Source organism: Mesorhizobium sp. WSM4904, from assembly GCF_029674545.1.
Classification (GTDB): Bacteria; Pseudomonadota; Alphaproteobacteria; order Rhizobiales; family Rhizobiaceae; genus Mesorhizobium.
Map to the genome: position 1 here is coordinate 6,371,116 of NZ_CP121354.1, position 55,585 is coordinate 6,426,700.

Annotated in this window: 60 protein-coding genes and 2 tRNA genes (2 of these 62 running past the window's edge); 39 read left to right on the forward strand and 23 right to left on the reverse strand. The window is 62.1% G+C overall.

Translation table 11 applies throughout. The features are described from left to right. Positions 1–153, reverse strand: the start of a protein-coding gene (locus QAZ47_RS30775; protein WP_278231894.1) for a transglutaminase-like cysteine peptidase. It extends 822 nt beyond the left edge of the window; 153 of the gene's 975 nt are visible here — the first part of the coding sequence; it begins with the start codon at positions 151–153; its stop codon lies off the left edge, out of view. A gap of 324 nt (positions 154–477) precedes the next feature. Between QAZ47_RS30775 and QAZ47_RS30780 the strand changes: the two genes are divergently transcribed. The 4 genes from QAZ47_RS30780 (at position 478) to QAZ47_RS30795 (ending at position 8,997) form a co-directional block, all read left to right on the forward strand. Continuing rightward, positions 478–7,029, forward strand: coding sequence for a tandem-95 repeat protein (locus QAZ47_RS30780; RefSeq protein ID WP_278231895.1), 6,552 nt, complete (start codon positions 478–480; stop codon positions 7,027–7,029). 72 nt (positions 7,030–7,101) lie between these two features. Continuing rightward, complete coding sequence (locus tag QAZ47_RS30785) at positions 7,102–7,470, forward strand: hypothetical protein (RefSeq protein WP_278204690.1); 369 nt, start codon at positions 7,102–7,104, stop codon at positions 7,468–7,470. Positions 7,471–7,610: 140 nt separating this feature from the next. Next, positions 7,611–8,801: an ABC transporter substrate-binding protein gene (locus tag QAZ47_RS30790; RefSeq protein ID WP_347567170.1), complete on the forward strand. Its 1,191-nt coding sequence runs from the start codon at positions 7,611–7,613 to the stop codon at positions 8,799–8,801. A 22-nt stretch (positions 8,802–8,823) separates the two neighbouring features. Beyond that, positions 8,824–8,997, forward strand: a complete 174-nt coding sequence (locus tag QAZ47_RS30795; protein ID WP_278231897.1) for a hypothetical protein — start codon at positions 8,824–8,826, stop codon at positions 8,995–8,997. A 112-nt stretch (positions 8,998–9,109) separates the two neighbouring features. Here the strand turns inward: QAZ47_RS30795 and QAZ47_RS30800 are convergent, their stop codons facing one another. From QAZ47_RS30800 to QAZ47_RS30825, 6 genes are read right to left on the reverse strand one after another with little or no spacing between them, the layout of a single operon-like run. Next, entirely contained in the window at positions 9,110–10,147 is a 1,038-nt protein-coding gene (locus tag QAZ47_RS30800; RefSeq protein ID WP_278231898.1) for a phosphatase PAP2 family protein, read from the reverse strand. A gap of 47 nt (positions 10,148–10,194) precedes the next feature. Next, positions 10,195–10,713, reverse strand: coding sequence for a prepilin peptidase (locus QAZ47_RS30805; protein ID WP_278231899.1), 519 nt, complete (start codon positions 10,711–10,713; stop codon positions 10,195–10,197). Next, complete coding sequence (locus tag QAZ47_RS30810; RefSeq protein ID WP_278231900.1) at positions 10,710–11,261, reverse strand: tetratricopeptide repeat protein; 552 nt, start codon at positions 11,259–11,261, stop codon at positions 10,710–10,712. The genes QAZ47_RS30805 and QAZ47_RS30810 overlap by 4 nt, the downstream gene beginning before the upstream one ends. A 51-nt stretch (positions 11,262–11,312) precedes the next feature. Then, a complete protein-coding gene (locus QAZ47_RS30815) occupies positions 11,313–12,236 on the reverse strand; it encodes a type II secretion system F family protein (RefSeq protein ID WP_278233913.1) in 924 nt (307 codons plus the stop codon). Positions 12,237–12,278: 42 nt separating this feature from the next. After that, positions 12,279–13,250: a type II secretion system F family protein gene (locus QAZ47_RS30820; protein WP_278231901.1), complete on the reverse strand. Its 972-nt coding sequence runs from the start codon at positions 13,248–13,250 to the stop codon at positions 12,279–12,281. Further along, complete coding sequence (locus tag QAZ47_RS30825; RefSeq protein ID WP_278231902.1) at positions 13,250–14,629, reverse strand: CpaF family protein; 1,380 nt, start codon at positions 14,627–14,629, stop codon at positions 13,250–13,252. Before QAZ47_RS30825 ends, QAZ47_RS30820 begins: the two co-directional genes overlap by 1 nt. Before the next feature lie 495 nt (positions 14,630–15,124). Here QAZ47_RS30825 and QAZ47_RS30830 point away from each other — a divergent pair, with 495 nt between their 5' ends. The 10 genes from QAZ47_RS30830 to QAZ47_RS30875 all read left to right on the forward strand — a co-directional run bounded on the left by QAZ47_RS30830 (position 15,125) and on the right by QAZ47_RS30875 (position 23,286). Further along, a complete protein-coding gene (locus QAZ47_RS30830) occupies positions 15,125–15,304 on the forward strand; it encodes a Flp family type IVb pilin (RefSeq protein ID WP_278231903.1) in 180 nt (59 codons plus the stop codon). A gap of 80 nt (positions 15,305–15,384) precedes the next feature. Further along, positions 15,385–16,413, forward strand: coding sequence for a Flp pilus assembly protein CpaB (gene cpaB / locus QAZ47_RS30835; RefSeq protein WP_347567171.1), 1,029 nt, complete (start codon positions 15,385–15,387; stop codon positions 16,411–16,413). 49 nt (positions 16,414–16,462) lie between these two features. Then, entirely contained in the window at positions 16,463–17,908 is a 1,446-nt protein-coding gene (locus QAZ47_RS30840; RefSeq protein WP_278231905.1) for a type II and III secretion system protein family protein, read from the forward strand. Continuing rightward, complete coding sequence (locus QAZ47_RS30845) at positions 17,895–18,197, forward strand: hypothetical protein (protein WP_278231906.1); 303 nt, start codon at positions 17,895–17,897, stop codon at positions 18,195–18,197. The genes QAZ47_RS30840 and QAZ47_RS30845 overlap by 14 nt, the downstream gene beginning before the upstream one ends. Before the next feature lie 66 nt (positions 18,198–18,263). After that, positions 18,264–19,793, forward strand: a complete 1,530-nt coding sequence (locus QAZ47_RS30850) for a pilus assembly protein TadG-related protein (RefSeq protein WP_278231907.1) — start codon at positions 18,264–18,266, stop codon at positions 19,791–19,793. Beyond that, on the forward strand, positions 19,774–20,307 hold the full coding sequence (locus QAZ47_RS30855) for a TadE/TadG family type IV pilus assembly protein (protein WP_278231908.1): 534 nt from the start codon (positions 19,774–19,776) through the stop codon (positions 20,305–20,307). Before QAZ47_RS30850 ends, QAZ47_RS30855 begins: the two co-directional genes overlap by 20 nt. Before the next feature lie 38 nt (positions 20,308–20,345). Further along, on the forward strand, positions 20,346–20,939 hold the full coding sequence (locus tag QAZ47_RS30860; protein ID WP_278233914.1) for a TadE/TadG family type IV pilus assembly protein: 594 nt from the start codon (positions 20,346–20,348) through the stop codon (positions 20,937–20,939). A 4-nt stretch (positions 20,940–20,943) separates the two neighbouring features. Continuing rightward, a complete protein-coding gene (locus QAZ47_RS30865; RefSeq protein WP_278231909.1) occupies positions 20,944–22,110 on the forward strand; it encodes an AAA family ATPase in 1,167 nt (388 codons plus the stop codon). A gap of 64 nt (positions 22,111–22,174) precedes the next feature. After that, a complete protein-coding gene (locus tag QAZ47_RS30870; RefSeq protein ID WP_278231910.1) occupies positions 22,175–22,729 on the forward strand; it encodes a L,D-transpeptidase in 555 nt (184 codons plus the stop codon). Next, entirely contained in the window at positions 22,726–23,286 is a 561-nt protein-coding gene (locus QAZ47_RS30875; RefSeq protein WP_278231911.1) for a hypothetical protein, read from the forward strand. Before QAZ47_RS30870 ends, QAZ47_RS30875 begins: the two co-directional genes overlap by 4 nt. Before the next feature lie 50 nt (positions 23,287–23,336). Here the strand turns inward: QAZ47_RS30875 and QAZ47_RS30880 are convergent, their stop codons facing one another. Beyond that, positions 23,337–23,873: a hypothetical protein gene (locus tag QAZ47_RS30880; protein WP_278075402.1), complete on the reverse strand. Its 537-nt coding sequence runs from the start codon at positions 23,871–23,873 to the stop codon at positions 23,337–23,339. 206 nt (positions 23,874–24,079) lie between these two features. Here QAZ47_RS30880 and QAZ47_RS30885 point away from each other — a divergent pair, with 206 nt between their 5' ends. After that, positions 24,080–24,781, forward strand: coding sequence for a thermonuclease family protein (locus tag QAZ47_RS30885; protein ID WP_278231912.1), 702 nt, complete (start codon positions 24,080–24,082; stop codon positions 24,779–24,781). Between the two features lie 240 nt (positions 24,782–25,021). After that, entirely contained in the window at positions 25,022–25,768 is a 747-nt protein-coding gene (locus QAZ47_RS30890; protein ID WP_278231913.1) for a GGDEF domain-containing protein, read from the forward strand. A 76-nt stretch (positions 25,769–25,844) separates the two neighbouring features. Here the strand turns inward: QAZ47_RS30890 and QAZ47_RS30895 are convergent, their stop codons facing one another. Further along, the gene (locus tag QAZ47_RS30895) at positions 25,845–27,320 is read right to left on the reverse strand and encodes an NAD-dependent succinate-semialdehyde dehydrogenase (RefSeq protein WP_278231914.1); all 1,476 of its coding nucleotides are present in this window, start codon (positions 27,318–27,320) and stop codon (positions 25,845–25,847) included. A 189-nt stretch (positions 27,321–27,509) separates the two neighbouring features. Here QAZ47_RS30895 and QAZ47_RS30900 point away from each other — a divergent pair, with 189 nt between their 5' ends. Next, a complete protein-coding gene (locus tag QAZ47_RS30900; protein ID WP_278231915.1) occupies positions 27,510–27,698 on the forward strand; it encodes a hypothetical protein in 189 nt (62 codons plus the stop codon). A 217-nt stretch (positions 27,699–27,915) separates the two neighbouring features. Here QAZ47_RS30900 and QAZ47_RS30905 read toward each other — a convergent pair whose 3' ends face one another. Together QAZ47_RS30905 and QAZ47_RS30910 are read right to left on the reverse strand one after the other, a co-directional pair. After that, positions 27,916–29,148 (reverse strand): MFS transporter, encoded by a 1,233-nt coding sequence (locus QAZ47_RS30905; RefSeq protein ID WP_278231916.1) that lies wholly within the window; start codon positions 29,146–29,148, stop codon positions 27,916–27,918. Between the two features lie 19 nt (positions 29,149–29,167). Beyond that, entirely contained in the window at positions 29,168–29,830 is a 663-nt protein-coding gene (locus QAZ47_RS30910) for a peroxiredoxin-like family protein (protein ID WP_278231917.1), read from the reverse strand. 108 nt (positions 29,831–29,938) lie between these two features. Between QAZ47_RS30910 and QAZ47_RS30915 the strand changes: the two genes are divergently transcribed. Both QAZ47_RS30915 and QAZ47_RS30920 read left to right on the forward strand, forming a co-directional pair. Continuing rightward, complete coding sequence (locus tag QAZ47_RS30915; protein WP_278204713.1) at positions 29,939–30,826, forward strand: LysR family transcriptional regulator; 888 nt, start codon at positions 29,939–29,941, stop codon at positions 30,824–30,826. A gap of 154 nt (positions 30,827–30,980) precedes the next feature. Next, complete coding sequence (locus QAZ47_RS30920; protein ID WP_278231918.1) at positions 30,981–31,886, forward strand: LysR family transcriptional regulator; 906 nt, start codon at positions 30,981–30,983, stop codon at positions 31,884–31,886. Here QAZ47_RS30920 and QAZ47_RS30925 read toward each other — a convergent pair. From QAZ47_RS30925 to QAZ47_RS30945, 5 genes are all read right to left on the reverse strand, one after another. Beyond that, on the reverse strand, positions 31,870–32,568 hold the full coding sequence (locus tag QAZ47_RS30925) for a peroxiredoxin-like family protein (protein ID WP_278231919.1): 699 nt from the start codon (positions 32,566–32,568) through the stop codon (positions 31,870–31,872). The genes QAZ47_RS30920 and QAZ47_RS30925 overlap by 17 nt on opposite strands. 140 nt (positions 32,569–32,708) lie before the next feature. Further along, positions 32,709–34,055, reverse strand: a complete 1,347-nt coding sequence (locus QAZ47_RS30930) for an NAD(P)/FAD-dependent oxidoreductase (protein ID WP_278231920.1) — start codon at positions 34,053–34,055, stop codon at positions 32,709–32,711. 16 nt (positions 34,056–34,071) lie between these two features. After that, positions 34,072–35,466 (reverse strand): NAD(P)/FAD-dependent oxidoreductase, encoded by a 1,395-nt coding sequence (locus QAZ47_RS30935; RefSeq protein WP_278231921.1) that lies wholly within the window; start codon positions 35,464–35,466, stop codon positions 34,072–34,074. 30 nt (positions 35,467–35,496) lie between these two features. Then, positions 35,497–36,648: a patatin-like phospholipase family protein gene (locus tag QAZ47_RS30940; protein WP_278231922.1), complete on the reverse strand. Its 1,152-nt coding sequence runs from the start codon at positions 36,646–36,648 to the stop codon at positions 35,497–35,499. Between the two features lie 22 nt (positions 36,649–36,670). Beyond that, positions 36,671–37,453, reverse strand: coding sequence for a 3-hydroxybutyrate dehydrogenase (locus QAZ47_RS30945; RefSeq protein ID WP_278231923.1), 783 nt, complete (start codon positions 37,451–37,453; stop codon positions 36,671–36,673). Between the two features lie 273 nt (positions 37,454–37,726). On the opposite strand from QAZ47_RS30945, the gene QAZ47_RS30950 reads away from it, so the two are divergent. After that, positions 37,727–38,638 (forward strand): LysR family transcriptional regulator, encoded by a 912-nt coding sequence (locus QAZ47_RS30950; RefSeq protein WP_278075414.1) that lies wholly within the window; start codon positions 37,727–37,729, stop codon positions 38,636–38,638. 62 nt (positions 38,639–38,700) lie between these two features. Here QAZ47_RS30950 and QAZ47_RS30955 read toward each other — a convergent pair whose 3' ends face one another. The 6 genes from QAZ47_RS30955 to QAZ47_RS30980 form a co-directional block, all read right to left on the reverse strand. After that, entirely contained in the window at positions 38,701–39,165 is a 465-nt protein-coding gene (locus QAZ47_RS30955; RefSeq protein ID WP_278231924.1) for a DUF302 domain-containing protein, read from the reverse strand. Between the two features lie 97 nt (positions 39,166–39,262). Next, positions 39,263–40,465 (reverse strand): MFS transporter, encoded by a 1,203-nt coding sequence (locus tag QAZ47_RS30960; protein WP_278231925.1) that lies wholly within the window; start codon positions 40,463–40,465, stop codon positions 39,263–39,265. An 88-nt stretch (positions 40,466–40,553) separates the two neighbouring features. Next, a complete protein-coding gene (locus QAZ47_RS30965) occupies positions 40,554–41,054 on the reverse strand; it encodes a cupin (RefSeq protein WP_278231926.1) in 501 nt (166 codons plus the stop codon). A gap of 295 nt (positions 41,055–41,349) precedes the next feature. Next, positions 41,350–42,264 (reverse strand): LysR family transcriptional regulator, encoded by a 915-nt coding sequence (locus QAZ47_RS30970; RefSeq protein WP_041002773.1) that lies wholly within the window; start codon positions 42,262–42,264, stop codon positions 41,350–41,352. Between the two features lie 171 nt (positions 42,265–42,435). Beyond that, positions 42,436–42,711 carry a hypothetical protein gene (locus QAZ47_RS30975; protein ID WP_278204723.1) on the reverse strand — a complete coding sequence of 92 codons (276 nt, stop codon included), beginning with the start codon at positions 42,709–42,711 and terminating at the stop codon, positions 42,436–42,438. 190 nt (positions 42,712–42,901) lie between these two features. Then, positions 42,902–43,156 (reverse strand): hypothetical protein, encoded by a 255-nt coding sequence (locus QAZ47_RS30980; protein ID WP_278231927.1) that lies wholly within the window; start codon positions 43,154–43,156, stop codon positions 42,902–42,904. Positions 43,157–43,393: 237 nt separating this feature from the next. On the opposite strand from QAZ47_RS30980, the gene QAZ47_RS30985 reads away from it, so the two are divergent. From QAZ47_RS30985 to QAZ47_RS31010, 6 genes are all read left to right on the forward strand, one after another. Beyond that, on the forward strand, positions 43,394–44,251 hold the full coding sequence (locus tag QAZ47_RS30985; protein WP_278231928.1) for a hypothetical protein: 858 nt from the start codon (positions 43,394–43,396) through the stop codon (positions 44,249–44,251). A 234-nt stretch (positions 44,252–44,485) separates the two neighbouring features. Next, the gene (locus tag QAZ47_RS30990) at positions 44,486–44,755 is read left to right on the forward strand and encodes a DUF2282 domain-containing protein (protein WP_278204726.1); all 270 of its coding nucleotides are present in this window, start codon (positions 44,486–44,488) and stop codon (positions 44,753–44,755) included. A gap of 43 nt (positions 44,756–44,798) precedes the next feature. Continuing rightward, complete coding sequence (locus tag QAZ47_RS30995) at positions 44,799–45,824, forward strand: DUF692 domain-containing protein (RefSeq protein ID WP_278231929.1); 1,026 nt, start codon at positions 44,799–44,801, stop codon at positions 45,822–45,824. Further along, positions 45,811–46,596 (forward strand): DNA-binding domain-containing protein, encoded by a 786-nt coding sequence (locus tag QAZ47_RS31000; RefSeq protein ID WP_278231930.1) that lies wholly within the window; start codon positions 45,811–45,813, stop codon positions 46,594–46,596. Before QAZ47_RS30995 ends, QAZ47_RS31000 begins: the two co-directional genes overlap by 14 nt. An 11-nt stretch (positions 46,597–46,607) precedes the next feature. Next, positions 46,608–47,084, forward strand: a complete 477-nt coding sequence (locus QAZ47_RS31005) for a DoxX family protein (protein ID WP_278231931.1) — start codon at positions 46,608–46,610, stop codon at positions 47,082–47,084. Positions 47,085–47,111: 27 nt separating this feature from the next. Continuing rightward, the gene (locus QAZ47_RS31010) at positions 47,112–47,819 is read left to right on the forward strand and encodes an NAD(P)H-dependent oxidoreductase (protein WP_278231932.1); all 708 of its coding nucleotides are present in this window, start codon (positions 47,112–47,114) and stop codon (positions 47,817–47,819) included. 70 nt (positions 47,820–47,889) lie between these two features. Here the strand turns inward: QAZ47_RS31010 and QAZ47_RS31015 are convergent. Beyond that, positions 47,890–47,964, reverse strand: a tRNA-Thr gene (locus QAZ47_RS31015). A 225-nt stretch (positions 47,965–48,189) separates the two neighbouring features. Here QAZ47_RS31015 and QAZ47_RS31020 point away from each other — a divergent pair. The 13 genes from QAZ47_RS31020 to QAZ47_RS31080 all read left to right on the forward strand — a co-directional run. After that, entirely contained in the window at positions 48,190–48,414 is a 225-nt protein-coding gene (locus QAZ47_RS31020) for a hypothetical protein (RefSeq protein ID WP_278231933.1), read from the forward strand. 142 nt (positions 48,415–48,556) lie between these two features. Further along, positions 48,557–49,849 carry a UDP-N-acetylglucosamine 1-carboxyvinyltransferase gene (murA, locus tag QAZ47_RS31025; protein WP_278075426.1) on the forward strand — a complete coding sequence of 431 codons (1,293 nt, stop codon included), beginning with the start codon at positions 48,557–48,559 and terminating at the stop codon, positions 49,847–49,849. A 217-nt stretch (positions 49,850–50,066) separates the two neighbouring features. Continuing rightward, positions 50,067–50,501 (forward strand): DUF2948 family protein, encoded by a 435-nt coding sequence (locus tag QAZ47_RS31030; protein WP_278204732.1) that lies wholly within the window; start codon positions 50,067–50,069, stop codon positions 50,499–50,501. A gap of 9 nt (positions 50,502–50,510) precedes the next feature. Beyond that, positions 50,511–51,803 (forward strand): histidinol dehydrogenase, encoded by a 1,293-nt coding sequence (gene hisD, locus QAZ47_RS31035; RefSeq protein WP_278231934.1) that lies wholly within the window; start codon positions 50,511–50,513, stop codon positions 51,801–51,803. Positions 51,804–51,805: 2 nt separating this feature from the next. Then, positions 51,806–52,291: a UPF0262 family protein gene (locus QAZ47_RS31040; RefSeq protein ID WP_278075429.1), complete on the forward strand. Its 486-nt coding sequence runs from the start codon at positions 51,806–51,808 to the stop codon at positions 52,289–52,291. Between the two features lie 220 nt (positions 52,292–52,511). Further along, positions 52,512–52,904, forward strand: a complete 393-nt coding sequence (locus tag QAZ47_RS31045) for a low molecular weight phosphatase family protein (protein WP_278207999.1) — start codon at positions 52,512–52,514, stop codon at positions 52,902–52,904. 217 nt (positions 52,905–53,121) lie between these two features. Then, positions 53,122–53,340 carry a translation initiation factor IF-1 gene (infA, locus tag QAZ47_RS31050; RefSeq protein ID WP_006200926.1) on the forward strand — a complete coding sequence of 73 codons (219 nt, stop codon included), beginning with the start codon at positions 53,122–53,124 and terminating at the stop codon, positions 53,338–53,340. A gap of 128 nt (positions 53,341–53,468) precedes the next feature. Beyond that, complete coding sequence (locus QAZ47_RS31055) at positions 53,469–54,095, forward strand: Maf-like protein (protein ID WP_278204737.1); 627 nt, start codon at positions 53,469–53,471, stop codon at positions 54,093–54,095. Beyond that, a complete protein-coding gene (gene yacG / locus QAZ47_RS31060; protein ID WP_278231935.1) occupies positions 54,092–54,313 on the forward strand; it encodes a DNA gyrase inhibitor YacG in 222 nt (73 codons plus the stop codon). The genes QAZ47_RS31055 and yacG overlap by 4 nt, the downstream gene beginning before the upstream one ends. A 154-nt stretch (positions 54,314–54,467) precedes the next feature. After that, positions 54,468–54,543 (forward strand) — tRNA-Phe (locus QAZ47_RS31065). Next, a complete protein-coding gene (locus QAZ47_RS31070; protein ID WP_347567172.1) occupies positions 54,511–55,074 on the forward strand; it encodes a hypothetical protein in 564 nt (187 codons plus the stop codon). The genes QAZ47_RS31065 and QAZ47_RS31070 overlap by 33 nt, the downstream gene beginning before the upstream one ends. A 92-nt stretch (positions 55,075–55,166) precedes the next feature. Further along, positions 55,167–55,400 carry an acylphosphatase gene (locus QAZ47_RS31075; RefSeq protein ID WP_278231936.1) on the forward strand — a complete coding sequence of 78 codons (234 nt, stop codon included), beginning with the start codon at positions 55,167–55,169 and terminating at the stop codon, positions 55,398–55,400. A 163-nt stretch (positions 55,401–55,563) separates the two neighbouring features. Further along, positions 55,564–55,585, forward strand: the start of a protein-coding gene (locus QAZ47_RS31080) for a Rieske (2Fe-2S) protein (RefSeq protein WP_278231937.1). Its footprint extends 629 nt past the window's final position; the window shows 22 of its 651 coding nt (coding positions 1–22); its start codon is at positions 55,564–55,566; the stop codon falls past the right edge of the window.

Below are 55,585 nucleotides of genomic sequence, written 5' to 3' on the forward strand. Positions count from 1 at the left end.
GCCGAGAATGGCTGGCGCAAACACCGTCTGAGGGGTCGGATTTGCCAGGGAGATCGTGCTGGCGGATGACTGATTCGCCACCCCCGCGAAGCCAATGGCCAGCAGCAGAACCTTGATCCCCGACACCCCCGGGGCAGTCTTTTGTATTTTCATAACGCCCACCTTTGACTGTGGACGCTACCAATCTTGTCTCAAATTATCGGAAAGGAAGGTGGGAAAATTTCCGCGAATCAATCTATTCTGTTTTCTATCAAATTTTATTCAAATTTATACTTCTATTTACCAAACCTGATTCGCGCTCCGAAATTGATCCGGCGCGGTTTCGGAGAATACATAACTGCATATATCATGCGGATTTACCAAGTGTAAAAAATGCAAATCTCTACATATTCGAGTATATGAAATAAGTTGAAGCTCTGTTGCAAAGTTCGGGCCTCGCATGTCTCTTTCCGGGAAATGCCGAAGGGGGCTTGAGCTATGACGACCAGTATCGAATTCGACGCCGTTTCCAATTCCTGGGACGACCACTCGACCGTTGGCGAACATCCGATCCCGGCGGGCGTGCAAGTCGCCCAGGCCGCCAGCGGCCAGCCCGCGGGCGAGCCGGTGCCGGTCGATGTCGGCAAAGGCGCGCCGGCACAGGGCGCCGACAATGCACAGGGTGCGAACAAGCCGGCGGCGGACGCCAATGCTCCTGCCGCAAACGCGCCGGCGGCGAATGCCGCGGCCTCGAACGTTCCGCATGAATATCACGCCGACGCCGGCAATGTCGTGAAGCTTCCGGCCAATGTGTCGATCGACAACATCAAGGTCGAAGGGCACAACCTCGTGCTGCAGCAGCCCGACGGATCCGAGATCGTCATCAAGGACGGCGCGCTGAACGTGCCGACCTTCATCATCGGCGATGTCGAGGTGCCGCGCGTCGCCCTAATCGCCGCTCTTGAAGCGAGCCATGTCGATGTCGCCTTTGGCGCCGACGGCTCGATCTCGGCCGGCGGAAACGGCTCGCCGAGCAGCGCCGGCGGCAATTTCGAGCATCCCGCAGGCGGGATCGGCGACGGCTTCGGCCTGACCTCGCTGCTGCCGCCGACGGACCTGGCGTTCGGCCAGCCGGACCATCGCGAGCTGTTCCCGGGCCTTCTGCCCGACTCGACGCCGTCGATCATCGACCTGACGCCAGAGGCCGGCGGCGGCGACACCATCGTCAATGAAAAAGGCCTGCCGGAAGGTTCCGGCGAGGTGGCGGCGCCGGGCGTCGACGGCGACCCCTCCGAACACAACACGGGCACCTTCACTATCTCCTCCCCCGACGGGGTCGGCTCGCTGACCATCGCCGGCCAGGTGATTTCGGGCGCCGCCCTTGCCAACAGCGCGTCGACGCCGATCGAAATCACCACGCCGCTCGGCAACACGCTGACCATCAACGGCTACGACGCCGCGACCGGCCAGGTGAGCTACAGCTACACGCTGGAGCATGGCAAGACCCACCCCGGCGCAGGCACCGATTCCATTTTCGACAACATGACGGTGACGGTCACCGACACCGATGGCGACGTCTCCGCTCCCGGCACGCTGTCGGTGCGGATCGTCGATGATGTTCCGACGGCGCATAACGACAGCGCCACGCAGGCGAGCGAGAACGCAGCCGTGACGGTGGACGTGTTCGCCAACGACGTGCCCGGCGCGGACGGCGTCAACATCGCCGATCCGACCAAGGTGAGCCTGGTGGCGAACTCGCTGACCGGCTCCGGAGCGGTCACCTACAACAATGACGGCACCTTCACCTACACGCCGGCCGCCGGCGAACAGGGCACGGTGACGTTCCAGTACCAGATCGTCGACGGCGACGGCGACCCGTCGGTGGCGACGGTGACGATCAACCTGCTGAACGACTCGACGCCGACGATCGAGATCGGCGCGGGCTCCGACACCAGCGTCAACGAAGCGGGCCTTCCGGCGCGCGGCATCGAGCCTGCGGGCTCGGACGAAATCGCCGACAACAACGGCACCAACAACAGCGACCCGAGCGAGACCGCGACAGGTTCGCTCAACATCACCACGGGCGGCGACACGATCGGCCACCTCTATGTGACCGACAAGAACAACGTCCAGATCGAGGTGACCAATGCGGCCGGCGGCATCCTGGTGCACGGCCAGTACGGCGACCTGACCATCACCGGCACGCCGGCGACCGGCTACACCTATTCCTACACGCTGCTCGACAACACCTCGGGCAACGGCACCCATGACGACTTCGCGGTGCAGGTCGTGGACTCCGACGGCGATCCCGCCTCCACCACGCTCACCATCGACATCGTCAACGACGTGCCGCATGCAGCGAACGACAGCGCCACGCAGGCGAGCGAGAACGCAGCCGTGACGGTGAACGTGTCCGCCAACGACGTGCCCGGCGCGGACGGCGTCAACGTCGCCGATGCGACCAAGGTCAGCCTGGTGGCGAACTCGCTGACCGGCTCCGGAGCGGTGACCTACAACAATGACGGCACCTTCACCTACACGCCGGCCGCCGGCGAACAGGGCACGGTGACGTTCCAGTACCAGATCGTCGACGGCGACGGCGACCCGTCGGTGGCGACGGTGACGATCAACCTGCTGAAAGATTCGACGCCCACCATCGATGTGACGCCCGACAATCCCGACGTGTCCGGCCACAGCGCGGCGAACGAAGCCGGCCTTCCGCCGCATGACGGCCTGCCGGCGGGCTCGGGCGAGACCGCCGACGGCGACGGCGCCAACAACAGCGACACCAGCGAGACGACGACGGGCGCGCTGACGATCACCACTGGCAGCGACACGATCAGCCACCTCTATCTGACCGACAAGGACAACAACCAGGTCGATGTGACCAATGGCGGCCTGGTGCATGGCCAGTACGGCGACCTGACCATCACCGGCACGCCGGCGACCGGCTACACCTATTCCTACACGCTGCTCGACAGCACCTCTGGTAACGGCACCCATGACGACTTCGCCGTCCAGGTCGTGGACTCCGACGGCGATCCCGCCTCCGCCACGCTCACCATCGACATCGTCAACGACGTGCCGACGGCGTATGCCGATAACGGCAACGTCAACGAAGGTGCTTTGCTCACAGTGACGGCGGCGGCCGGCGTGCTGTCGAACGACGTGGCCGGCGCCGACGGCTTTGCCATCGGCGGCGGCGTGGTCGGCGTGCGCCTGGCGAACGGCGACACCACGACCGCGGTCACCACCGGCGCCGGCACCGACATCGCCGGCCTGCACGGCACGCTGCATCTCAACGCCGACGGCTCCTACACCTACCAGTCGACGGCCAACGCCATCTCCTCGGCGACCACCGACGTGTTCGTCTACACCATCAAGGACGGCGACGGCGACCTGTCGACCACCACGCTGACCATCAACCTGGCGGATGCCGGGCTGGTCGCGCCGGCCGACAACGACGCCACCGTCAACGAGGCCGCGCTCGACACCACAACCACCGGCGCCGACCTGACGCACGGAACCGTGACCGGCTCGCTGCCGAACCTGGCGACCGAGACCGATGCCTCAAACCAGCTCAACGCATCGGGCGGCGTCGGCGCGCTCACCTACACGGCGCAGACCATCGTCGGCACCTACGGCACCATCCAGATCAACGCCGACGGCAGCTACGTCTACACGCTGACCAGCAATCACCTCAACGCGCAGGCCAATGACGGCGTCCAGACCATCTCGGGCCTGGAGAACTTCACCTACACGGTCACCGACAGCGTCGGCAACACAACCACCGGCACCATCACCGTCAACATCGTCGACGACGTGCCGACGGCGTATGCCGACATCAACGCCGTCACGGAAGGTGCTTTGCTCACGGTGACGGCGGCGGCCGGCGTGCTGTCGAACGACGTGGCCGGCGCCGACGGCTTTGCCATCGGCGGCGGCGTGGTCGGCGTGCGCGCGGCGAACGGCGACACCACGACCGCGGTGACCACCGGCGCCGGCACCGACATCGCCGGCCTGCACGGCACGCTGCATCTCAACGCCGACGGCTCCTACACCTACCAGTCGACGGCCAACGCCATCTCCTCGGCGACCACCGACACGTTCGTCTACACCATCAAGGACGGCGACGGCGACCTGTCGACCACCACGCTGACCATCAACCTGGCGGATGCCGGGCTGGTCGCGCCGGCCGACAACGACGCCACCGTCAACGAGGCCGCGCTCGACACCACAACCACCGGCGCCGACCTGACGCACGGAACCGTGACCGGCTCGCTGCCGAACCTGGCGACCGAGACCGACGCGAGCAACCAGCTCAACGCCTCGGGCGGCGTCGGCGCGCTCACCTACACGGCGCAGACCATCGTCGGCACCTACGGCACCATCCAGATCAACGCCGACGGCAGCTACGTCTACACGCTGACCAGCAATCACCTCAACGCGCAGGCCAATGACGGCGCCCAGACCATCTCGGGCCTGGAGAACTTCACCTATACGGTCACCGACAGCGTCGGCAACACAACCACCGGCACCATCACCGTCAACATCGTCGACGACGTGCCGACGGCGTATGCCGATACCGGCAACGTCAACGAAGGTGCGCTACTCACCGTGCTCGCGGCGGCCGGCGTTCTGGTCAATGATGTCCGCGGCGCGGACGGCGCCACCATCGACGGCGTGCGGGCCGCAGGAGGCGACACAACGACAGCGGTAAGCGGCGGCGTCAACACCGATATTATCGGTCTGCACGGCACGCTGCACCTCAACGCCGACGGCTCCTACACCTACCAGTCGACAGCCAACGCCATCTCCTCGGCGACCACCGACGTGTTCGTCTACACCATCAAGGACGGCGACGGCGACCTGTCGACCACCACGCTGACCATCAACCTGGCGGATGCCGGGCTGGTCGCGCCGGCCGACAACGACGCCACCGTCAACGAGGCCGCGCTCGACACCACAACCACCGGCGCCGACCTGACGCACGGAACCGTGACCGGCTCGCTGCCGAACCTGGCGACCGAGACCGATGCCTCAAACCAGCTCAACGCCTCGGGCGGCGTCGGCGCGCTCACCTACACGGCGCAGACCATCGTCGGCACCTACGGCACCATCCAGATCAACGCCGACGGCAGCTACGTCTACACGCTGACCAGCAATCACCTCAACGCGCAGGCCAATGACGGCGCCCAGACCATCTCGGGCCTGGAGAACTTCACCTATACGGTCACCGACAGCGTCGGCAACACAACCACCGGCACCATCACCGTCAACATCGTCGACGACGTGCCGACGGCGTATGCCGATACCGGCAACGTCAACGAAGGTGCGCTACTCACCGTGCTCGCGGCGGCCGGCGTTCTGGTCAATGATGTCCGCGGCGCGGACGGTGCCACCATCGACGGCGTGCGGGCCGCAGGAGGCGACACAACGACAGCGGTAAGCGGCGGCGTCAACACCGATATTATCGGTCTGCACGGCACGCTGCACCTCAACGCCGACGGCTCGTATACCTATCAATCGACGGCGCACAGCATCAACGCAAACACGACCGACGTCTTCGTCTACACGATCAAGGACGGTGACGGCGACCTGTCGACGACGACCCTGACCATCAACCTGACGGACGTCAACGATCCGCCGGTCGTCGCGAACACCGAGAACTGGATGTCGAGTGACCCGTCACAGCAGACGGGCACGCCCAGTTATCCTGACGGCTACCCGCTGCTGGTCAATGTCCCGACCGACGCCGACGGCGACAACCTCGTCGTCACCGCGACCGGCGCGATCCCTGCCGGCGTGTTCTACTTCAACGGCACGAGCTATGTCGCGCTGACCACCGGCACGGTGCTCTACGATCCGTCGAGTGGCATCAACCTGCTGGACGACCTAGTCTACCGGCCCACGGCGACGCAGAACGACACGGTCAATACCAATCTTTCGCTCGACGTCTATGACGGCACGGTCCATGTCAATCAGACGGTCGGTATCCATGAAGTACCGCCGACCAGCCTGCCCAGCGACACCTCGCAGATCGGCAATGGCAATAGCCCGCTGACCTCGGGCAACGATCAGGTTGCAACGCTCCACCTGTCGCAGGCGACTGTAAATGCGATCACGGCCGATCCGCACGGCTCGACCATTGTTGTCTATACTGATTTCCAGGAATCGCCGTTCAATACGCCAATTCCAGTGAGCGAGCGGAATCCGGGCGTTTATGGCGATAGCAGCGCAGGCTCGCACCGCGAACAGGAAGTGCAGGTAGAGGTGAGAATCGGCACGGACCGTTTTGCGATCGTCGAGGACGACACAAGTCCAGGCACGTTCGAGCAGAGCTGGTTCTACGATCCGACGACCGGTTTGATGAAGGCCACCGTCGACTACGACCACATCTACTTGCTCGACGCCAGCGGCAATGCGACGAGCACGACGCTTGCTGCCTACCTGATCACGCATCCGCCGTCGGTCAACGATACCTGGACGCTGTCCTATTTCGACAACAATGGCGGCAACTACCAGGCGCGTACCGTCAACTTCTCGTTCTTCTCGCATGATCCGGGCGATCCCGGAATCACGGTGAATGGCGGCGCTACGGCCGACCAGATCTACGGCACATCCGGCGTGGATCACCTCTATGGCAATGGCGGCAACGACGTCATCATCGGCCGAGGCGGCAACGACATCATCGACGGCGGAGCCGGCAACGACCTTCTCATCGGCGGCGCAGGGGCGGACACGCTCACCGGCGGCACCGGCGCCGACACGTTCAAGCTCGACCACCTCGAACTGAACATCAAGGATCTCATCACCGACTACCATAGTGGCGAAGGAGACAAGATCGACCTGACCGCGCTGTTCGAGACGGCGCCTGCCGGCAACATCAGCGACTACGTGCACTATACCAACGGCACTGTGAGCGTCGACGCCAACGGCACGACCGGCGGTGCCAATTTCGTGGACGTGGCGCAACTCACGAACCCGCCTGCCACCATCACGATACTTTACGATGACAGCACGCATACACAGCACACAACCACGATTTAATGCTTATACGCAGCCACACTCCCATGCTATGCATAAGCAACGCATGAATTCGCAATTCGAAGAGGGGCTTACATGAGACATTCCGCAAGACTTTTGGCATCAGTCACGGCGCTGCTCTTGGCTGGATCGACCGGCTTTGCCGCCGACATCATCGGCGAGCCGGCGGTGAACTATTGCCGCACCGTCGGCACCTCCGACCTGGTGCTGACCGACAACATGGTCGAGCTCAAGGACAGGGTGGTGAAGCTGATGGACGACTCGATAGCCGTCGCCAACAGTCCGGAATGGATCAACTCGTCGCGTCCGGCCTTCGTCTGGGCGTCGGAAGCCAAGGTCGCCTGCGGCAAGGCCTATGGCTACCTCAAGACGAACTACAAGGACGAGGACTACCTCAACAAATGCGAGTGCTTCCACGACCGCATGGTCGAGTACATGCACTGAGCTGACGGGCGCGCCGACCGGCTGCGATGATGGACATGGGAGCCTGGGCGGGGGCGAGTGTTTTCGCGCGCCCGGCGTTCGGCTTCGTGCATGCCGACGCGGCGCCGCAAACTGGTTTCCGGCGCAGGTGCCCGTTGGCCTTGGCACTCGCTTTTGTCGTTGCCGCGGCCGGCTGCCAGTCGAAGAGCGGCGCGTCGGACGTGCTCGACCCTTCCGCGATCGCCGCGCCGGCAAGCCAGGCCGGCAGCACCACCACCACGGCGCCCGCGCAGCTGACCGCCACCTCCGCCGCCGCGCCGAAGGGCAATCTGACGCTCGGCAGCGGCCCGACCAAAATCACCATGCTTTTGCCGCTGTCGGCCCCGGGAAGCGCCGGCGAGGACGGCCGGAAGATGTATGACGCCGCAAGGCTCGCGATGACCGATCTCGGCGACAAGCTGTTGACGCTGACGATCGAGGACACGCGCGGCGACAGCGGTTATGCCAAGGATCTGGCGGTGAAGGCGATCACCTCGGGTGGCGCGAAGGCGATCATCGGGCCGGACGAGCTCGCGGCGGCGCAGCACCTCGCCAAGCTCTCCGGCACGCAGCGGCCGCCGGTGCTGGCGCTGGCCGACAATTTCGCCGGCGGCCCCGGCGTCTATTCGGTGCGGCTGAGCGAGGCCGACAGCGCGGCCGCGGGCGCGGCAGCGGTGGCCGGCAAAGGCGCCAGGAAATTCGTGCTCCTGGTGCCGGCGGGTTCGAATGCCGGCGCGATCGAGGCCCGTGTCGGCAACGCGCTCAGCATCTATGGCGCGGCGCTTGCCGTCACGCTGCCCTATTCGGCGTCGGACGGCGCCAAGGTGGTGTCCGACATGGGCTCGCTGGTCGAGGCGCCCGACGCCGTGATCGTGGCCGGCGGCGACGGCAGCCCGATGCCCGTGCTTGCGGCGTTGAAGGCGAAAGGCATTCCCGGCAAGGCCGTGACGCTGATCGGCACCGACCGCTGGCTGGAGCGGCCGATCGATCCGCTCTACGAGGGCGCCTATATCGCGACGCTCGACCAGGGCGAGACCGGGCCGATCGCCGACCGCTTCAAGGCGACCTACAATTACCAGCCCGACGTCAACGTCGCCTACGCCTACGACATGGTGGCGCTGTCGGCCGGCATTGCGAGCTCGGTCGGCCCGAACGGTTTTTCCAAGCAGGTGTTGGAGAACGCAAGCGGCTTCCGCGGCTCGACCGGCCTGTTCCGCTTCCGCGCCGACGGCTCGAGCCAAAGATCGATGCCGTTCTTCAGGATCGAAAAGGGCAAGCTGAAGCTGGTGGAGAAGCAGACCTCGGGGTTTTGAATTTCACTGGAGGCGGGGTTCGGTGGATTTTCTTAAGAAGCTTCTCATTCTGGCCGTCGTCGGGGCGGTGGGAGCCGGTGCCGTCGCGCTCATGGAACGGCTGATGTTCGAGGCACCAACACCTGCCGTATCCGGCGAGCCGCCATCTATCATCCCGAAGAAGCCGGCGCGGCAATGGAAATGGCGCCTGACATAGTTGCCGATTTTGCTCGGACTTGTGCCTTTGCGCGCAACCTCAGTGGGCATCCATGTTTGGTACGAGCGAACGTCGTGCCTTGAAGGAAAACGTCGCCAAGAATCAAATGGCCTCAGCCACGTTTCGTGCTTGTTGAGAGCCATCCCGCGAGCATCCAAATGATGGGCGTTGCTAGCATGGATGCGTAGCCGTCAATAGCGTAGTGCCAAGCTAGGTGCACAGCACCCAGTTGGGTCATGATTAGGAAGGCAACGCCAATCCATCGCAATATACCGCCAAAACGCCAGAGGAAGACTGCGTTCAACATGGCTATGGCAACATGCATTGAAGGGAAGGCCGAAATCCCGCTACCCATACGGGGACCGTCTGATGCTGCATTAGTGAGAAGCATGTTCTGTGCGTATAGAGCCCATACAGGGTAGACGTTATTCGTAGCCTTGAGGTAATCCATAAGCGGAGCAAAGGTGCCGTCACCGAAGAACGGCATGACGAAGGCTGGGCCGACCGAGGCAAATATTGTCGCTGCGACATTTCCGAGGATGGCCCACGTCAGAACAAAAGCCACCAGATAGCGAGAGCGGAGGCGATCATTGCCCACGGAGAATATTACACAAAATAAAACCACAAACATAAATACAAACCAAAGGTTATAAAAGAAATTAATTGTAAATGTCGCGGCTCCTATTCCCAATACCGGGTGAAATACCCTCCAAGCATCGGTACCGAAATTTATGAACCTGTCAATTTCAACTAGCTTTTGATCGAAGTAAAATGGGACTATTCTGTTTATTCCTTCCTTCATACTTGTAAAAATCGAGAAAAATATCGGGAACACAATTAAAACCGGAACACCCCTTATTATTCGTTCGCCAAGTTGATATTTTGCAAGCTTCGCCTTAATTTCTGGAAATATCCGTTCCGGCCTGCTCAGCATTACGCGGATAGAAATAATCGAAAACAAGACGACTGCTACAGCGCATCCAAAAACCCAGAAACCCTGATTGTAAAGCTTCACGTCTATGGGGATTCCCCAATGTTCGGCTGCGATAACCGCAAGGAGTATGTAAGTCGCGATCGCGATGTAGAAGGAGTTGTTCGCGCGCCAGGCGGCTACGCTACCGCCATGAAGTATAGCCTCTGTCGTCGGCATTTTGATCAGGTCCGGCTTAACTTGGCAGGACGCGCTGTCGCGGTCCGTCACACATGAGCATATACGCTATTCGTGAGCAGCAGCACTATCGTGCAGATCGCAGCGAGCGAGATTGGCACCCCGAACGGTACGACACCCTTACGGTCCAGGTGCTGAACGTAAACGCGGAAAGCCCCCTCGGGCAGCATAAAAGGATATTTTATGACCGCAGCAGTGGCGAGCGCAAACAGCAGGAGCAAAATCGAGAAGAAAGCAAGGCCAGGGCCTCCAATCACGAATGGAATAATCGCCATCAGTTTCACGTCGCCAGCGCCCAGCTTCCGCAGAGCCCAGAGCGGAAAGAGAACGACAAACAGCAGCAATGCGGCGATAGCGCTTAATCCCATGTCCCACCACGATCCCGCCTGAACGGACATCAGTTGTAAGGAACCGAGGCCTAGGCAAAGCAGCATCAGGACGTCGCGGTTCGATATTTTCTGGGTCGTGAAGTCGAGCCAGGCAATCCTTCCGAGCAGGGGAACGGAAAGCATCTTGAAGAAGAGCGATACCGCGAGCAGAAGGCTCATGACCGCTCGATGTTCCGCACGCTGGACGATAGCAGCTTCAGATTGTTGGCCACGGTCGGATCGTTGGGCGCGAGCTCGTAGGCCTTGAGGAAATTATCACGCGCTTCCTGCAGCTTGCCGCGCAGCAGATAGGAGTAGCCGAGATTGTTGTAATATTCCGGCGTCGCGCCAAGCAAACGATAGGCGCGGCCGTAGGCGAGGTCGGCAAGGTCGAAGCGCCGGATGCGATCGCACGAGGCGGCAAGACCCAGCCAGGCGACGCCGTCATTGGGCGCCAGCCGTGTGGCCTTGTAGAACAGGGCGCCGGCGTTGCCGTAGTTCTCGGAACGGAACTGGGTCTTGGCCTCGGTGACCGCCTGGTCCGATGCATAGTAGTCGACGTCGCTGATCGTCTTCAGCCCGTCGAAGGCGTCGCCAAAGGCGGTGTAGTCGCCTTTGGCGGGCTCGTTGGTGCGAACGACACCGCCGGTGGAGTCATTCGTCTGGCAACCTGCAAGGAAGATAAGCAGCAGGCTGGCCGCGACTGCGATGCGCTTTGGCCGTGTCATTGTGTGTCCCACGAGTCCCCGACTCTGTTTAGAAACTAATCATATGACGAGTTAGAAGAAAATGCCTTTCATGCGAATGATCACCGGCAGCATGACCACCATCAGCACAACCGGGAAGATGCACAGGCCCAGTGGGATCATCATCTTGACCGGTAGCGCATTGGCCTGCTCTTCCGCGCGCATGATCCTCTGGTTACGCATTTCGTCGCTATAGACGCGCAACGCCTCGGTGAGGCTCGTGCCGAGCTCCTCCGATTGACGAAACAGCACCGCAAGGGCCTTCGCCTCATCAAGGCCGATGCGATCCGCCAATTCGCGCAGCGCCTCGCGCAACGGTTTGCCGGCGCGCAGCTGTAGATTCATGATAGAAAGCTGAATGCCGAGCCATTTGTGGGTGCCGGCGAGTTCGTTGCCAACTCGATCAACCGCGGCCTCCAGGCTCATGCCTGCATCGGCGCAGGTAATCATCATGTCCATAAAGTCAGGAAAGCCGCGCCGGTAGATCTGCTTTTGAGTATTCTCAAAGCGATCGAGCATGATACTTGGGATGACGATGCAGCCCAGACCGATCAGAGCCGCCCCGGCAAAGGCGAATACACTCGGCAGTCGAGGTGGCAGCAAGTGGGAAAACAAAGCGTAGCTGACGAGAAAGCCAATGCATACTGCGCCCAGACGCGAGATCGTATAGATGATTGGCGCACTCGGCTGGTGGAAGCCGGCGCGGAAGAGTTTTGCCTCAAGAGCATTGGGTTCACCGCGCTCTTTCTCGATAGCACGGAAGTAAGCGTCGACAGGACGCTGGGCCGACAACTTATTAATTTCCTGTTGCGCCGTCAGCGAGCGGCGACTTGTTATCCCCTCCGACAAAAGGCTTTCAGCGATCCGCTTTCTCGTCTGGAGAACCGGTGCCAGTACCAGGGCGATCAGGAGGAAAAGCGTGCCCGCCGCCAAAAATATGGCGAGGGATAGTAACATCGGCGAATTTCCAAGATCGTTCAGCAAGCCGATGACCCAGTCCTAGAAATCGAAATTGACCATGCGGTACATGATGTAGTCACCCAATAGCGCCCAGGCTCCGAAGAGCAGGAACACCGGCATAATGAGCGGACTGTTCCAAACGTCGCCATAATAGCTCGGGGCAATTCCCAACAGGATGAGGAACATCAGCACCGGAAAGAGTGAGATGATCCATGCCGACATCCGACCCTCGGCCGACAAGGCCCTGATCTTCAGTCGAAGCTTGCGCCGCTCGCGCAAGACCGACGCCAGGTTGGACAGGATTTCAGTGAGATTGCCACCGGTCTTTGCCTGAATGGAAAGTGACACGGACAGAAGGTGCAATCCCTCGAAGCCGACACGCTCTGATAACTTTCGCACGGCCTGCTCAAGGCTGAGGCCAAACGAGATCTCATCCGAGACAATGCCGAATTCGGTTCCAAGCGGATCCGGCATTTCACGTGCCACGAGCCCGATCGCCACGGTTGTCGGATGACCGGCGCGAAGGGAGCGCACGATCATGTCGAGCGCGTCAGGAAGCTGGCTGGCGAATTTGGCAATCCGCTTGTCTCTAGCTCGCCGCAGCACGAGGAAAGGCAAAGCGAATGCAACAAACAGGAAGACGAGACCCGCGAAGGAAGTCGAGAAATCCAGGAGAAGTGTGGCGACCAAGGCTAGCACGAGCCCCGCCAACAAGAAGACTGCCGCAAAACTGATCGGATTGCCAGTTATACCGGACTGTGTGTAAAGGCGATTGAGGGCTACGGCGCCAAAGGCAAAATCGCCCGATGACGTCAAACCACGCTCCTGGAGAAGCCCTTGCAGGCTCCGTTCCGCCGGAGCATCCTCGCCCATAACTTGAAGGCGGCGGTTTATTATGCCTGCTCTTGCGCGCGTCCCCGCAACCGAGACGTACATAACCTCAACGGCGAGAATGACCGAGGCAGCGGCTAGCACGTAGACCAGATAAAGCAGCGTTTGGCCGGAAATCATCAGAGCGGCACCTGCGGATTGAAGGCGTCCTTGGCGAAATGATGCCCCAGGGTCGCGACTTCTGTCGCAAAACGCGGCCGAACCCCGGTGGCGCGAAACTCGCCGATGATCGTGCCGTCTGAGGCAATATCGCGCCGAACGAAATGATAGATTTCCTGCAACTGGACGACGTTGCCTTCCATGCCGGTAATCTCGGAAATCGAAACCACTCGTCGTCCGCCATCGGAAAGGCGCTGTGTTTGCACGATAATGTCGATGGCCGAGGCGATCTGAGCCCGGATCGAGTCGTTGGTCATCGGCATGCCAGCCATGCCGACCATCTGCTCGAGGCGAGAGATCGCATCTCTCGGCGTGTTGGCGTGAATGGTCGTCATCGAGCCTTCATGGCCGGTGTTCATGGCCTGCAGCATGTCGAACGCTTCCTCGCCGCGCACCTCGCCGACGATGATGCGGTCCGGACGCATGCGCAGCGCGTTCTTCAACAACTCACGCTGACGGACCTCACCTTTGCCCTCGATATTAGGAGGGCGAGTCTCCAATCGGCCAACATGCGGCTGCTGCAATTGCAGTTCCGCGGCGTCCTCGATGGTAACCAGGCGCTCCCTGCTGGGAATGTAGCTGGACAAGGCATTCAGCAGCGTGGTTTTGCCGCTGCCGGTACCGCCCGAGACCAGGATCGATTTGCGCGACTGCACCGCGATCCGCAGCAGTTCGACCATCGGCGGGCGGATCGAGTTGAACGCGATCAGCCGTTCCAGCGAATAGGGATGCTTGGAGAACTTGCGGATCGAGACCAGCGGACCATCGACCGAGATCGGCCGCACGGCGATGTTGACGCGAGAACCGTCGTCGAGGCGCGCATCAACCATCGGCGCCGATTCGTCGACACGCCTGCCGATATTCGAGACGATCTTGTTGACGATCCGAAGCAGATGCGCCTCATCGCGGAAACGGATCGCCGTTTCTTCCAATACACCGCGGCGCTCGATAAACACATGCTTGTGCGTATTAATCAGGATGTCGGCGATCGAATCGTCCTTGAGTAGAGGCTCAATCGGTCCGAGCCCCAGCATCTCGTCCGCCGTGTCGCTGGTCAGCTGGTCGAGCTCTCGCGCGTTGAGCGGAGTGTTTCGGCCACGGACGAATTCACGCACGATCGGCCGGATCTCGTTCAGGATCTCGTCCTTGGAAGCATTTTCAAGGGCGGTCAGATTGAACCTGTCTATGAGATGACGATGCAGGTCGACCTTGAGCGACAGGAAATCGTCCGAGACCGGCTCGGCCTGGACTGGCTGCACGACCGCCGCGCCATTGGCTATCAAGGGCGCCTGTTGCGGCGCGCGCTGCTCACCCTGCCCTTTGATGAAGCGACCCAACATGCCGCTGCCCCTTTGCGATTTCCCCGACATCGAAACTAAGCGTTAACCACATGGGGCACAAGCGGCGCGGAGGACACACTGGACTTATTACTTGCGACATAGTTAAGAAGTTGCGATCCGGGAAATCGTTTTATTTTGCCGCGCGCCACGAGCACAGACTAAAGTCCTAGGACCTTTGGCGCCACCCGGCCGATTATCCCGGTAAGCCATTTAATATAAACGGATATGTCATACCTCTAATGTTGTAGCCACTAGGGCACGGGCGCGGCCGAATTGTGAATGAATGGTTAAGATCACTTGAAAACCGAAACGAATCAAGCTGTTGTCAAAAATGAAAGAGCTTCAAATCGAGTATTGAAAGGTTAAGGGACTGTTAATCCGTTTGACTCGGCTTTTTTGCGGGACAAGGATTGAAAGTGACGGGGGATGCTTGGGTATGGGGTTCATCCTTAGGCTCGTCTCGTCGGGTTCAAACCTCCAAAGGGAGAAATTGGCATGAAGAAGCTCATGACGATGGCCCGGCAGTTCCGCGACGAAGAGAACGGTGCTGCTATGGTCGAATACACGGTTCTTCTCGGCATCATCACCGTTGCCGTGATCGCGACCATTATCCTGGTCGGCACCTGGGTGAGCGGTAAGTGGACCGCATTGTACTCAGCGATTTCGGGTACGTAATCGGCAATACTGAGACATCATCGGCGCCGGGATACGCCTGGCGCCGATGGCGCTTAGAATAGTTTCAGCGGGGGCTGGGGATGCGCGCGAACACTATAATTATGATCATCCTTGCCGGAGTCTTTGGCGTGCTCGCGGTAGTGCTTGCCAACATGTGGCTTGCCAATCAGCGCAGCGCCATGGCTAAGCCCGGCGATGTGGCGCGCGATACCGTTGTGGTAGCCGCAGTGCCGCTCAAATTCGGCGACTCACTGAGCGCCGACAAATTGCGCGAGATCGCTTGGCCTGCGGGCGCGGTTCCATCTGGCGCTTTCAAGACAACCAAGGAGCTTCTGGCTGGCGACGGCACCAAGCAGGCGCTTCAAGCGATCGGCGTTAACGAACCGGTTCTCGCCACCAAGATCACCGGCCCAGGCCAGCGTGCCACGCTCTCGGCGGTGCTAGCGGAAGGCATGAAGGCCGTCTCCATTCGCGTGAATGACGTCCTCGGCGTCGCGGGCTTTGTCTTCCCCGGCGACCGTGTCGACATACTGCTGACCCGCACCGTTCGCGGTGACCAAGGCGCCGACAGGAGCTTTGTCGACGTGCTGCTGCAAAGCGTCAAGGTGCTTGCCGTCGACCAGGTCGCCGACGAAAGCAAGGAAAATCCGCAAGTCGTTAAGGCGGTCACCGTTGAGGTCAGCACCAAGGATGCGCAGAAGCTGACTCTAGCCGCCGGCGCCGGGCAGCTGTCGCTGGCGCTTCGCCAGACCGCGGCCAACAAGGGTGAGACGACAGAGCGCGTCACGCTCGCCGATCTGACCGGCGATACGCCGGACGATGTCGCGAAACGCCAAGCGGAGCTCGACAGGCAGAAAGCAGCGGACGCCGCGGCTGCCGAAGAGCGCAAGCGTGCGGACGACAAGATCGACGGCCTGGCCAAGGCGGTGGATCGTGTCGGCAGCAAGATCGACGAGTTGAACAAGGCAAAGCCTGCGCCGGTCGTCGCTTCCGCTCCGCAGGTCAAGGAAGTGGTCAAATACGTGCAGCCCGAGCCACCCACGCGGGTGACCGTGGGTGTGTTCCGGGGCGTCAAGCTCGAATCGTATGAGGTGCCGCGACAGGACTGACGAGGTACGGCGCGGCGGGCTGCCAAGGCAGCAAATGGGGAGACGGGGAATGCAGGCGTTTTGGGTTCGGATAGCGGCGGCCGCGCTATCCTTGGTGGGCGTATCGGCGCTATTGGACCATTCGGCCTGGGCGGCCGACCGCTTCATCGACGTGTCGAGCCCGTCGCTGCACCGCGTGTTCGTGCCCGTTTCCCAATCCGCGACGATCACGGTCAACGCGACGCTGGGCGATATCGTCGTCGGCGACGAAAAGATCGCCGATGCCCAGCCGATGACCGACAAGACGCTCTACATCATCGGCAAGAGTGTCGGCACCACCACGGTCAACCTGTTTTCCGAAGACAAGCGCTCGCTGGGCGCCATCCAGATCGAGGTCGGCCAGGATGTCAGCGACATGGCGGCCGCCATTCGCCAGGTGGCGCCGAAAGCGCGCATCGAGATCGGCTCGATCAACGGCAAGGTTCGGCTGAGCGGCCATGTCAAGGATGCGGCCACGTTAACGCAGATCGTCGAGGTGACGCAGCAATACGGCCCCGACGCCATCATCAACGCCGTCACGATCGACGACAGCGAGCAGGTCAATCTCTCGGTCCGCATCCTGGAGGCCAAGCGCAACGCCGGCCGCGATCTCGGCGTGTCCTTCAAGAGCACGAATAGAAGCGGCACCACAAAAGTCGGAACCGGCATTGCCGCAGTGGATAAAGACAATGTAGTGCTCGGGTCGGGTACTTTGCTCAGCGGGCTCCTGTCCAATGCCAGTCCGTTCGGAGCACTGCTTACGCGCGTCATCGACAGCAACGTCAAAGTTGACTTGTACATCGAGGCGCTCGAGTCGAAAGGGCTGGTGCGGCTGCTCGCCGAACCGAACCTCACCACGGTTTCAGGCGAAACTGCAAGCTTCAACGCCGGCGGCGAGGTGCCGATCCGCAGCGTCAACAGCCAAGGCGAGATCGAAATCGTTTTCAAGCAGTTCGGCGTCAATCTGAACTTCACGCCTGTCGTGCTCGACGACGGCAAGATCCACATGAAGCTGGCGCCGGAAGTCAGCGACCTGACCGGCTTCACGCCTGCCGGCGACCCGATCTTCACAAATCGTAAGCTGGCGACCGTGGTCGACCTGCGTGACGGCCAGAGCTTTGCCGTGGGCGGACTGCTCTCCAGCAAGAACACCAGGCTGCAGGAGCAGGTGCCGTGGCTCGGCCAGGTGCCGATCATCGGCGCGCTGTTCCACAATTCGAGCACGCAGAAGGAAGAGACCGAGCTCGTCGTCATCGTCACGCCGCATCTGGTGCGGCCGGTGAAGCCTGGCGAACAGTTGGCGACGCCTTTCGACAAGACCAAGCCGGCCAACGACCCCGAGCTTTTCCTACTCGGCCAGCTCGAAGTCAGCAAGGATATGATCCGCAAATATGAGCTGGGCGACGGCGTCACCGGCCCCTATGGCCACATGTTGGATGTCAAATCGAAGGACAAGCTGGTCTATGTCAAGAAATAAGCTCCTGCTCGTCCTTCTCGGCTCCAGCCTGCTTGCGGGCTGCGCCGCGGACTATTTGAACAATTACGACACGATGACGCTGGCGTCAGGCGACTCGCAGAAAGCCAACCAGCTGCTGCAGACGGTCGATCCATACAATCCGGCTTCGAACAATACGAAGATCGAAGGCGACGGCGCGCGGTCGGTCGCCGTCGTTCAGAAATACAAGCTTCCGCCCACAACATCCGCGCCGGCGACGAACATGACGGTGAATGTCGGCCCGGCTGGCGCAAGCACGCCGCTGAACTGAACAGAGGATGCGGAGACAAACGCGCTGGGCGACGAGGGCGGGCGCAGAAGGACAGCGAGTAAGGTCATGTTGGGGACCATATGCAGATTCTGGCGCGATCAGCGAGGCATAGCGCTTATCCTCGTCACCATCATGCTGCCGGCAATCATCGGTTTTGCCTTGCTGGCCATCGACATGAGTCGAGCAAACAACCTTCATAATGATGTGCAGAAGGGAGCCGATGCTTTTGCAATAGCGGCCGCAGCAGAACTCGATGGCGCGCCCGACGCTTGGACACGTGCTGAGCGCGCAATGGAAAACCTGGTCGACAATACGACTCGCTTTTCAAATTCAGGCTTGGTGACATTGGCAAGTGCCGGCAGCGTGACCGTCAATCCGGGCGCAAGTTCCTGCCGCTCGCGTGGCAATATTTCGTGGTGTTTTTTAAAGTCTCTTCCCGCCAGCGACAGTTCTCCCATAACATCGAGCAATTATGCGACCACGCAGGCGGAAACGTTGTTCGTGCAAGTGACAGTTACGCCGGAAAGCTTCAGCTCAATATTTCCTGCATCGTTCCTAGGCGGCTCTAACGGCTTGACGGTGGGCGCTACCGCGGTGGCCGGAAGTCCAGGTGCGGTTGTCTGCGATATGGTGCCGGTGTTTATCTGCAACCCGTTCCCCGGGCAGAGTCTGTACGAAGTGGCAAACTCAGGCCAGTTTTACAAGAAGAGCCTCAAACTGGTCGTTGGCAGCACGAGCTGGGGACCTGGCAATTTCGGTTTCTTGCGACCGAGTGACGGCCACGGCTATGGCGAAACAGACCTTGCGACTGATATCGCCATTGGCCGCGTTCCGGAATGCGTAAGCGCCAGGCGAATTTACACTCAGACGGGCAACCTGACTACCAAGGTAAAGGCGGCTTTTAATACGCGCTTTGATATCTATGCGAATGGAGGTGGATTTCCGTCGAAATCCGATCCTCGCTGGCCACCTGCGCCGAATGTGCGTAAGGGCTTCCAATATGCCTCTAACGGTAATGGACAGGGATCCGGCAGCCAAAATCCATGCAACATGGAACTCGCAACGGATGCGACCCGATATCACCAACTGACCCGTGACACTTCATTCACGGGCCAGATTGGAAACGGCGGATGGGACTACACCGGATACGCTGCCGCTAACCAGATGACCTCGGCGCTGACGCATTTTGGCTCGTCGTACAACAATACAACCAATCCCCCTTCACGTTACGATCTCTACCATTGGGAGAATACTCACGACAGCAATGGCAACGTCGTTCCTGTCGGAGATCCAAATTCGCTCGTGCACACACAGTCTGTTGGTGGAGAGACCGGCGTACCAGCTTGCGCGTCAACGGTTGGCGACGAAGATCGGCGCCTGATCTATGCAGCTGTAGTCGATTGCAGTGATTCCTATGTCCAATCGCAACTTAATGGCCAGAGCGGTGCTCCCCCTGCAATCGGCTTCGCCAGCTTGTTCTTGACCGAAGCCGTCACCGGCGACGAAGTCATGGCCGAAATTGTCGATATCGCGGGTTCCCGAGGCAGAGGCACGATGGAAAATTTCGTGCGCGACGATGTCCAACTTTACAGATAACGCGATGCCCAATTTGCTGGGCCGCCTGTTCGACAAGTTCCGCCGCGACGAGCGGGGGGCGATGCTCGTCGAGATGACACTCATCACTCCATTGATGCTTTCACTATCGGCGGGAGTTTTTGAATTTGGCAATCTCATCGAAAAGAAGCTGCTGATTGAAGCCGGACTAAGGGACGCTGCGAGGTATACTGCACGCTGCAAGCAATCTTTCTCGGGGATCGACTGTCAGTTGGTAGCTGCGAACATTGCAGCGACCGCAACTGTCGATGGGACTGGCGCCCCGCGCGTTTCCGGCTGGAGCGCAGCCAACGTAACCGTGCAACCAACTTATCTAACAATCCCGATTACTACTGACGGCAGTGGCAATCAGAACTACAGAAGTTCTGACGCCAACGTATACACAGTCCGGGTTAGCACGTCGTTCACCTACACTGGCGTCTCACTGCTAACCTACCTCGGTATAGGGCCTATCACACTAACCGGAGCCCACGAGGAAAGGTATATCGGATGGTGACTTGCGTCCGATTTAGCGGAGACGAAAGCGGTGCCGTGATGGTCGAGGCGGCTATCTCCATAACGCTGCTGCTCGTTCTGACGCTTGGATTCGTTGATTTCGGCAACGCCTTCTTCCAGTGGAACGCAGCGGCCAAGGCTGTGCAAGTTGGCGCGCGCATGGCATCCGTTTCGCCGCCTGTCGCGCCTGGAGTCAAGACAGCTGGCCCAACGGCAGTTCCCGGCGATCCAATCCCCGTTTATCCGGCCGCCAACAGCTATCGCTACATCTGTATAGGTGGAGATGCGTCATCATGCAGCAACTATTCGGACGCCAATTTCAGCCGTATCTTCCGCGGCGATACCGCTTATTCGAATGATGATGCTTGCCCTGCGGTTACAGCGGGCCAGCGTCCAGGCATGTGCCATTTCTTCGCAGGATTGCGACGACGGGACGTGCAGATCACCTATGTGTCGAGTGGGCTTGGCTATCAGACCCGGCCAGGCGGTGCCGTGCCAACGATCATCGTTGAAATCCGCCCCGGTCACCCGTTCCAGTTCTTTTTTCTTGGTGGGCTTTTAGGATTTGCCAACATCGACATTCCGCCAATGCGAAGCACCGTGACCGGTGAAGATCTTGGCGACGGAGGCTAGCCGAATGAACGCCATCGACACCAGAGTGCTGCCGACGAAGCGCAAGCAGGTTGCCCTGTTTTCGTCCGATCCGAACTTCAGGCGCGACGTGACGACGCGGCTCGACGCGCTGGCGATCTATGACGTCAAGGTTTCGGAAGCGGTCGAGTTCCTGAAGGGGCCGCCGGTCGATGCGCGGCCGGGCATCATCATCCTCGACCTCGGCAGCGGCGAGCTGCTCGGCGATGGCGCGATCGTCGAGGCGCGCTCCAAATGGGCCTCGGTGCCGCTGATCGCGGTCTCGGGCGAGCTTTCGTCCGAACAGACGCGGGTGCTGGTGCGCATGAATGCGTCGGACTGGCTGCACAAGCCGCTCGATCCCAAGGAGCTGCTCAACGCCGTAACCTTCCACGACACCGGCAGCCAGGGCACGAAGAGCCGCATCATCACCTTCATCGCCGCCAGCGGCGGCGCCGGCGCGACCACGCTGGCGATCTCGGCGGCGGAGCATCTCGCCTCGAAGTCGGCCGAGCGGGCGGCCTCGACCTGCCTCGTCGACCTCGACTTCCAGAGCGCCAATTGCGGCGCCTATCTCAACCAGTTCAACCAGTTCGACCTTTCCGGCATCATCGGCCAGCCGGACCGGCTCGACGTCGAGCTGATGGACGTCATCAAGCTGTCGCGGCCCTCGGGCCTCACGCTCTATTCCTTCGAGCGGCCGCAGCTGCCGTTCGAGCCGCACGGCGCCGATTTCGTCTTCCGCCTGCTCGACCTCGTCGCCTACCGCTTCGACGACATCGTCATCGACCTGCCCAACATCGAGACGCCGTGGCACGAGTCGGTGCTTAGGACCAGCGACGAAATCTTCATCGTCTTCGAGCTCAATGTCGCCTCGCTCCGGCAAGGCAAGCGACTCTACAAGAAGATCCGCGAATTGCGCGGCAATGGCGTCTCGATCACGCTGGTCGCCAACAAGCACAAGCGCAAATGGTTCGGCAACCACTTCTCGCGCAGCGAGCTGGAGAAGATCTTCAAGGCGCCGCACATCAAGTCGCTGGCGCTGGACAATGCGCTGCTCGCCGATGCGCTGAACCGCGCCATCCTGCCCTCCGAGGTGGATGGGCGGGCCCGCTTCAACAAGGACCTGAAGCGCATGTTCAAGGAGCGGCTGGACAATGCCCAGCAGCGCTAGCGCAATTCCAGGAAAGATACGCAGCGGTTTTGCGTCCGCAATCGCGGCAAAGCACACGCGGCGGATGGCGACACGCCTTGCGGGCGCCTGGCTGATCGGCATTGCGCTCGCACCGGCCTGCGATCCCGCCGCAGCCGGATCGGGGCTGCCGCCGCTTCCTGCGATGGGCCCCAGCCTGCGCAAGACGGTCGCCTTCCAGACCGGCGAACAACCCGGAACGATCATCATCCGCAAAAGCGAGAAGGCTCTTTATCTGGTGACGGGTCCAGGCCAGGCGCTGCGCTATCAGATCAGCGTCGGCCGCGACGGCTTCGGCTGGACCGGCACGGTCAAGATAGCGGCGAAGACCGAATGGCCTGAATGGCGCCCGCCCAAGGAGATGCGCGCGCGCCAGCCGGAACTGCCGGCGATGGTGCCTGCCGGCCCCTACAATCCGCTCGGCGCCAGGGCGCTGTATCTGTCGCGGGACGGCCGCGACACGCTCTATCGCATCCATGGCACGAACGATCCGAAGGGCGTCGGTTTCGACGGCACTTCCGGTTGCTTCCGGCTGACGAACACGGATGTGATCGATCTCTTCAAACGCGTCGCTGTGGGCGCAAAGGTGGTGGTTGAATGACGATGATCAGCGAACCGGAGATTCCGGCTATCGAACTCGGCGAACGGGAGAAAGCCCCGGGCAGGCCGAACCGGGCGGTGACCATCGGCGCCGTCATGGCAGGTGCGGCGCTCGTCACCTTCGTCAACGTCACCGCCGCCATCTATCTCTATCGCGGCGTCAACGACCTCAGGGCGATCGAGGCGCGGCTGGACCAGCTCGGCCAGTTCGAGCAGCGGATCGGCGCCCGCATCGATACGGTCAACAACGGCTTCCAGAGCCGGTTCGAAACGCTGGACCGGCAATTGCAGGCGAGCTTCGGCCGGATCAACGGCAATATCGCCCATCTGGAGCAGGGCCAGCCCGCCGCAGCAGACGCCGAGATGCCACGGGCGGCGCCGGAGCCAGCCTTCGCCGGCACGACGGTAGCGGACGCGTCGGCCGTTGAAAATCCCGCCGAACCGGAGGCCGCGTACTCACCGATGTTCAAGCGCAAGGTGTCGCCGCCTGGACCCAACCCGTCCTACCAGCGCATCCAGCAGGCCGACGGCAAGGTCTACTACAAGAAGATCAACTGACCTCGCACCGGGCGAATGGCGGAAGGAACGTCGATCAGTAAACCGACGGCTTAAAGATCGCGCTGCAGCGCCAGGATGCGGATCGCGCGGGCTTCCGCGCGCAGCCTCGCCTCGCGCAGGAAAGCGACATGGCAATAGGCGCAGGCCGCCAGCCCTAGGCACAGCACCAGGCAGTTCTTCAAGCTGAAGTCGATCATCAGCGAAAATTGCAGGCCGCGCGGCGCGGTGAAGCTGGCAATCGTGCTCGCCGTTTCCGAGTGGCTGCCGGCCGCGATCATCAGCCCGGCGAACATCAGGGCGGCATGATTGGCGAGGAAGAAGCCGGCGGATCTTTTGGCCTGGCAGGCCATCCAGCAGGCAGCCGACGCGACGAAGATTATGGCGGCGTCGAGGGCCATCGAGCCGCCGAGATACAAATCCACCTGCTGCCAGAACATCGTCGAGAAGGGGCGCAGCTCGAGCCAGACGCGCCACATGGCGGGACTGGCCGAATAGGTTCCGAGAAGGAATGTCGCCGTTCGTTCCGCCGCCAGCAGGAAGAGCATGAGGGCCGGGAAGGCAAAGAGCAGTGTCGGCTTGCGCGTCATGTCATCCCCTCGACATCCGATGCTTGAATGTAGGTCGCATTGGTTGCGCGAGACTTAACGCAACGCCTTGCTTTTCAAGCAATGTCGCCGGCGGCTAATGTATAGTCGTATGACGCGGCGAAGGTGCGGTGCCGTTTGACAAGGCAGAGCGGATTGCGTTCGGGCAGCATCATCGACAGTTGGAACCGGTCCGCGAGGGCGCGATTGTGGGCGAGGTAAGATCGACCGGCCGGCTTGCCGCGACGCTGGGCAGCCTCGGGCTGGTCGCCGGCGCGCTGCTGATTGCCGGGTCCAGGCACTGGTTGCCGCCCGACCTCCCCTCGCCACCGGCCCAGGATGCCGGCGAGGACAGACCCGCTCTTCACGCACCCATTCACGACGCGCGGCCAGGCCAGCCGGCGCGAAGGATAGCCGAGAACCTGATCGCGCCGCCGCCGGTCGACGCGTCCGGCATCGAGCGCATCGAGCCGCGACCCCCGCTCGGCGAGCTCGGCCTCGCGTCGCCGCTGAAGACGCCGATGCCGCAGGACTGGCCTGGGACGCTGCTCTATCGTCCGGTCGCCAGCTCGTCGTCGATCTTCGAAGCCATGGGGCGCCGGGTCATGATCAGCGGAACCGTCGATATCGACCCCGACAGGACCTGCGCGTTCGGCGATGCCGTCTGGCCCTGCGGCCAGCGCGCACGCGCCGCTTTCAACGCCTGGATGCGCGGCCGGGCGCTGAAATGCCTGCTGCCGCCCGACGCCGACCGTTTCGCCATCGCCGCGCCTTGCATGCTCGGCAAGCAGGATGTCGGCGCCTGGCTCGTTGCCAATGGCTGGGCCATAGCTTCGCCTTCGGGCATCTACGGCAAGGCCGAATCCGTGGCCCGGGGCGCCAAGATGGGCATCTTCGGCCCGCCGCAATGAAGCACTCGAGCCGCCTTCGGTTCGGAATTGCGTAAAAACGGAATGGTTAAATGAGTTCAGCGATCCTACCAAGCGCTGACCTGCTTCAGTGGCCGAATCGGATCATCAAGCGAGAACGGGGTGCAACCGCCGGCGCATCAAGGGAGAAAGACTCTGATTTCCTTCAAATTGTAGGCCTTGCTGAAACGGAAATCGTAACACACGGCCTTTAAGCCAATGCGTCCAACGGGAGATTGGCCAGTGAGCATAGAAACACAGACCGCGCCGGCAAAAGCATGGAAGCATGTCGTTTGGCTGTCCCTGCTGGGCACCGCCGGCTGCGTGGGCCTGTCGCTTGGCCTCAACTATCTGCTCCTGTTCATAGACGCGTTGACGCCATTCGGCCGCAGCGTCATCACCGCGACGCTGCTGCCCATCATCATCGGGCTGCCGCTTTTTGCCTTGCTCGGCTGGAGAGAGGTCGAGGTGCGCCGTTACCGGCAGGAACTGACGAGGTCCGGCACCTACGACCGGCTGACCGGCTGCCTCAACGGGACGGTGTTCACCTCGATGGTCGACAGAAGGGCGGCGCGGCCGGCCGGCCCGCGCTCCGGCGCCTTCCTCGTCATCCACCCGGAACATCTTGCGTCGATCAACCTGCGCTTCGGCTTTGGATGGGGCGACGAAGCATTGCGTCTCATAGCCTCGGCTGTCCGATCCTCGGTGCGCAAGGACGACCTGATCGGCCGGCTCGGAAATTCGATGTTCGGGGTTTTCCTTCCCGGCGCGACGAAGCAGGACGCCAAGGAGGTCGGCGAACGCATTCGACAGGCGGTCGGCCAGATCTATTTTGCGCCGAAAGGCGACAAGGACGTGCTTAGCATCCGCGCCGGCGGCGTTGTCTTCGAGCATGAACTGGCGTTCGAGGACATGTTCCGGTCCGCGGAGGAACTTCTGTTGCAGGCTCAGGACGAGGCTGACCTGGCGTTGTCGCATGTCAGCAACTGACCTGCGAGCGGAGACCTGCCTGGGGCGATCGTTCCGGGGCACATCGGTCTTCAAAGGTAGCGCGGTCGTTTAAGCCTCAGATTCCGCCCATGCAGAGATATTTCATCTCGAGGTAGTCCTCGAGGCCGTGGCGGGACCCTTCCCGCCCGATGCCGGACTGCTTCATGCCGCCGAAAGGCGCGGCCTCAGAGGACATACGTCCGGTGTTGATTCCCACCATGCCATATTCCAAGGCCTCGGCCACGCGCCAGACGCGCTTCAGGTTGGAAGCATAAAAATAGGCAGCGAGGCCGTAGATCGTGTCGTTGGCCTCACGCACGACCTGATCCGCATCCTCGAAGCGGATGACCGGGGCCAACGGTCCAAAGGTCTCCTCTTGCGCCACCGCCATCGCGCTGGAGATATTGGTGAGGACCGTCGGCTGGAAAAATGTGCCGTCGCTGCCAATCCGGCCTCCGCCGCACCGGATCGCACCGCCTTTTGCCACGGCGTCGGCGATATGGGATTCGATCTTGCCCAAGGCACGCCTGTCGATCAGCGGGCCGATGGCGACACCGGGATCGAAACCGTCGCCAACGTGAAGCTGGCGAACCCGTTCCACGAATTTATCGACGAACTCGTCATGAACGCCCGACTGCACGTAAAGGCGGTTCGCCGAAACGCAAGTCTGACCGGCATTGCGGAACTTCGCCTGAATCGCGCCGTCCACGGCGGCATCGATGTCGGCGTCGTCGAAGACAATGAAAGGCGCATTGCCGCCCAGCTCGAGGCTGACCTTCTTGATCTGGTCCGCACACTGGCGCATCAGCAGCCGCCCGACCTCGGTCGATCCGGTGAAGCTGATCTTGCGCACTTTGGGATTGTGGCAGAGCTCACGCCCCACCGCAGCGCCCTCGGAGGCGTAGACAAGGTTCACGACACCGTCGGGAAAACCGGCCTCGGCGGCGAGCGCGAACATGGCGCCCGCGACCAGCGGTGTCTGTTCGGCAGGCTTCAGCACGATGGCGCAGCCCGCAGCCAGCGCCGGCGAGATCTTGCGCGCCACCATCGATGCTGGAAAGTTCCACGGCGTGATCGTGCCGACGACGCCGATCGGCTGCTTGATCACCAGCATGCGCCGGTCCGTCGACGGTGCCGAGATCGTCTCGCCATAGATACGATTGGCTTCCTCGGCATACCACTGCAGATACGCCGCCGCATGCGAGACTTCCGATCTGGCTTCGGCAAGCGGCTTGCCCATCTCCGCGGTGAGGATCGCGGCGAGATCGTCGGTGTGGTCGACGATCAGCTGATGCCATCGCCACAGCATTTCGCTGCGCTCGCGGGCGGTGAGCCCTGCCCACTCGGCCTGGGCGACATAGGCCCTGTCGATCGCCGCGCGCGTCTCCTCGACGCCCATGTCGGGAAGTTCCGCCAACACTTCGCCGGTCGAGGGATTGAGGACCTCGAACGTGCGCCCGCTCAGCGGCGCGCCAATTACCGGCACACGATCGATCGCGCCGAACAGATCGGGGGATTTCAGATGGCGGATGATCGGCGGGCACAGGGGCAATACCGGTTTCCTTCTCAAGCAAGTTGATGGGTATCAATCGCCAACCTGTATGCCGCACATCCGTGCCTCTCATAGGGCCTGGGAAAGGTGGCGGTAGACCCACCTGATCAAGCTGGCGGCCTTCGAAGCGATCGATGTCCTGAATTCGCGGACTTCGAGCGGCCTGTAGCAGCCACCTGCTACCAGATTGTGCGCCTAGCCGACCAGATCAGCGGCGGCAACTATTCGGCGTCCAGGAAACCGCGGCAGAAACCGGAAGCCGAAGGACTGATCATCCATGCTGGCGGCGGCACGCCAGTCGCCGCCGAGGCCGACCCATCCATCCGGGTCAGCATCAATGGCCGCGTGGTCTCGGTGGACCGCAATACTGGCCGCTAGCTTCACCATATCGGCGATATCCGGAACCGAGGCGGCGCACAGGCCCGGTGGATTGCCGAAAACCGCGCCGGTCCGCTGACTACGAATAGCGCAGCGCCAGGGGCTTGTTTGTGAGGTATATGGCCGCGCTTGGCGGAAGCGTCCCGCCAGGCCGGTGCAGGGATGAGCCTTGAAGAGGCCGGCTCCGCAAACAAGTTCCGCATCGCAGGTGCACCTACTACATCAGTCCATGCGCTATTTGTCGTGCCGCGGGCAAGCGCCGCAGCGCCAGCATTGCGACGACGCCAAGCAGCGGGCCGGGCGCCAGGATCAGGAAGCTCCAGCGCCAGCCGACCGTCTCCGCCACGAATGAGGTCAGATGGATGGAAACGAAGGTGAGAGCGATGCCGCTGCTCAACTGCAGGGAGAGCGCGGTGCCGACATAACGCGGATCGCTCAATTCGGTCGCCATCGCCGAAAATTGCGCGGAGTCGCCGACCACGGTTACTCCCCAGAGAACGGCGACAGCGACGAACAGCCAAGACGGACCGTCAACGGCCAAGCCTATCGTCAGCGCGCAGAGACCGGAAACCGCCATCATCGCCGCCGCGGTCGCGGTTCGGCCGATACGATCCGCGGCTATCCCGCCTAGGATCGAGCCGATACCGCCCGACACGACCACGAAGAAGGCGAGCAGGGAGGCACCTCGAGAACTGCCGGCTACGATGTCGGGACTTCCTGCCCTGATGTAGGCCAGTATCCAGCCCCACATGGCGTAGAGCTCCCACATGTGACCGAGATAGCCAAGATTGGCGAGCATGAGCGCGCGGTTGCGCGCCAGCGTTTTGATGTGGCGAGGGTCGAATGCCGATCTCGCGAAAGGATAAGGCCCTTCCTCGCCGAGCCGGAGGATCAACAAGGCACCAGCCAGTGCCGCGAGGGAGGTCGCCACGATGACGTCATGCCAAGCCAATTCGGCGGCTCCGGCTGATATTAGATGAGGAAAGGCAGAACCAAGCGTCAGCGCCGCGAGGAGGACGCCAAGCGCCGTTCCCCGTCCACGACTGAACCAGGTCGACACCAGCTTCACCGCTGGTGGATACACGCCCGCCAGCGCCAAGCCTGTGACAAAACGGGCCACCAGCAGCAAGCTGACGGAGGGTGCGAACAATAGACCGAGGTTGGCCGCGGCGGCAGTCAAAGCACTGACGCCGATTAGCTTGCGAGGCGAAACCATATCCGAAAGGCCAATCATGCTGGAGCCCAACGCGCCGATGGCAAAGCCGATCTGCACTGCGCCGGTGACCCAGGCGCCCCCCGCCGGAGAGAGGCCCCACAGTTGCGTCAGTTGCGGCGCGATCGCCGTTGCAGAAAACCATGTGGTCATCGGCAGGAAGGCACCGATCGAGATCACGACCAGCATCGACCAGCGCCGGACGGCGCTGGCTGCGGTGACGTTGGCGACTGCCATGCGGTCCATACCCATCGGTTCAGGCCGCGATAGAGCCCTGCAGTTGCTCGAGCACCGGCAAAAGGTCGGCCGGGTCGGGTCTGCGTGTGTAGTCCGGACTGACTTCTGCGTAGGCGATGACGCCGTCCTGTCTGACCACGAAGCGAGCCGGCATCGGCAAGGTCCATGAGGAGTCCTCGTTGATCAGCGGCAGATCGACGCCGAAGCTGCGATACAGCTCGATCAAGTCATCCGGCAGGCGAAACCGCAGGCCGAAAGCATCGGAGACCTTGCCGTCGGGGTCGCTCAGCATCGGAAAATCTATCTTCTTGTCGCGCTTGGCCTTACGGCCGTTCGCCAGCGACTGCGGCGAGACGGAAACCAGTTGGGCGCCTGTAGCCTGGATTGCGGGCCAAGCTTCCTGCAAGGCGCCAAGCTCGATGTTGCAATAGGGGCACCAGACGCCGCGATAGAAACTGAGCACCAACGGGCCGCGAGCAAGCAGATCTTCGGATGCGACAGACCCGCCATCAGCCTCCGACAACGTGAATGCCGGGGCAACGGCGCCTGCCTTCAAGGCCTGGGCGGCCTGACCCGATGCTATGAGTTCGGCGGTCGCGCGGTGCATGATCTCGACCGCTTGCCTTGGGGCCTTGCCTTCAAAGTCGGCTTTGAAGGCGTCGAGCTTTTCCTGAAGAGACATGAGACAACACTCCAAATCTTGACCGCATTTTTTGCGGCGGAATGTCCTCGCCTATTTCCAAAAGGAGGGGTAGCTTGCCAGAGAGCATAGCAATCATCCGGAAAACGAATGGCCGACAGGCTTCAGGAACTTGAGGTTTTCGTGCGGGTGGCCGAGCGGGGAAACCTTTCGCAGGTCGCTCGCGAGATCGGTCTTTCGCAGCCGTCCGTGTCGCGGATATTGAACGACCTGGAGGCGCGCATCGGCGCCCGTCTTCTCATCCGCACCAGTCGCAAGGTCGGGCTGACTGAGGCGGGGCAAGTCTATCTCGACCAGATCCGACCGCTGCTGGCAGATCTCGGGGCGGCGGCCGACACCGCCGCAGGCAATGAGGAACTGCGCGGGGTTCTGCGCGTCGAGCTGTCGGTTACATTCGCAGTGCGCGCGCTCATTCCTCGTCTGCCCAGCCTTCTCGCCGAGCATCCCAATCTCTCTGTCGAGTTGATGATGGACGATCGCCGGCGCAACCTTGCCGAAGAGGGCGCCGATGTCGCGATCCGGCTTGGCCTGCTCGACAATTCCAGCATGTTGGCGCGCAAGGTCGGGCAGACGCCACGGCTGCTCGTTGCCGCGCCGGACTACATTGCTCGGCACGGCGAGCCCAGCAGCCCTGCCGATCTGGCGCAGCACCAGGTGATCTTCGGGCCTTCCGACAGTTCCGGTGCGACGTTTCAGGAACTGATCGACCCGCGGGTCAGCTTTGTCCTGCCCGAAAGCCCCCGTATCAGAGTCTCGAGTTCGGCCGGCGTCACGGCATGTGTTGTGGCAGGACTTGGCGTGGCATTCGGTTCGGGATGGATGTTCAACGCAGAACTGCAGGACGGCCGCCTGTGTCGCCTGCTGCCGGATTTTGCACTGCCGATCATACCCATCCACGCCCTTTTCCCAGCCGGGCGCCAGCCGAGCAAGCGGGCCAGGGGATTCGCCGATTGGTTGAGCAAGTCACTCGCTTCCTGACAATAAGTCGGTGATGCCGTTCGTCGGAATCCCATGTCGCAAAAGAAGCACTTCGGCCGCAACGCCGGCCGCTTTGCTCAATGAGATCAATTAGGTTAGTCTTCCAATATGCGCCATCGCTGATAGACCATTTCGCTGAGGGGGCGAAAGTTTCATGGAGATGCAGCAGGTCCGCTACTTTCTGGCCCTGTCCAGTACGTTGAACTTCACCAGAGCGGCCGAGGAGTGCAACGTCACCCAGCCCGCGCTGACGCGTGCGATCAAGACGCTCGAAGAGGAATTGGGCGGAGAACTGCTTCGGCGCGAGCGCCAACACTCGCACCTGACGGAACTCGGGCGGCGCATGCTGCCCCTTTTGCAGCAATGTTATGATGCGGCGACGTCCGCCAAATCGCTTGCCAAGGCAGTGCAAAGCAGCGATGTCGCGCCGCTCAACGTGACGATTTCCAACAGCATCAATATCGCCCTGCTGGTCTCGCCCTTCACCGAACTTTTCCGGGCTTATCCCGGCGTGCATCTCAAGATCCACCGCGGCTCGCCAGTTGCCGTCATAGAGGCGCTCAAGGGCGGCGAAGTGGAACTCGCCGTTGCCGGCCCCCTGGGTCAGGCTTGGGATCGCCTCGACGCATGGCCACTTTTCCAGGAAGGAATCGAACTCGCCGTGAATTCCGACCATCCGCTGGCCCGCCGCAACGAGGCCGACGTCGCGTTGGCTCAGCTTGCTGCGGAACCCGTGCTCAGCCGGATCGATTGGGAGACAAGCGAGGAATTGTCGCGCCGTCTCTCCGAGAAAGGCCTCACCCCTCGAACCGCGCACGAAGTCGAGACCGACCAGGACCTTCTCGCGCTGCTCGAGGCCAACGCCGGGGTTGGATTCGTCTCCCTGACCGCCCCTCGCTCGCCGAACACGCGCCGGCTAAAACTTCGCGATCTCGATGTTTCGCGGACCGTCTCCGTTTACGCGGTTGCCGGCAGGCATAGATCTGCGGTCGCTACGACCTTGCTCAACCTGCTGAGGTCGGCGGACTGGTCGCCCTTCGGCGTCAGCGAGCCCGCCTGAGCGCCGTGATCAGATCGTCAATGTCCATGCGTCGGCGGTAATCGGGATCGACAAAGCGATCCGTGATGACGCCGTCCGTCCCGACGATGAAGGTCGCAGGGATCGGCAGGAACCAGCTGGGATTGCCCTGGTAGCTTGGGAGGTCGTAGGCAACGCCCATCAACCGCTCCATCTCGGTTCCGATCCAAATCGCCAGGTTGAGAGACAGAGCGTAGCCATTGTCCATATCGGTCAGGAAGGGGAAGCTTGCGCCAACCGCTGCCTTCATCGCCCTGGCGAATTTGCCTCGCTCGGGCATGATCGCCACGATTTGCCCGCCCAACGCCACGATCTCCTGCTGAACTTCGACGATACCGATCGCGTTCAAACGGCAGTAAGGGCACCAATGCCCGCGCTGGAAGGTGATCACAGCGGGCCCCTGGAGCAGGATGTCGGCCAGCCCAACCAGCCTGCCCTCGTCGTCCGGCAGAAGGAATGGCGGCATGACATCGCCGGGCTTTGGCGCCGCCGCTCCGGCACCCTGTTTCTCCAGGCGTTCCACCAAGCGGTCTACCGCATCGGCGAAATTCGCGTCGATCCGTCGGACCGCCGCGGCAATCACCGCCAGTCGCTCGTTGAGAGGCGCATCAAGTTCAACGGCTGCCTGGACGGCCTTTTCAAATGTCATGGGCTCGGCGGCCATTTCTGCGCTCTCATCGATCTGCCGCAGCCTATCATCGAAGCCCCCCGGCCACGGCCATGTTTTTCTTGCATGGTTTTGATGCCTTGCACGCATCAAAGCGGGCGAGGTTCGTATTCCGTTCGCCGCCAGACCTCAATTTGTTACAACATGTTCCTGATATCGGCCGAAAAAGTCGGGAACGCGCAGACCATCTCGGACAGCCCGCGAGCGGGGATCCCGTATTTCATGGCAAGCCCGAAGATGTGGATCAGCTCCTCGCCGGCATGGCCTACCAGGTGGGCTCCGACGATCCGATCTGTCGTCTCCTCGACGATGATCTTCGACCATGCAACCGCCTCCGCATAGGTCCTCGCGGAGAGCCATCCCTGCATGTCGTTCACATGGATCTTGACGTGAAGGCCCCGTTCCCTCGCCTTGGCCTCGGTCAGTCCAACGCCTGCCACAGCCGGAATGCTGTAAAGCGAGGCTGGGATATGGCTGTAGTCGGGTCGATGCTTCGGTCCGTCGACGATGTTGCGGCCGACGATCCCGCCTTCATAGGTCGCTATCGGCGAAAGCTGGGGGGAGTTCCATACCGCGTCGCCGCAGACGTAGACGTCGGGATTGGAGCGCGAGCGCAGGTGATTGTCGATTTCGATACGGCCTTCTCTGTGCACGACGACACCGGCGCCAAGATCTAGGCCCTCGACATCGGCCACCCGCCCTGCGCAGTTGACGACCCGATCCGCTTCCACCACGGATTCGACGCCGTCCTTCGCAAAGCTTACCCGCAGCCGTCCGCCGGCCTCTTCGACTTTCCTGACCCAAGCCTTGGTGTGGATGCCGATACCGAGCCGCTCGCTCTCGCCGCGGAGCTGGGCAACGGCATCCGCGTCGAAGCCCCCGAGAAGTTGCGGCAGGGCCTCGAGGATCGTCACGTCGACGCCGGCGCGCGCATAGACATGCCCCAGCTCGAAAGCGATGACGCCGCCGCCGATGAACACCACCGCACGCGGCAGCACAGGATCGCTCAGAACATCGTCGGAAGTCGTCAGATGCTCGGCGCCCGGGATCGGCAGCGGACGCGGCTTGGATCCGGTGGCGATGACGATGTTCCTGGCCTCGAACTCACGGCCATCGACGCGGATCGCGTTGCTGCCGACGAATGCAGCCTCGCCGTAGATGACATCGACGCCTCGCTTGGCCATCAATCCGGACAGTCGGGATGGGATATCCCTGATGATCTCCTTTTCCCGTTCGATCAAGGCCCGCCAATCGAGCCGCGGCTTATCGACCGTGATTGCATGACTGCCGGCCCTGTCGATCTCGTCGAGCGCATGAGCCGCGGCGACCAGAACCTTTTTCGGCGTGCAGCCGCGATTGGGGCAGGTGCCGCCGAGGTCGCGCGCCTCGACCATAGCGACGGAAAGTCCGGCGGCGCGCGTCGCGACCGTGACGCCCATTCCGGCATTGCCACCGCCCAGGATGATGACGTCATACTTTTCCATCGCACCGCCTCCGCCGCTAATGAAGCTTGATCCGCGGTCTTGCGCGCCTGACTATCATCTCGCCGATCGACGCCAGAGTTGTCTTCGCCAGGCCATGCACCGTCTTGAGATGCATCTTGTGCAGCGAGCGATAGGCAAGCCTCGCAACGAGACCTTCGATCTTCAGCCCTCCGATCAGGCTGCCGAACGCACCGTAGTCGGCGAGCGATACGAGGGAACCATAGTCGCGGTAGCGATACGCCGGCGCCGCCTGCCCCGCGAGACGTGCCGCAACCACCTTCGCCATGTGTTCTGCCTGCTGATGGGCTGTCTGGGCGCGCGGCGGCAAGGCGCTGTCTTCGCCCGGCAGGACGCAGTTCGCGCAGTCGCCAATCGCGAACACATCCTCGTCTCCGACGGCGCGCAAGGTTTCGTCCACGATCAGGCGGTTGATGCGATCTGTCTCGAGGCCATCGAGACCTTTGAGGAAATCCGGCGCCTTGATCCCGGCGGCCCAGACCACGAGTTCGGCCGGCAGGAACAGCTTTTCGCCAAGCCGGATGCCGTCTTCCGTGACTTCGGTGACCTTGATGCCGCACCGGATCTGCACACCCAGCTTGATGAGCAGGCGCGCCGAAGCGTGGGCCATGTGCTCCGGAAGGGCGGGCAGAATGCGCGGTCCGGCCTCGACGAGGGTGATGCGGATCAGCCTCTCGAAATCGATGTTGTCGAGATTGTGCGAGGCAATTTCGCGCATCGATCTATGCAATTCCGCGGCCAGCTCGACACCGGTGGCTCCCGCGCCGACGATGACGCAATGGAGCTGGCCAGGCGACAGCTGCTCATATTGCGCGTTGGCGCGCAGGCACGCGTCTATCATGCGCCTGTTGAAACGAGCGGCCTGCTCCGCCGTGTCGAGCGAGACGGCGTGACGAGCCGCACCTGGCGTGCCGAAATCGTTGCTGACGCTGCCGACGGCCATGACCAACGTGTCGTAGCCAAGAACGCGCGGCGGGATGACCTGCCTGCCGTCATCGTCGAAGCTGGGCGCGACGAAGATCTGGCGCTTTGCACGGTCGACGCCGACGACCTCGCCGATACGGTATCGATAGTGGTTGCGACTGGCGTGAGCGATGTATTCGACGGCGTCATGCGACGTGCTCAAGGCACCCGATGCCACCTCATGCAGGAGCGGCTTCCAGATATGGGTGCGGCTGCGGTCGACCAGCGTGACCGAAAGCCGCCCTCGACCGAACTTGCGACCAAGGCGGGTCGCCAGTTCCAGCCCTCCGGCGCCGCCGCCGACGATGACCACGCGATGCAGCGATCTGTCCCGATGCGAGGGTGTCTCAGGGATCGTGCGGAAAAGCGCTGCGTCATTGGCAAGCACCGCTTCCGGAATGAGCCGCATGCCCGGAGTTATGATCTGCATCGGAATTCTCCGTTCCTTCTCGGGCAGTGTTCATTCTTGGGATTCGTGGATGACGATGCCTTGCAGCATGTCGACTTCGCATTCCCACGGCTTCTGCAAGAGGACGCGCTGCCCATGCTCGTATCCCGCCTGCCAACGGGTGCGGATGCCTGCGCGCGTGAAGTCGATGTCCTTGGTGTGATCCTCGCCGTCGAGGCGTGGGGACAGCAGCCGAACGAGGTGCATGACCGACGGGCAACCATAGGAGGCGAGTTCCTTGAACATCGGATCGTCGCGCCGCTCCTCCGGGACGAGTTTTCCCATTTCGCGCACGACGTGCCTGAGCCGATGCAATTGCTCCTGGCGGGCGACGTGGCTTCTGCCACGGCTGGCGTATTGGAGATCTTTCTGCCGCCCCATGACCTGCCAGATCGATTTTGGCTCGGAGCCCCGCGGCTGCCACATGTTGACCGCGAAGATCAGCGCGTCGCGACGCGGTCGCGCGTCGAGCACGACCTCTATCGGGGTATTGGAGTAGACCCCGCCGTCCCAATAGGGCTCGCCGTCGATGCAAACCGCCGGGAAGGCCGGCGGCAGGGCTCCCGATGCCATGATGTGGGCCGCCGACAGCGGCATCTGACTGCTGTCGAAGTATCTGAGTTCGCTGGTGTTGACGTTGACGGCGCCGACTGTCAATCGCGTATGGCGCCGGTTGAGATAGTCGAAGTCGACCAGGTCGCCGAGTGTCCTCTTCAGAGGATCCGTGGAGTAATAGGAGGCGTTCTCAACGCCCACTTCCCGGTTGATCCCGAACAGCGCGCTCGGGTTGGGTTCGAAGAAGCCCGGTATCCCTCGCATCAGCGTGGTCGTATTGGCGAAGATGTTGCTCGGGACCATCATCCGAAAGAACTCGTCGATTGGGCTGCTCCGGCTGACGCCTTCCCAGAATTCCCGCAGCCTGGGGAGTCGATCTTGCGGTTCGTTCCCGGCAATCAGCGCGGCATTGATGGCGCCGATCGACGTGCCGATGACCCAATCCGGTTCGATGCCGCCTTCGACCAGCGCCTGGTAGACGCCGGCCTGATAGGCACCAAGCGCACCGCCGCCTTGAAGGACAAGGACGGTCTGGCGTTTGGCCTCGCCTTGGCTTGTGACCTCGACTGCCGGCTCGGAAACGGGCTGGTTTCGCGTGAACTTGTTCATGGCTTTCGCTCCTGGTGCAGGTCTAGTGGGCGGTCCAGCCGCCTTCGATCGGCATGATGGCGCCGGTGATCGAGGCCGCGTCGTCCGACGCCAGGAAAAGGCAGAGCGCTGCGACCTGCTCCACCGTCACGAACTGCTTGGTCGGCTGCGCAGCCAACAGAACATCCTTGATCACCTGCTCTTCGCTGATCCCGCGGGCCCTGGCCGTATCCGGAATCTGCTTTTCGACGAGCGGCGTGAGCACGTAGCCGGGACAGACGGCATTGACCGTTATGCCCTGTTCGGCGACCTCGAGCGCGACCGTCTTGGTCAGGCCGGCCATGCCGTGCTTGGCGGCGACATAGGCGGATTTGTATGGCGAGGCGACGAGGGCGTGGGCGGACGCGACATTGATGATGCGGCCCCATTTGCGCGCCTTCATCGCCTGCAGAGCACGGCGGATCGTGTAGAAGGACGAAATGAGGTCGATCGCCACGACCGCTTCCCACTTTTCGATCGGGAAATCGTCGATCGGCGCCACGTGCTGAATGCCGGCGTTGTTGACCAGGATGTCGACCGCGCCGAATTCGGCGATAGCCTTGTCCATCATCGCGGTAATCGCCGCGCCTTTGCTCATGTCGGCATTGTCGTAGCGCACGATCACCCCGTGGTCGGCGGCGAGCCTTGACCGAAGCAGCTCGATCTCGGCGGCATCGCCGAAACCGTTCAGAACGACGTTGCAGCCCTTGGCCGCGAAGGCCTCCGCGATGCCTTGCCCGATGCCGCTGGTCGAACCTGTGATGAGAGCCGTCTTTGCTGTGAGCATCATCGTTTCCTTCTGTCGAAGCCGTGGCCGCAGTGACCTGCCACCGGTTGCGAACGACGGACGGCAAGCCCACCGTTCGTGGTTCTCGCGATCAGTATGGCGAGCCTCCCGAAGCTGCGGAAATGCCGTTGAGACATGGATTCGATAGCTGGCGGTGTGATCGGCGTGGCCACGAGGCAGTTCCGCAAGCTGGGTTGTTTGACCTTGGGGCAGCTAGTAAGATCGCCCGGCAACGCGGGCCGTGCGGCAAGCACGTTCCAGGGGAAGCGTGCAGTGGAGATCAGCCAGGTCAGATATTTCTTGGCCGTCGCCAAGGAGCTGAATTTCACCAGGGCGGCCGAGCAGTGCAACGTCACGCAGCCGGCGCTTTCGCGCGCCATCAAGCTGCTGGAGGATGAATTCGGCGGGGCGCTTTTTCACCGCGAGCGCCGCTTCACCCATCTCACCGAGCTCGGCCGCATGGTGGAGACGTATCTCGAGGGCGTGTTCGAGAACTCCCGCCAGGCAAAGCAGATTGCCGAGCAGTATGTGAACCTGAAAAGGATGCCGCTCAGGCTTGGCATCATGAGCACGATCGCTCCGGACGAAATCATCGAACTGATCGCGGCTGTTCGTGGCCATCACCCCGGCGTGGAACTCCACCTTTGCGATTCAGACGCCGCGAGCCTCCGGCGAAGGCTGCTCGAAGGCGATCTCGAGGCCGCCATCTACGCATTGCCTTCGGACGTTCCCGACGAGGAAGTGCACGCGCTGCCGCTGTTTCGCGAGCAGATGGTGATGGCGGTCCATCTGGCTCATCGTCTGGCCAATCAGCGGGTCGTGCGGGTGAAGGACATGAGCAATGAAAGCTACATTCACCGCAACAACTGCGAATTTGCCGGCTACGCTGATGCCATCCTTGCCCAGCAGGGCGTCACGGTCAGCCCCGTCTATTGGAGCGACCGCGACGACTGGACACTCGCCATGATCGCGGCCGGACTCGGTTTCGGGTTCATGCCCGAGCACACCGCCAAGCACCCGGGCGTAGCGGCATTGCCGATCACCGAGCCGGAATTCTGGCGCGACGTAAATCTCGTCACGGTGCGCGGCCGCAGGCATTCGCCGGCGGTCGGCGCGCTGGTCCGCGAAGCCACCCAGAAGAAATGGTTCGGCGAGCGGGCAAAGGCATTGTCCGCCGCCGAGTGACTTCGCCGCGCGATGCAGGCAGCCTCGCAGGGTTTCGAAGGACTTCCAGCGCGTCGCGCTGATCAGTTTTTCCTGATCGACGAGGTCACGGACTGAATGACCTCGGTCGCCATTTTGAACTGCGCACTGCGGTCGGTGATGCCGTGCCGTTTGGCAATCCAATCGAAATCGCTGTAGGCGGCGTAAACCGCGCCGTCTCCGGTCTGGTAGACCAGCACGCGCACCGGCCAGTCCAGGCCGGCCTCGGGATTCGAGGTGATGAAAGTCGTGCCGAGCGCCGGATTGCCGAACATCACGAGCCGTGACGGCTTGACGTCGTTGCCGGCTTTGTTGCCGAGCTTTGCCTGGTCGATCACGCCGAAGAACATGAGGCCCTTCTTGAGGACGTCCTTCTTGATGCGGGCGACGGTCTCGGCGACGGAATAGTCGCTCTTCACCGTGACGACGCCGTCCGAGGCGGCCGCCGGGAGGACGACCGCCATCAGCATGGCGGCACCGGTGATCAGGGTTTTCAGGTAGGTAGTCATCTCAGTCTCCGTTGGGGTCAGTGGTTGGCTAGTTCATTGAGATTCTTGCGCGATCTCGCCAGAGCGGATGGCCTCACGGCCGATCGCTTTCCGATCGTCATGTTGTTGGTGTCTTCAGTGCCCGCGCGACCGCAATCGCGGCCACAAGGACTGCCGCCAGCGCGGCCACGCAGGCCGTCCAGCCAATCCGGTCATAGATCTGTCCGATGACGAAGCTGCCGGCGAGCCCTCCCGCATAGTAGGACGCGAGATAGATCCCGCTTGCCGCGGCGCGGTCGCGCGATGCCGTTCGGCTGACATGTCCGGTGGCGATCGCCTGCGCCAGGAAGGTGCCGATGGCGACCAGCGCCATCCCGGCAAGGACAATCGGAAGTTTGGGTGTGAGCAGCAGAAGCAGGCCGGCAATCGCCAGCCCAAGCGTCGCGCCAACCCCTACCCTCGGACCGAGACCCGAGGCCACACGCCCGGCGAGCGGAGTGGTCAGCATCGACGGCAGGAAGACGAAATAGACCGCGCCCAGCGCCATCGGAGTCAGCGACAAAGGCGCCGCAACCAACTGGAAGTTCACATAGGTGAAAGTTCCGATGAAGACGAACAGAATGAGGAAACCGATACCGAAGCAGGCGCGCAGCTCGGCGTTTGCCAAAAGGCCTTTCCAGGCACTGCGTGAATGGCCGCCGTCGGCGCTCGCGCGCATCATTCGGGAAGTCTTTTGCAGCGTCGCCCAAACAAGCGCCGCGCCGATCAGGTTGAGGGCGGCGAATGTGAGGAAATTCGTGGAGATGCCGAACGTGTCGGCGACAGCGGCGGACATAAGCCGCCCGAAGAAGTTGCTCGCGACATTGCCGGTCACATAGGCGGCGAGCGCGCCTGTTGCCTGCCGCGACGAGAAATGCTCGGCGAGATAGGCCATCGTCAGCGTGAAGGCGGTCGACATGCACAGGCCTTGCGCCACGCGCAGCAGGGCGAAGACGACGACGCTGTCGGTCTGCGACAACAGCGTCGTCGGGACAGCCAGTGCCACGAGGCTCATCCAGATGCCGTTGCGGCGATCGAGCCCTTGCCCGAAAAGCGCGACTGCGATGCCGGCGAGCGCCATGCCGAACGTGCTGGCGTTGACGGCAAATCCCATGGTGGCGCGGCTGACGCCGAACCTGACCACCAGCGAAGGCAGAATGGCCTGGGTGGCGAAGAGGTCGACAAGCGTCAAAAATGCGATCACCGCAATGATGCCGAAACGCCAGCCGTCTGCGGCTGCCATGCGCAGCGCTGTCGGTTCGGTGTGTTCGGTTGTCGTCATGGCAGCACTCCGTTTCGCCACGTCCCCAGGCGATCGCCCGAGGACGCGCTTTCGATTGCAGTCGGGAAGAGTTCGCCCAAGGCGGGGATCACATCATGTGATCGTTGTGCATCGCAGGCGGCAGGATGTCGGCGGAATAGAGCACGGCCGGAACCTTGCCGTTGTTCTTCCACCAGTGGGCGAGCTGACCGAACTCGGCGGTCACGTCGCCGGCCGCATGCTCGATGCCGACCTTGCAGGTGCTGGCGTACTCAGTGATCGAGCCTTCGACGACGATGATGTTGGCGGGACGAACCGTGTGCTCATGCCACGGCACGACGCCGCCCGGCTGAACGACGAGCTTGCGCAGGCGCAGCATGTTGCCCTTCCAGGCTTCGCCCTTCGAGCTGAGATCGATTGCGGAAAGGACCGTATCGGTCACGCCGACCGGCTTGCTGGGATGTTCCTGGATGTCGGCCGTAGCGGCCTGACCGGCGGGGCAGTCGCCGGCGGAAGCCGGGGCTGCGGAAAACGCAGCGGTCGCGGTAAGAAGCCCGAGTGTCAGCACCAGCTTCAGCGGCGCCTGCAATGCAATAGTCCTGGAAGCCATGTCTATTTCTCCTTTTTCGGTGCCCAATCGCGGGAGGCGGGGCATGGCAAGGAGAGTGACTGGAGCCTCGGAGAAAGAGAAATGCTAACTGGCTCTTAAATCGATACCTGAAAACTATAGCGGGTGACCGCACCAACGCGATCATCTCCGCAACTAAGTCAGTCGCAGATTTAGACTTTCACTTCGATCTGCTAAAGCGCGTCGCGATCCTTCGGATTCGCTCCATGCGCTTTAGGCTTTTGATTTTGCGCATGTCTTTGTCGCGAAACCGATTCCCACTTTCGGGAGACATGCTTTACGCAGCGGTCTTCCTGACCGACAGGTCGATGCCGCTTTCCGGCCAGCTGTGCGCCTTGACGCTGTTCACGAAAGTCGATGTCGCCGGCGAGAACCGGCGCCCCGCCACGACGACCAGCGAGACCTCCCGCCAGACTTCAGGATCGATGACAGGCCTGATTTGCAGACCCGGGATAACGGCGCTAAACTCCGGGATGAAACAAATCCCGAGCCCGCCGGAAACCATGTTCTGGATCCAGTCCTCGCGTTCGCTGGCGTAGGAAATCCTGAGCTTCACGCCACGCTCATTGCAGAGGCCGGCAAGGTAGTCCCGATACTCGCAGTTCAGGCGTCTCAGATAGTTCTCGCCGTCAAGCTCGGAGATGGCGACATTGTCGTTGCGGGCCAGCCGATGGCCGTTGGGGAAGGCCAGAACGAACCGCTCCCGATAGAGCGGAGTGACGTCGAAGCGTTCCGGAAAACTGTTGCTGGACGCCATGATGGCAACATCGATTTCACCCGCTTCCAGCAATTGCGATAAAGAGGCTGGCACGCCTTCCACCAGTTGCAACTGAATGCCCTGCTGGCGCCTGTTGAAATCCGCCAGCAGACCGGTGAACCGACGCGGGCCAATGGTGCACATGACCCCGACCTTCAGATTTGCGTTTTCCAGGCACAGGAACCTCGATGCCTCCTGCCGAACGCCGGTCACCTCGTCGAGTATCTGCTGAAATCGTGGCCGAAGAAGCGCACCCAGATCCGTCAGATGTGTCAGGTTTCTTTCGCGGCGAAACAGCAAGCCGCCGACTTCATCCTCCAGCTGTTGGATTGCGCGAGACAGCGCCGGCTGGGTGACGTTGCACTTCTCGCCGGCGCGCGTGAAGTTTCGTGTCTCGCACACGGCCAGGAAGTAGCGGATGTGATGAATGTCCATGCGGGTCGTCCCTCAACTGCATCGGTGCATCTGCAGGCTCGAACCCTGCCGCAATGCATTCCATCACGCCAATGCAGGGGGGCTATAAAGTCGATAGCGTTTCGTCATGACAGATGGCGGGCCAGGAGACCCGCCATCGAAGCGTCCGATAATGGTCGCCGTCCGGGAGTATCAGCTGTGGTGGCCGAGGGCGAAGAGCTGGGCGCAGAACTGGGCGTGCGGTTTGCTCATGGCGGCGTCGTTGCATTCCTTCATCATCGCGTCCTGGGTGGTCTTCGGCGTGGCTTTCCACGCGACCTCGAAATCGGCACTCGACTTCATCGTCTGCATGCCGGAATCGGTGAAGAAGGGCTGCATGTTGGACGGCTCGTCGAGCGCGCCGGCGAACGCAACGCCGCCGAGCATGGAAAGTGCAAATGCGCCGATGCAGATAGCTTTGATATTCATGGTAGGATCCTTCTTAGGAGTTGTGCAATCGCCCCTTTGACGACCGCGCTGATGACCGGCAGCATTTTTGAACTCTATTGTTTCCGCTTGCCGAGGTGGACTTTGCTTCATCCGGCGCTCAACTCGCCAATGCCACCTGAGAATGGAGTTTATGCCGGTTCTGCATTCCGAGGGTGCTCGGCGAGCACCGCTAATTGGCTCCGCCCAAAGCAAGCACATTGGCGCAAAACCGGGCGTGGGGTTTGCTCATCGCCGGGTCGTTGCACGCCTTCGTCATCTTGACGCGGTCGTGCTTCGGCATGGCGAACCAGGCCTTCTTGAACCCAGCCATAGGTTTCATCGTCTTCATCGCGGCGTCCGTGTAGAACGTCGGCAATGCGGCAAGATCGCTGAAGGGGTCGGCGGACGCCGGATTTGCGCCAAGACTCATGGCAAGCGCCGCCATGCAGGTGAGTTTTGCTCTCATCATTTGTCCTCCGGTTCCAGGCCGCGGCTCCAGCAACGGCGCCAAAGCAGCGTTCATCGTCTGGCCTGATCGGAGGAAGAGTGCGGCGCACGAGGACCGGCAGCCAATGCAATCTGCCTATGGACTTCATGCCACCTTGGCATTTCGGCTGAACAAGAAGATGCGGCAGTCTCTCTCCAGTCGCCTTGTCGACAATCTTGGGATGGAGACCAAACGATGCTTACCCAGCCCGCAACGAGAACAGACCAAGCCATCGCGTCAGTCGCGGATCTTGGTATGGAAAACCGGACGATCGACATCGTGCTGGCAAACGATGCACATGGCGCTTTCGTCTGGGGCGTGCTCGATCGCCTGCTGGACGAGCCGAGCTGCAGCGTCAGCGGCGTCACCGCGTCGGGCTTTGCAGCGATGGAGGCGGCGGTCTTTGCCTATGGCCTCAGCGTCGGCGGCAGGCGCGGCGCGCGGACGGCGCTCGCCAATTTCTGGCGGCGCGTCAGCCACGCCTCGATTTTCGCCGACGGCAGAGCCAGCCTGCTTCGATCCGTCCTGGAACAGTCAATCGACCTCGAGCAAATCCGTGCCGAAGACTGCCCGGTGAAACTTGGCGTCATGGTCGTCAACGCGCGCACGGATGCGATGAAGGTATTCACAAGCGACCAGTTGTCCATCGATGCGATCGTGGCGGCGGCTACGATCCCCTTCCTCTCGCTGCCTGTCGAGATCGACGGCGACATTTATTGGGGTGACGGCGACGTTTTGCAGTCGCCACCTGTCCTATCACCTGAAGCTCGCCATCGCCTGGTTGTCACCGGCAGACCGTCCGTGTTCACCACACCGTGTCCGGACCGCAGCCTCGCAGCCAGTCATTGCGTGACCAAATGTGCGCCGGTTCACACCATATTCGACAGTCGATACCGTACCGGAGCTCCGCTGCTCCTGCGGCCGTGGATCGACTGGGGCGAACTGACCGACATGCGCGACAGGGGGCGGCAGCGTGCAGCAGACTGGCTTGCCGCTGATCCCCTCCGCACCGATGCAACCACGGCCGCAGGCTGCGAAAGACGATACGTCTAGGCGCCTCGCTCCCGCCTAGCCGCGCCTGCTTCGCATACTCCCGAATGCAGGCGCCAAGCCCTCCGGTGTCTCCCGCCGGAGGGCTTTTTCGCGTCGCCTCCCGGGACATAGTGACTGCGTATCAATTCCATGCCGAGACAGCATTTCAGCTCGGCACCCCGATCGGAGAGACTGATTTTGCAGACGGGCCCAAGGCCGGTCTTTCTCTCGAAACGCCAACCAGGAGACAAGCCTGTGATCAACACCAAGACCCTCATCGGATCGGCCCTCGCTGCCGCCACTTCCCTTGCCGCGACGGCGGCCTATAGCGGCCCCGCCGCCAAGCCCAGCTTCGCCTTCGAGAAGTGCTACGGCGTCGTCAAGGCGGGCCAGAACGACTGCCAGACCGCGACGCATTCCTGCGCCGGCACCGCGACCGCCGACAACCAGCCGGATTCCTGGCTCTACGTGCCCGCCGGCAGCTGCGCCAAGATCGCGGGCGGCAGCGACAAGCCGAAAGCCTGAACGATCCAGACTTCTTGCCAACCCTCCAGAATGGAGCAGACCGATGTCCCGTGCGTTTCAGCCCCTCGCGATCCCCGCATCGGCGGGCATCGGTCTTCGCTCCCCCCACATCAACGAAATGCTGACCAGGCGACCCTCGGCCGGCTGGCTGGAGGTTCATGCCGAGAACTACATGGGGGACGGCGCAGGCGTCGAGGCGCTGGAGCGGCTGCGCCAGACCTATCCGCTGTCGGTGCATGGCGTCGGCCTGTCGCTGGGCAGCGCGCGAGGCTTGGACCGCGATCATCTGGAGCGACTGCGCAGGGTCTGCGAGCGCTTCCAGCCCGATCTCGTTTCCGAGCATCTGGCCTGGAGCGTCGCCGACGGCGCCTACCTCAACGATCTGCTGCCTCTGCGCTACGACGAAGAGGCGCTGGCGATCGTCGCGCGCAATGTCGATACCGTCCAGGAAACATTGAAGCGGCAGGTGCTGATCGAAAACCTGTCTGCCTATGTCGCGTTTGCGGACTCCTCGATGAACGAGGCCGAGTTCCTGGCCGAGCTCGTTGAGCGGACCGGCTGCGGCCTGCTGCTGGACGTCAACAACGTCCATGTCTCGGCGCACAACCTGCAGTATGACGCCAAGGCCTTCATCGACGCGCTGCCTGAGCAGGCTATCGGCGAGATCCATCTTGCCGGTCATGCCACCAATCGGGTCGGAACCGATACCGTGCTCATCGACGACCATGGTTCGCGCGTGCCGCCGGCCGTCTGGGCTCTCTATGAGCACGCCATAGATCGGCTCGGGCCACGCCCGACGTTGATCGAGTGGGACACCGACGTTCCGGTTCTCGATGTGCTGCTTGGCGAAGCCATGTGGGCCGACATGCTCACCGCTTCGATCATGTTCAGCCGCAAGCAGGCTGCGAGACAGGCCGCGGCAGCCACGCCCCGTTCCGTACCCCCTACCCCCTTTGAAAACGTGAGGACCAGCATGCCTGTTCTCGCGGCATTTGCTGCGGCCAAGGCCGGGCCTGCCATGTCGAACGCCTTAACGCCGATGGAGGGACGATACGATGCTGCCGCTTGAACACCTGCAGACCACCATGGCGCGCTCGGTGCTTGCTACCGAACCAATGATTTTCGCGAAAATGCTGACCGCCGGCAAGGCCGATCCACGGGCGCGCCTGCGCATCTACCAGAACAATACGCGCAGCTCGCTCACCGCGGTGCTGATGGCGGTGTTTCCTGTCACCGTTCGCCTGGTGGACGAACGGTTCTTCCGCTATGCGGCGTGCGAGTTCATTCGACGCCATCCGCCGGTTGAATCGCGCCTTGCGCGCTATGGTGCCGGCTTCCCGCGCTTCCTCAAGACGATCGACACGCTGTCCGACATGCCGATCGTCGCCGAAACGGCGCGGCTCGAATGGGCCATCGCCGAGGCGCTCGATACGGCTTCGCTGCCGGCCCGCAGCCTCGCAGAATACGACAACACCGACCTCGGGCTCTCGCCGGATATCCTGCTCCAACCCTCGCTGCGCCTGATCGTCTCGCACTGGTCGATCCTGTCGGTATGGATGGCGCATCAACAGGAGACGGCGGTCGACGAAAACATCACCTGGGCAAGGCGCCCCGAACGCGTGGCGTTGTGGCGATCGGGAAACTATGTGCGGCTTTTTCTGCTCGACCGCGCGAGCTTCGCTTTCTGGCATTCGCTAAAGCATGGTTTGGGCCTCGAGCATGCCACTGGCCGCGCCTTGGCGCTCGACCCGGCCTTCGACCTGGTTTCGGCCCTTGTGCGTCTGTTCCGCGACAGGCTCGTCACCGACGTGCGGGTCGCCTCGAATTCCCCTTCAAACTGACGGAGACGGTTATGACCGCAATATCGGAGCAATCCTCGTCCAACCCGGCCGGCTTTGTCGGCCTCTACAGGCGTATCATCAAGCTGCCCGAACACATTCCGTTCTCATTGGTTCAGCTCGCCGCGCGCGTGGCGGTGGCCCATGTCTTCTGGCAATCGGCGCAGAGCAAGCTGGCATCCTGGCCGGTCACGCTGCAGCTCTTCGCCAACGAATACAATCTGCCATTCATCGATCCGTCGATCGCGGCGCCATTGGCGACCGCCGCCGAACTCACGGGCTCGGTTCTGGTCTTCTTTGGGGCCTTCTCGCGTCTCGGCGCGCTGATGCTGATCGGCGTGGTCTCCGTCATCCAGATCTTCGTCTATCCAGAGAACTGGGCGGAGCATCTGCTGTGGGCGTCGCTGCTGCTTCTGGTGCTGTCACGCGGCGCCGGTGTCTTCTCGCTCGACTATGTCGCCGAGCGAGCCCTTTCGGCATCCAGAAAATGAACATTCCGACCGGGTGGGAAAAGCACGGTGCACATCTTCATCGTTCACGCCCACCCCGAGCCCGACAGCTTCAATGGCGCCCTCACCCGCACAGCGCAGGAGGCGTTGTCCACGGCGGGACACGAAGTGGTCGTCTCCGATCTCTACGCCATGGGCTTCAATCCAGTATCGGATCGCCGCAACTTTACGACCGTGCACGATGCGAACTACTACCGCCAGCAGGCCGAGGAGGCGAATGCGGCTGCCCACGACGGGTTTGCTCCAGACATCCAGGCGGAGATGGACAAGCTTTTCTGGTGCGATGCGTTGATCCTGCAGTTTCCGCTCTGGTGGTTCGGGCTGCCGGCGATCCTCAAGGGCTGGGTCGACCGGGTGTTCGCGTCAGGTGGCCGCATTTATGGCGGCGGCAAATGGTATGACCGCGGCGTCTTCGCAGGAAAGCGCGCCATGTGCTCCGTCACGATCGGCGGACCGCCGCCGATCTATTCCAGCCGCGGCCTGAACGGCCCAATCGCCGAGATCCTGTTCCCAATCAACCACGGCATGCTCTACTTTGTCGGCTTCACGGTGATCGAGCCGTTTCTGGTGCACGCACCAGCGCGCATCAGCGACGATGAGCGCCAGACGTGCCTCGATCGCTACCGTGAACGCGTCCTCAGCCTCGCTCATGCTCCGACCATCGCGTATCCGAAGCTTGCGGAATTCGACGATACGCATGTTTTGAAGTCGACGTGAAAAGGCTCTGTCCGGTTCACCAAGCGGTGCGCCGCACGCCGGCCGTGGCCGCGATTTCAATGGGATAGGCTGGTGCTGCGAGAGAGGATTGAACTCTCGACCTCTCCCTTACCAAGGGAGTGCTCTACCACTGAGCTACCGCAGCCTGCGATGGCGGCGCTTCTGCCATAATGAACCGGCAAGCGCAAGGCCAAGAAAACCTTAAAAACGACGCATGCCGTTGTCGCAAAACCGCCGCGCGGTTTCGGGCGGCATGCATCGAACGCCACAGCTGTGGAGCCCGCTTCCAGGCAGTCTTCCATGACATGGCGGCACCACAATGATAACTATGCCTGAACCAGAGCCGGCTATACGCCGGCGGGGACGAACGATGAACGACAAGGCAAATCCACCGAAAAAGGGCGGCGGCGAGCGCCAGGACCGCCTCGCCGAAGCGTTGCGCGCCAACCTGCAGAAACGCAAGGCGCAGGCGCGCTCCCGGCGCGCCGGCGACGCTGACAAGCAGCGCGCGTGCGACGCTGACAAGCAGCGCGCCTGCGATCCCGATCAGCGGCCGGAGGGCCTGCCGTCTGCAGGAAAAATGCAGAAAAAGTAACTCAAATCAGCCACACTGGCCGACCACACTTGGTCCACAGATGGGGAAATCCTATTTCTTGAACCGCGCCGGCCAATAGTCTAGAGCCGGACATACTCAACCGATTGAAACCGGCCCGTCCGGGCCGAGGGGACGTTCTTTCATGGATCGCATCAGAATTGTCGGCGGCAATGAGCTTGCCGGAAGCATTCCGATCTCGGGCGCCAAAAACGCGGCGCTGCCGCTGATGATCGCCTCGCTGCTCACCGACGATACGCTGACCTTGGAGAACGTGCCGCATCTGGCCGATGTCGAGCAACTGATCCGCATCCTCGGCAATCACGGCGTCGACTATTCCGTCAACGGCCGGCGCGAGAGCCAGCAGAAAGGCTATTCGCGCACCATCAATTTTTCCGCCCGCAACATCGTCGACACCACCGCGCCTTACGAGCTGGTGTCGAAGATGCGGGCTTCCTTCTGGGTCATCGGGCCGCTGCTTGCCCGCATGGGCGAGGCCAAGGTGTCGCTGCCCGGCGGCTGCGCCATCGGCACGCGCCCGGTCGACCTGTTCCTCGAGGGCCTGCAGGCACTGGACGCAGAGCTCGACGTCGACAACGGCTACGTCATCGCCAAGACGAAGAACGGCCGTCTCCACGGCAATCGCTACGTGTTCCCGAAAGTGTCGGTCGGCGCCACGCACGTGCTGATGATGGCGGCCTCGCTCGCCAAGGGCGAGACGGTGCTCGAAAACGCCGCGCGCGAGCCGGAGATCGTCAATCTCGCCGAATGCCTGATCGCCATGGGCGCCAAGATCCATGGCGCCGGCACTTCCACCATCACCATCCAGGGCGTCGAGGCGCTGTCCGGCGCCCGCGTGCGCGTCATCCCCGACCGTATCGAGACCGGCACCTATGCCATGGCGGTGGCGATGACCGGCGGCGACGTGATGCTCGACGGCGCGCGGCCCGACCTGCTGCAGAGCGCCCTCGACGTCATCGCCGAGACGGGTGCCGAGATCACGCCGACCAATGAGGGCATCCGCGTCAAGCGCAACGGCGCCGGCATAGCGCCGGTCGATGTGACCACCGCGCCTTTCCCGGCGTTCCCGACCGACCTGCAGGCGCAGTTCATGGGCCTGATGACGATGGCCAAGGGCAAGTCCCGCATCACCGAGACGATCTTCGAGAACCGCTTCATGCATGTGCAGGAGCTTGCTCGCCTCGGCGCCCACATCACGCTTTCCGGCCAGACGGCGATCGTCGACGGTGTCGCCAAGCTGAAAGGCGCGCCAGTCATGGCGACCGATCTGCGCGCCTCGGTATCGCTGGTGATTGCCGGCCTCGCCGCCGAAGGCGAGACCGTCGTCAACCGCGTCTACCACCTCGACCGCGGCTTCGAGCGGCTGGAGGAGAAGCTCTCCGGCTGCGGCGCGGTGATCGAGCGGATTTCGGGCTGACGCTTCGCCGCATCCGTTTCGGGCGAGTTGCACCGGCGGAAAAGACCCACTAGAGCGTGATTGATCTCGATTTTGTCGAGTTCGACACGCTCTAGAATTTTGTTTGAGCATGATCTTTGCCGAACCGCAGGTCCGCGAAAAGCAAAACCGGTTTCCTCTTTTCGGGATCATGTTCTAACAGAAGCTTGAACCGTCAACCTTCAGGTGCGCATACCGCATGGCCGCTCTCAAGCTCATCGCGCTCGACGACCAGGACCTGAGCATCGTCTCGGCCCATGTTCAGGACGCCGTGATGAAGGTCTCCGACCTCGAATACCTGCCGGCGGCCAAACGCTTCGTGCTGAGCATGAACCGCTTCGTCTGGGAGGCGAAGTCCGGCTTGTTTCGCCAGCACAACGAGCGGCGCCAAAGTGTTTTGCATTTCGACCGGGTGCTCGGCGCCAAGACCAGCGGCATCGCCCGCGACAAGCCGGCCGAGGTGCTTTCGCTGCTGGCGATCAGCTTCGTTGCGATCAGCAAGCCGGCCGGCATCATCGAACTGGTGTTTTCCGGAGGCGGCACGATCATGCTCGACGTCGAGTGCATCGAGGCCCGGCTCGCCGACATCGGCGGCGCCTGGGAAGCCACCTCACGCCCTGTTCACAGGACCTGAGCACAGACAATGGCCATCACGCTTAGCCAAACCGACGCCGATTTCGAGCAGCGCTTTTCGGCATTCCTCACCACCAAGCGGGAGGTGTCGGCCGATGTCGAGGCGGTGGTGCGCGACATCGTCGCGCGGGTGCGCGCCGAAGGCGACAAGGCCCTCATCGACTACACGTTGAAATTCGACAAGGCCGATCTCGGCAAGCTCGGCATCGCCGTATCCAGGGACGACATCGCCAAGGCCTATGCCGCGGCCGACCCCGCCACGGTCGAAGCGCTTGAATTCGCGCGCGACCGCATCCGCTCGCATCACGAGCGGCAGAAGCCGAAGGATGACCGCTATACGGACGCCGCCGGCGTCGAGCTCGGCTCGCGCTGGACGGCGATCGAGGCCGTCGGCCTTTATGTGCCGGGCGGCACGGCGAGCTATCCGAGCTCCGTGCTGATGAACGCCGTGCCGGCGAAGGTCGCCGGGGTCGAGCGCATCGTGATCGTGGTGCCGGCCTCCGGCGGCGTCATCAATCCGCTGGTCCTGGTCGCGGCCGACCTTGCCGGCGTTTCGGAGATCTACCGCATCGGCGGGGCGCAGGCCGTCGCCGCGCTCGCCTACGGCACCGAGACGATCAAGCCGGTCGCCAAGATCGTCGGACCGGGCAACGCCTATGTCGCGGCCGCCAAGCGCCAGGTGTTCGGCACCGTCGGCATCGACATGATCGCCGGGCCGTCGGAAGTGCTGGTCGTGGCCGACGCCGAAAACGATCCGGACTGGATCGCCGCCGATCTGCTGGCGCAGGCCGAGCATGACGCGTCGGCGCAGTCGATCCTGATCACCGACAATGCCGAGTTCGGCAAGGCGGTGGAGCATGCGGTCGAGCGCCAGTTGAAGACCCTGCCGCGCGCCGAGACGGCTGCGGCGAGCTGGCGCGATTTCGGCGCCGTGATCCTGGTGCCGGAGATCGAAGCCTCGCTGCCGCTGGTCGACCGCATCGCGGCCGAGCATGTCGAGCTCGCCTTCGACGACGCCGAGCGCTTCCTCGCCAGGATGCGCAATGCCGGGGCCGTCTTCCTCGGCCGGCATACGCCGGAAGTGATCGGCGACTATGTCGGCGGCTCCAACCACGTACTGCCGACGGCGCGCTCGGCGCGTTTCTCGTCCGGCTTGTCCGTGCTCGATTTCGTCAAGCGGACGTCGATCCTGAAGCTCGGCCCGGAGCAGCTCAAGGCGCTGGCACCGGCGGCGATCGCGCTCGCCAAAGCGGAAGGGCTCGACGCACACGCACGCTCCGTGGCGATCAGGCTGAACATGTAGCGATGTCCGGCCGCCACCAAAACCGCGACAGGCTGATCGACGTCGAGCTCGACGAATCGATCGGACGTTCGACGCCCGATGTCGAGCATGAGCGGGCGGTGGCGATCTTCGACCTGATCGAGGAAAACAGCTTCCGGCCGGTCAATGACGACGGCGCCGGCCCATACAGGCTTAAGCTGTCGCTGGCCGAGCAGCGCCTGGTGTTCGCCGTCAGCCGCGAGGACGGCGCCGACGTGGTCACCCACATCCTGTCGCTGACGCCGCTGAGGCGCATCGTCAAGGATTACTACCTGATCTGCGAAAGCTACTACGAGGCCATCCGCTCCTCGACGCCCAGCCATATCGAGGCGATCGACATGGGGCGGCGCGGGTTGCACAATGAAGGCTCACAGACACTGATGGACCGGCTGGCCGGCAAGATCGAGATCGACTTCGACACGGCGCGGCGACTGTTCACGCTGGTCTGCGTGCTGCATTGGCGGGGCTAGATCAGGATGACGTTTCGTTGAGTCGCCATCCTGATCTAACTCTTTGTTGGAGCATGGTCTTCTCCGAAAACCGGTTCCCACTTTTTGCGTTCGCTGACCTCCGGTTCGGGACCATGCTCTTTAGTCGGAGCACGGTCTTCTCCGAAAACCGGTTCCCACTTTTCGGGACCATGCTCTAGTGCCGGCCACACTGCCGCATTCGATCCTGTTTTTGTGCGGCATGAACGCCGTTCGCTCGCCGATGGCGGAACAGCTGGCGCGAAGGTTCCTGCCGGCCACCACCTTCGTCGCTTCGGCCGGGGTGCGCAGCGGCGAGCGCGATCCCTTCGTCGACGCCGTGCTTGCCGAGGAGGGTCTGACGCTCGGCGAGCGGCAGCCGAGAACGCTGGACGAGCTGGAGGACGACTATTTCGACCTGATCGTGACGCTGGCACCGGAAGCGCACCACGCCGCACTCGAGCTCACCCGCTCGCTCGCCGTCGAGGTCGAATACTGGCCGATGCCCGATCCGACCGACACCGGGGGCACGCGCGAGCACATCATGGCGGCCTATCGCGACGTGCGCGAACGGCTGAAAGCGCGCATTGCCAAGCGTTTCGCGCCGCCGGAGTGAAAAATGCGCTGCCGATTAAGCATGTTCACAAGCGGGCGATTATCATATAGGTTCCGCCGCAAATTCCGGCTGGAGTCGGGTGATTTCCGGTCGGCTCGGCCGAAAATCATCCGACTCCGGATCAAAGAAGTAGAGCATGATGTCGTCCGAAAACCGCTTGACACTTTTCGGCATCATGCTCTAGGCGCCGGAACCGCCATCCAAGCAAAGGTATCGAATGCCGAAGGAAGAAGTCCTCGAGTTTCCGGGCGTGGTCACGGAACTGCTGCCCAATGCGATGTTCCGGGTGAAGCTCGAAAACGAGCACGAGATCATCGCCCACACGGCCGGCCGCATGCGCAAGAACCGCATCCGCGTACTGACCGGCGACAAGGTCCTGGTCGAGATGACGCCTTACGACCTGACCAAGGGCCGCATCACCTACCGTTTCAAGTAACAGTTCGGCGCGAGCCCAGAGCCCGATGATCTCAGGTCTGTTCGACCTGAAATCATCCGGCTACAAACCAGGGAGTGGAGCATGATGTCGTCCGAAAACCGCTTCACACTTTTCGGCATCATGCTCCCATGAGCATCCTGCAGAAGCTGGTGCTTGCCTCGGGTTCGCCGCGCCGCATCGAGCTGTTGCAGCAGGCCGGCATCGAGCCGGACCGCATTTTGCCGGCCGACGTCGACGAGACGCCGCTGCGCGCCGAGCATCCGCGCTCGCTGGCCAAGCGCCTGTCCAAGGAAAAAGCCGAGAAGGCGCTCGCCTCGCTGAAGAGCGAGGACGACCATGCGCCGGCCTTCGTCCTCGCCGCCGATACGGTGGTGGCCGTCGGGCGCCGCATCCTGCCCAAGGCCGAGACCATCGACGACGCCGTGAACTGCCTCGGCCTGCTTTCCGGCCGCTCGCACCGCGTCTATTCCGGCATCTGCCTGATCACCCCGGGCGGCAAGCTCAGGCAGCGGCTGGTGGAAACCAGGGTCCGCTTCAAACGGCTGCCGCGCGAGGAGATCGACGCCTATGTCGCGTCGGGCGAATGGCGCGGCAAGGCCGGCGGCTATGCCGTGCAGGGGCTTGCCGGTTCCTTCGTCGTCAAGCTGGTCGGCTCCTACACCAATGTGGTCGGCCTGCCGCTTTATGAGAGTGTGGCGCTGCTTTCCGGCGAGGGCTTCAAGGCGCACAAGAACTGGCACGTCGCGCGGCCATGAGCCCGGACGACAAGGTCACGCCGCTCCGCCCGAAGCGACCCTGCCCCGAATGCGGCAAGCCTTCCGTGCGCGAGCACTATCCGTTCTGCTCGGCGCGCTGCAAGGATATCGACCTCAATCGCTGGCTGAAAGGCGCCTATGTCATCCCCGGCCGCGACGACGAGGAGGAAGAAGACGACGGCCCGAAGCAAGGCCCTTCGCCCAAAGACGAGGCGTGAATGCGCGTGGCAATCGGCCATTTCCCGCGATTTTTCTTTATCAACACCTAAGCGCTGGACAGGCGAAATTCCCATGCTATAACCCACGCGCTTTCCAGGGGCGCCGCCCGGCGCCCTGGTGAAACCCGGCGGGCGATCCCGTTAGCCGGCACAGGCCCAGATAGCTCAGTTGGTAGAGCAGCGGACTGAAAATCCGCGTGTCGGTGGTTCGAATCCGCCTCTGGGCACCATTTCCTCTTCTCCCCACACTCCCTTGCGCCGAAGCAGTTTCTGCAAAGCCCTCTGCCAAGCCAAGCTATGAAGATCCTGACGCAGCTCAAGGAAATTTCCGGCGCTGGAACGCTGCTTTTTCCAAGTGTGTTGTCACCCTCCCGCCCGATTTCCGACAACTCATTGAACACCGCCTTACGTCGTATGCGCTACAGCAAGGACGAAGCGACGGCCACGGGTTTCGAGCAACCGCATCTACTCTGCTAAACGAATGCGGTAAGTGGCATCCGAATGCCATAGAGCGGCAACTGGTCCACATCGAGAACAACGACGTTCGTCGTGCCTATGCGGGCGCAGAGCACTGGGAAGAGCGCGTCAAGATGATGCAATGGTGGGCCGACTATCTAGATGAACTCGAAGGCAAAAACCCGCAGCTGATCTCAAATCGGGGTACGCGGCAAGCCTGCTACCCACAAGCCATCACGACGGTCTACTTTGAACCCATCAACGACGGTTCACCACAGGCCGAGACGAACTTCCTCAGCGATTGAGCACGATGTAAATAGATAAATAGATAGATATATCAGCTTCATTGCCGAGGTTTTCTATGAGCGAGCAAAATCGATGTTCCTGGCGGGAGCGCATGACGATCCTCGGCGATGTCGAGGTGGCGTCCTTTCTTCCGTGGATCAATCGTCATGCCGCCAAGCTCGGGCTCACGCATGCAATATGCCTTGCCGGTCCCGACCGCATTGAACTCGACATTGCCGGTCCGGCCGAACTCATCGACATGATGGAGATGGGGTGCTCTCTTGGACCAATCGATGTCTGGGTCGAGACCATCCGCCGGGCGCCGGTCGAGAGCGAATCGGGCTAGGTTTCTGGGCCAGCGGGCGTCTGCCTGCCGAGGCGGCATGCACCTTTTTTAGGCATTATTGCCAGTGAGGAAATCTTGTGCAAACGTAACCCGGCATATTGGCATATCCTTGACCGCGAAGCTTCGCTCGGGAAGATGCTGGAGCCGTTTTGAAAGTTGATGCATGCCGCCTTATCCCACCGGCT

Bases quoted from the DNA above. Each gene is read 5' to 3' on its own strand.
- QAZ47_RS30780 (WP_278231895.1), top strand. From the start codon at position 478: ATGACGACCAGTATCGAATTCGACGCCGTTTCCAATTCCTGGGACGAC.
- QAZ47_RS30785 (WP_278204690.1), top strand. From the start codon at position 7,102: ATGAGACATTCCGCAAGACTTTTGGCATCAGTCACGGCGCTGCTCTTG.
- QAZ47_RS30800 (WP_278231898.1), bottom strand. From the start codon at position 10,147: ATGCCGACGACAGAGGCTATACTTCATGGCGGTAGCGTAGCCGCCTGG.
- QAZ47_RS30805 (WP_278231899.1), bottom strand. From the start codon at position 10,713: ATGAGCCTTCTGCTCGCGGTATCGCTCTTCTTCAAGATGCTTTCCGTT.
- QAZ47_RS30810 (WP_278231900.1), bottom strand. From the start codon at position 11,261: ATGACACGGCCAAAGCGCATCGCAGTCGCGGCCAGCCTGCTGCTTATC.
- QAZ47_RS30815 (WP_278233913.1), bottom strand. From the start codon at position 12,236: ATGTTACTATCCCTCGCCATATTTTTGGCGGCGGGCACGCTTTTCCTC.
- QAZ47_RS30820 (WP_278231901.1), bottom strand. From the start codon at position 13,250: ATGATTTCCGGCCAAACGCTGCTTTATCTGGTCTACGTGCTAGCCGCT.
- QAZ47_RS30825 (WP_278231902.1), bottom strand. From the start codon at position 14,629: ATGTTGGGTCGCTTCATCAAAGGGCAGGGTGAGCAGCGCGCGCCGCAA.
- QAZ47_RS30830 (WP_278231903.1), top strand. From the start codon at position 15,125: ATGAAGAAGCTCATGACGATGGCCCGGCAGTTCCGCGACGAAGAGAAC.
- cpaB (WP_347567171.1), top strand. From the start codon at position 15,385: ATGCGCGCGAACACTATAATTATGATCATCCTTGCCGGAGTCTTTGGC.
- QAZ47_RS30840 (WP_278231905.1), top strand. From the start codon at position 16,463: ATGCAGGCGTTTTGGGTTCGGATAGCGGCGGCCGCGCTATCCTTGGTG.
- QAZ47_RS30845 (WP_278231906.1), top strand. From the start codon at position 17,895: ATGTCAAGAAATAAGCTCCTGCTCGTCCTTCTCGGCTCCAGCCTGCTT.
- QAZ47_RS30850 (WP_278231907.1), top strand. From the start codon at position 18,264: ATGTTGGGGACCATATGCAGATTCTGGCGCGATCAGCGAGGCATAGCG.
- QAZ47_RS30855 (WP_278231908.1), top strand. From the start codon at position 19,774: ATGTCCAACTTTACAGATAACGCGATGCCCAATTTGCTGGGCCGCCTG.
- QAZ47_RS30860 (WP_278233914.1), top strand. From the start codon at position 20,346: ATGGTCGAGGCGGCTATCTCCATAACGCTGCTGCTCGTTCTGACGCTT.
- QAZ47_RS30865 (WP_278231909.1), top strand. From the start codon at position 20,944: ATGAACGCCATCGACACCAGAGTGCTGCCGACGAAGCGCAAGCAGGTT.
- QAZ47_RS30870 (WP_278231910.1), top strand. From the start codon at position 22,175: ATGGCGACACGCCTTGCGGGCGCCTGGCTGATCGGCATTGCGCTCGCA.
- QAZ47_RS30875 (WP_278231911.1), top strand. From the start codon at position 22,726: ATGACGATGATCAGCGAACCGGAGATTCCGGCTATCGAACTCGGCGAA.
- QAZ47_RS30880 (WP_278075402.1), bottom strand. From the start codon at position 23,873: ATGACGCGCAAGCCGACACTGCTCTTTGCCTTCCCGGCCCTCATGCTC.
- QAZ47_RS30905 (WP_278231916.1), bottom strand. From the start codon at position 29,148: ATGGCAGTCGCCAACGTCACCGCAGCCAGCGCCGTCCGGCGCTGGTCG.
- QAZ47_RS30910 (WP_278231917.1), bottom strand. From the start codon at position 29,830: ATGTCTCTTCAGGAAAAGCTCGACGCCTTCAAAGCCGACTTTGAAGGC.
- QAZ47_RS30915 (WP_278204713.1), top strand. From the start codon at position 29,939: ATGGCCGACAGGCTTCAGGAACTTGAGGTTTTCGTGCGGGTGGCCGAG.
- QAZ47_RS30920 (WP_278231918.1), top strand. From the start codon at position 30,981: ATGGAGATGCAGCAGGTCCGCTACTTTCTGGCCCTGTCCAGTACGTTG.
- QAZ47_RS30925 (WP_278231919.1), bottom strand. From the start codon at position 32,568: ATGGCCGCCGAGCCCATGACATTTGAAAAGGCCGTCCAGGCAGCCGTT.
- QAZ47_RS30930 (WP_278231920.1), bottom strand. From the start codon at position 34,055: ATGGAAAAGTATGACGTCATCATCCTGGGCGGTGGCAATGCCGGAATG.
- QAZ47_RS30935 (WP_278231921.1), bottom strand. From the start codon at position 35,466: ATGCAGATCATAACTCCGGGCATGCGGCTCATTCCGGAAGCGGTGCTT.
- QAZ47_RS30940 (WP_278231922.1), bottom strand. From the start codon at position 36,648: ATGAACAAGTTCACGCGAAACCAGCCCGTTTCCGAGCCGGCAGTCGAG.
- QAZ47_RS30945 (WP_278231923.1), bottom strand. From the start codon at position 37,453: ATGCTCACAGCAAAGACGGCTCTCATCACAGGTTCGACCAGCGGCATC.
- QAZ47_RS30955 (WP_278231924.1), bottom strand. From the start codon at position 39,165: ATGACTACCTACCTGAAAACCCTGATCACCGGTGCCGCCATGCTGATG.
- QAZ47_RS30960 (WP_278231925.1), bottom strand. From the start codon at position 40,465: ATGACGACAACCGAACACACCGAACCGACAGCGCTGCGCATGGCAGCC.
- QAZ47_RS30965 (WP_278231926.1), bottom strand. From the start codon at position 41,054: ATGGCTTCCAGGACTATTGCATTGCAGGCGCCGCTGAAGCTGGTGCTG.
- QAZ47_RS30970 (WP_041002773.1), bottom strand. From the start codon at position 42,264: ATGGACATTCATCACATCCGCTACTTCCTGGCCGTGTGCGAGACACGA.
- QAZ47_RS30975 (WP_278204723.1), bottom strand. From the start codon at position 42,711: ATGAATATCAAAGCTATCTGCATCGGCGCATTTGCACTTTCCATGCTC.
- QAZ47_RS30980 (WP_278231927.1), bottom strand. From the start codon at position 43,156: ATGGCGGCGCTTGCCATGAGTCTTGGCGCAAATCCGGCGTCCGCCGAC.
- QAZ47_RS30985 (WP_278231928.1), top strand. From the start codon at position 43,394: ATGCTTACCCAGCCCGCAACGAGAACAGACCAAGCCATCGCGTCAGTC.
- QAZ47_RS30995 (WP_278231929.1), top strand. From the start codon at position 44,799: ATGTCCCGTGCGTTTCAGCCCCTCGCGATCCCCGCATCGGCGGGCATC.
- QAZ47_RS31000 (WP_278231930.1), top strand. From the start codon at position 45,811: ATGCTGCCGCTTGAACACCTGCAGACCACCATGGCGCGCTCGGTGCTT.
- QAZ47_RS31005 (WP_278231931.1), top strand. From the start codon at position 46,608: ATGACCGCAATATCGGAGCAATCCTCGTCCAACCCGGCCGGCTTTGTC.
- QAZ47_RS31020 (WP_278231933.1), top strand. From the start codon at position 48,190: ATGAACGACAAGGCAAATCCACCGAAAAAGGGCGGCGGCGAGCGCCAG.
- murA (WP_278075426.1), top strand. From the start codon at position 48,557: ATGGATCGCATCAGAATTGTCGGCGGCAATGAGCTTGCCGGAAGCATT.
- QAZ47_RS31030 (WP_278204732.1), top strand. From the start codon at position 50,067: ATGGCCGCTCTCAAGCTCATCGCGCTCGACGACCAGGACCTGAGCATC.
- hisD (WP_278231934.1), top strand. From the start codon at position 50,511: ATGGCCATCACGCTTAGCCAAACCGACGCCGATTTCGAGCAGCGCTTT.
- QAZ47_RS31040 (WP_278075429.1), top strand. From the start codon at position 51,806: ATGTCCGGCCGCCACCAAAACCGCGACAGGCTGATCGACGTCGAGCTC.
- QAZ47_RS31045 (WP_278207999.1), top strand. From the start codon at position 52,512: ATGAACGCCGTTCGCTCGCCGATGGCGGAACAGCTGGCGCGAAGGTTC.
- infA (WP_006200926.1), top strand. From the start codon at position 53,122: ATGCCGAAGGAAGAAGTCCTCGAGTTTCCGGGCGTGGTCACGGAACTG.
- QAZ47_RS31055 (WP_278204737.1), top strand. From the start codon at position 53,469: ATGAGCATCCTGCAGAAGCTGGTGCTTGCCTCGGGTTCGCCGCGCCGC.
- yacG (WP_278231935.1), top strand. From the start codon at position 54,092: ATGAGCCCGGACGACAAGGTCACGCCGCTCCGCCCGAAGCGACCCTGC.
- QAZ47_RS31075 (WP_278231936.1), top strand. From the start codon at position 55,167: ATGACGATCCTCGGCGATGTCGAGGTGGCGTCCTTTCTTCCGTGGATC.